Origin of the sequence: Lysinibacillus sp. NPDC097231 (genome assembly GCF_044761885.1) — a bacterium.
Lineage (GTDB): Bacteria > Bacillota > Bacilli > Bacillales_A > Planococcaceae > Lysinibacillus.
In genome coordinates, this window is the sequence record NZ_JBIWDH010000027.1 from 1 (window position 1) to 57,671 (window position 57,671).

Below are 57,671 nucleotides of genomic sequence, written 5' to 3' on the forward strand. Positions count from 1 at the left end.
GGTAGATAGGTTCGAGGTGGAAGTGTGGTGACACATGGAGCTGACGAATACTAATCGATCGAGGACTTAACCAAAATGTTTGAAGCAATCAATGCACGTTTATCCAGTTTTGAGAGAATAGGTTCTTTCAACTGAATAAGTGAAGTGATGATGGCAAAGAGGTCACACCCGTTCCCATCCCGAACACGGAAGTTAAGCTCTTTAGCGCCGATGGTAGTTGGGGGCTTCCCCCTGCGAGAGTAGGACGTCGCTTCGCTTATTTTTTATGTGGAGGATTAGCTCAGCTGGGAGAGCACCTGCCTTACAAGCAGGGGGTCGGCGGTTCGAGCCCGTCATCCTCCACCATTATGGTCCCGTGGTGTAGCGGTTAACATGCCTGCCTGTCACGCAGGAGATCGCCGGTTCGATCCCGGTCGGGACCGCCATTTTTTGCCGGTGTAGCTCAGTTGGTAGAGCAACTGACTTGTAATCAGTAGGTCGTGGGTTCGACTCCTATCGCCGGCACCATCATCCCTTGGAGGGGTAGCGAAGAGGCTAAACGCGGCGGACTGTAAATCCGCTCCTTAGGGTTCGGCGGTTCGAATCCGTCCCCCTCCACCATTTTAGGGGCATAGTTCAACGGTAGAATAGAGGTCTCCAAAACCTTTGGTGTGGGTTCGATTCCTACTGCCCCTGCCAGGTTTCAAGGTACTCGTTATCAAACACTGCCGTGATTACATATCATATAATGGCGATTGTGGCGAAGTGGTTAACGCATCGGATTGTGGTTCCGACATTCGTGGGTTCGATTCCCATCAGTCGCCCCATCTTAGCATTGGGGTATAGCCAAGCGGTAAGGCAACGGATTTTGATTCCGTCATGCCTAGGTTCGAATCCTAGTACCCCAGCCATTTTTATTTTATGAGCCATTAGCTCAGTTGGTAGAGCATCTGACTTTTAATCAGAGGGTCGAAGGTTCGAGTCCTTCATGGCTCATCATTGATATTGACTAGAAAGTTTAGCGCCCGTAGCTCAATTGGATAGAGCGTCTGACTACGGATCAGAAGGTTATGGGTTCGACTCCTGTCGGGCGCGCCATATTAAGATTTATCGGAATGTAGCTCAGCTTGGTAGAGCACTTGGTTTGGGACCAAGGGGTCGTAGGTTCGAATCCTGTCATTCCGACCATCTTTTCTTAATATGGGGCCTTAGCTCAGCTGGGAGAGCGCCTGCCTTGCACGCAGGAGGTCAGCGGTTCGATCCCGCTAGGCTCCACCATTGATATAGTTTTACGGAGGTATACCCAAGTCTGGCTGAAGGGATCGGTCTTGAAAACCGACAGGCGGGTAACACCGCGCGGGGGTTCGAATCCCTCTACCTCCTCCATTTTCGGGTCAGTAGCTCAGTTGGTAGAGCATTAGATTGAAGCTCTAAGTGTCGGCGGTTCGATTCCGTCCTGACCCACCATATATGCGGGTGTAGTTTAATGGTAAAACCTCAGCCTTCCAAGCTGATGTCGTGAGTTCGATTCTCATCACCCGCTCCAAATAATGGGCCTATAGCTCAGCTGGTTAGAGCGCACGCCTGATAAGCGTGAGGTCGATGGTTCGAGTCCATTTAGGCCCACCATTATTCCGAAGTAGCTCAGTTGGTAGTAGCACCTGACTGTTAATCAGGTTGTCGCAGGTTCGAGTCCTGCCTTCGGAGCCATGACCCGTTGGTCAAGTGGTTAAGACACCGCCCTTTCACGGCGGTAACACGGGTTCGAATCCCGTACGGGTCATCAAGCATGTTGCACGTTTTAGTGCAACATGCTTTTTTTATGCCTACAATAATCTCTAAATATGTGACTCCAAATAATGATCGCCATTTGTGAAGAAATTTTTTATTTCTAATGAAGATGCTAATCCATTAATTCTTATGGTCACTAATGAAAAAACACTTTTAATATGGCTTGATAAATAAGGCTGTTTGTAAAACTAGAGATATTACATGTCAGCTCCATAAATTTGAACAAAGTATTTCATATATAAAATATGTATGTTTTCCAACAGAATTTTTCGTGGTGCTAACAGTTCCATTCCTCTAATATGAGGGTATATGGAGGAATTCGATATGAATTTACAAGAGGTACAGCAGTTTTTAGAACTTTATCAATTAGAACAAAATGAGTCTGAAGTATGGCTAGAAAATAGATTACAGCAAATTAAAATAGCAGAAGAATATATACCAACAACTGAAGAATTAACCTTTGGTGTGCGGGTAGCTTGGCGCAATAGTAATAAGTGTATTGGCCGTTTGTTTTGGCAAACACTGCATGTTATAGATGCACGTGATATTTTAAAGGAAGAGGCTATATTTACTGCATTGCTTGAGCATATTCGATATGCAACAAATGACGGGAAAATTCGACCAACAATAACCGTTTTTGCATCAGATCGAGTTCGTATATGGAATCACCAACTAATCCGTTATGCAGGCTATGAAACGCAATCAGGAATCGTTGGTGATCCACACTCTGTTGAGTTTACAAGGGTATGTGAATCACTAGGCTGGCAAGGTGAGAGAACAGCATTTGATGTGCTTCCACTTGTGATACAAGTAGATGGTAGGGAACCACAAGTGTTTACAATCCCTGATGAATATGTGCTTGAGGTACCGATTCGTCATCCAGAGTTCCAAGAGGTCGAGAAACTAGGATTAAAATGGTATGCAGTGCCAATTATTTCGAGCATGCGCTTCCAAATGGCAGGTGTCGATTTTCAGGCAGCCCCATTTAATGGGTGGTATATGGGGACAGAAATCGGTGCGCGTAATTTAGCCGATTATGATCGCTATAATATGCTTCCAGCAGTCGCAGAAATCTTTCAGCTTGATACAACAAAGCAATCATCTCTTTGGCGTGATCGAGCCCTAGTTGAGCTCAATATTGCGGTACTTCACTCATTTAAAGAAGACGGTGTCAGTATCGTAGATCATCATACAGCTGCACAACAATTTAAGCTATTTGAAGAGGCTGAAGAAAAAGCAAATCGTGACTTGACAGGTAACTGGACGTGGTTAATTCCACCTCTTTCGCCAGCGACAACTCATATTTTTCATAAGCCATTTGTTAATGTTTACAATACACCGAATTATTTTTATCAGAAACCACCTTACTAATCGAAAAAAGGTAGCTCATGTTAACATGAGCTGCCTTTTTAATTCACATATTCATCTTTAGAAGCTCTCATTGAGCACAAGAACAGTATCATTACCACGACAACAAAGAGCCAGCCAGCGATGTTCCAGCCACCAAATAAGTCGTGCAAATATCCAAATAAGATTGGACCAATAGCGGCAAATAAATAACCTAATGATTGTGCAAAGCCTGACAAATCAGCCGCTTCAAAAGCAGTACGAGTACGTAGTGTAAAGAACATCATTGCTAAAGCAAATGAAGCCCCTCCTGCTAAGCCTAGAAGCACCATCCACAACACTGCGAGGCTTGTCCATTCCATAACTACCCCGATAAAGCCAACTAAATAAAATGATGTAAACATTAATACAAGAGGTCGTTGAGATGTCATTTTACTAGCAATAATAGGCACAACTAAAGCCATGGGAACCTGTGAAAACTGCATGATGGAAAACATCCAGCCTGCACGATCCGCAGGTAATCCTTGTGCGATATATATTTCAGGAATCCAAGCTGCGGTCGTATAGAATAATAATGATTGTAAGCCCATAGCGCCTGTTACTGCCCAAGTAACAGGTGATTTCCATAATGGTTTACGAGCTTTCATAGTCTTAACAGTTGGTTCAGGTTTATTAAATTTCAACTGTGGAATCCAAATTAAAATGGTTAACACTACTAGGACAAGCGCAATTGCCAATGCACCTTGCCAGCCAAGCGACGAATTGGCAATCGGGTAGCTAATACCAGCACCAAGTCCGGCTGTTAAATTCATCGACATTGTAAAAAATGCCATCAGTAAACCTACATGATAAGGGAATTTCAATTTAAGCAATCCTGGAATGAGCACGTTGCCAAATGAAATGGCTATTCCAATTAGCATAGTACCGAACACGAGTAAACTTGTCGTACCAAGAGAGCGAAGTACGATCCCCAATGCTAAAAGAATAGTAGATAAAAATAATGTTAATTCTAGCCCCAATTTACGTGCGACAATTGGTGCGAATGGCGAAATAACCGCAAAGGCTAGCAACGGGATAGTTGTTAGAAATCCCGCTAATACGTTGGATATACCTAAATCTTCACGGATAAAGGCAATAATAGGTCCAACAGCTGTTAATGGCATTCGTAATGTTGAGGCAATACATATAACGCCAATGACTAATAATAAGGTTGTACCTTTCCAGCTAATTTCCCTGCTAGGATTAGTAGTAGAATGTTCATGAGTAGTCAAAATAAATCCCCCCTGTAAGAACAATTATAATTGAACCACTATATCACTTTACCACATCATTAAAAATAGTAGAAAATTCATAAAATACGGAACATTACTCTGATTATTGAAATGTCATAGGTCGTATGATAAACTAGTACACATCATAAATTTAATATTTATATGCCTCATGTTTGTATTGAGGTAGAGGTCGCGATATTTAAGAGTATGCTAATGGAAATGACAAGCATTAGAGATATTAGTTGAAAGGAAATATCGCCGAAGTATGAGGGGACTTGAAACCCTCATGCTGGGGCTGTCTCCGAAAGGAACAGAACTGTCACGTTTGGATAACGTGTTGTGCTATCAATTTTTTTAGAACTGAGGATTAACTTAGCCATCACAGTGTTCATGTGATGGCATTTTTTTGCCTCTTAAATAGGAAGGAAGCTTATAGTGAGTGAAATAAAAGTAAATCAGCTCGGCCATAAGGCGCCTAAGCTGAAAAAAGAATTAAAAAGCCGTCATATTACAATGATTTCATTAGGCGGTACAATCGGTACAGGATTGTTTTTAGCCAGTGGTGGTGCCATTGCAAATGCTGGCCCTGGCGGTGCACTGCTCGCCTATGCATTAATCGGTATTATGGTGTACTTTTTAATGACGAGCTTAGGAGAAATGGCAGCCTATATGCCATCATCAGGCTCATTTAGTACGTATGCGACAAAATTTGTAGATCCAGCTTTAGGTTTTGCACTTGGCTGGAACTATTGGTATAACTGGGCAATCACAATTGCAGCAGAAATTGCAGCTGTCTCATTAATTATGAAATATTGGTTCCCAGATAGCTCATCAGCACTTTGGACAGTTTTATTTATTGCCGTTGTTTTAACGTTCAACCTATTATCAGTAAAAAGCTATGGTGAAAGTGAATATTGGTTTGCAATGATAAAGGTTGTAACTGTAATCATTTTTATTATCATTAGTTTCTTAATGATTTTTGGCATTTTAGGTGGAAACGCTCCAGTAGGTTTTACGAATTTCTTTATTAGTGACGGACCATTCCACGGTGGCTTCCTTGCTACTTTCGGAATTTTCCTGGCAGCCGGCTTCTCGTTCCAAGGGACAGAACTGCTTGGAATAACAGCAGGTGAAACTGATGAGCCTGGTAAAAATATCCCGAAGGCTGTTAAATCAGTTTTCTGGCGAATTCTTTTATTCTATATTTTGGCGATTGGTGCAATTGGGATGCTAATTCCATTTACAGACGAACGTTTATTATCAGAAGATATTGCTGTATCACCATTTACACTGGTATTTGATAATTTAGGAATTGCCTTTGCTGCTTCATTAATGAATGCTATTATTTTAACGGCTATGCTGTCAGCAGGGAATTCTGGGCTCTATGCGTCTTCACGTATGCTTTGGCAATTAGCCGTGGATGGACATGCGCCAAAGATTTTCATGAAATTAAGTCGTCGAGGTATTCCAATCTATGCTCTAACGGCAACATTAGCTGTAGGCTGCCTAGCATTTTTAGCTTCATTCTTTGGTGACGGTGTGGTCTATATATGGCTCCTAAATGCCTCTGGGATGTCTGGATTTATTGCTTGGCTTGGTATCGCATTTAGTCACTATCGTTTCCGTCGAGCTTTCGAAGCGCAAGGCTTGGATCCAAAATTGCTACCGTATAAAGCAAAGCTATACCCATTCGGTCCGCTATTTGCCTTTACAGTTTGTATGATTGTTGTTATTGGACAAAACTACAATGCCTTTATGGGTGATAAAATAGATTGGTATGGAGTCCTTGTCTCATATATCGGGATTCCGCTGTTCTTACTATTATGGCTTGGCTATAAAATCAAGCATAAAACAAAAATGCTTCCTTTAGAGCAATGTGATTTAAAAGTAGAATAATAAGTAAAAAAGCTGTCCTGAGAGCCAAAAAAAGGCTACAGGGCAGTTTTTTTTGATTTATTATGAAGTCGTGGTTATGCACCGAAACCCCTTACACCCATAACTGTTATTATTAGTCCATAGCTTACACCGATAAGTAAAATGACGGATAGACCCAAATATTTAGAAACGCCTTTTTCTTTTGATTTAATCCCCAATATACCTAAATAGATACTTATTATCCAGAGTAGAGCACCTAAATAAAAGTAAATTCCAAGAATGCCGTTTTTGCTTAACGAACATACGTAAAATAATAAAAGCCCGATAATACTAAGAGTAATAGAAAATAATCCGTAATTTTTGGAAGTCATTTTATCGGTCCTTTCTAAAAAATTGATTTACTAATAAGAATATACTGGTTAATTCTAGAGTTTACAAATTTGTACAGAAGTGTACTCAGGACCACTAAGGGAATATTAAAAAGGTGCTTTAGTTTTCTAATGGTTCTCTTCTTTGGGTATATAACCTTAATATGGTAAGCTGTTATAAAAATGAGTTATCACAAAATTTTTAAGATGCCATTTGTTAAAATGTATACCGTGTATATAAGTTGATCGAAAGTGAAGCGACAGCCAAAACGCGCAGCCGGAACGGAAATCAACTCCTAGTTGTGGTGATGATCCATAGAAATGACGAGATCTATATAAACGGCTTTATGTTGGGAAGAGGTGCATGAAAGTGCAAAAGCATATTTTACTCGTAGAAGATGACGAAGCCATTCGTGAAATGGTAGAAAACTATTTAACGATGGAGGGGTTCCTTGTTACCTCCGCAGTTAATGGAGAAGAAGCATTACAAAATTGTTTAAATAATTCCTATGATTTAGTGATCTTAGATATTATGATACCAAAACTGAATGGATTAGAAGTTTTAAAAATAGTACGGGAACAGGCATCACTGCCAATCATCATTATGTCTGCGAAGGATAGTGATGTGGATAAAGCGTTAGGGTTAGGATTAGGGGCAGATGATTATATTGCCAAGCCGTTTTCCATGTTAGAATTTTCAGCACGGGTAAAAGCTGCCATAAGAAGAGCTACAAAATACTCCAATCAAGTAGATAACAAGAAAGATGTATTAGTGATAGATAGCTTAACGATTGACATTGTGAATTTTTCAGTTGAAAAGAACGGACAAAAGGTGAAGCTCACTTCAAAGGAATTCGCCCTTTTAAAGTTATTCGTCACAAATCGAAATCGTGTTTTCACAAAACAACAAATTTATCAACTGATTTGGAATGATGCTTACTATGGAGACGAAAATATTATTAATGTACATATAAGAAGACTACGCGAAAAAATGGAAGACGATCCATCCAATCCTCAATATATTAAAACTCTTTGGGGAATTGGCTATAAATTTGAAGGATAAACCTATGATCATATTTCTATTACTAATAATTGTTGTGCTTTTAGGAATAATAATTTTTCAGGTGAAGGCAAAAAAGAAACACAATGCAACTATTCAATACATGCATAGAAAACTGCAAGCTATTATTAACGAACAAACGCATGAAAAAATTTTAGTAACGACAACTAATCAGGAGATACGGCAGTTACTAATTGCGATGAATGCCTTGCTTGACCACAATCAAAAGGTACTGGCGACACATCAAAAAATGGAAAGCTCCATGAAAAAGATGCTGGCTAATATTTCACATGATCTTAAGACGCCTTTAACAGTTGTATTAGGATATATTGAAATGCTACAGCTTAAGAACTCGATCAGTGAGGAGGAGCGGCAGCGATTGTTAACTGGTGTTCATTCGAAAACAATGGAGGTATTAAAAATTATCCATACATTTTTTGACCTGGCAAAATTGGAGGCTGGAGATACAGATTATCCAATGACAAAAATCAATATAAGTGAAATTTGCCGAAAAAATATTTTATCATTTTACGATATGGTAACGTCTATGGGGCTAGAGATAGAGATTGTAATACCAGAGATATCTTTGTATGCGCTTGGTAATGAAGAGGCATTAGATAGGGCTTTGAACAATTTATTGTCAAATGCGATTGCTTATGGGGCAGATGGTAATGTGATTGGACTTTCCGTAAGAAGTGATGATACAAACATTTATATTGATGTATGGGATAGAGGCAAGGGAATTGATGAATACCATATTGATAATGTTTTCGAAAGAATGTACACGCTTGAAGATTCCAGAAACAAATCCTTCCAAGGTAGCGGTCTTGGCTTAACGATCACCAAACGACTTGTAGAAATAATGGATGGCTCCATTCAGCTTTCAAGTATCCCTTATGAAAAGACCATTTTTACAATATCTTTAAAAAGAATGATGTATTGAAACTGCTAAGCTTGTAAAGCTGTTAACGCTTTACAGGCTTTTCTTCTGCACTTAAGAAATTTGTAAGAATCAAGTAATAAATTAGAGAGTTTCATTTTTTATAATAAAGATAGCCAAATTGAGGGAGAGATTTACATGACATATATTGTGAAAACAAATCAACTTACGAAAGTGTTTGACGGAAAAGAAGTAGTTTCCGCCGTCAATATGCATGTGAAGAAGGGTGAGATTTATGGCTTTTTAGGTCCCAATGGCGCCGGAAAAACCACAGTTATGAAAATGCTAACGAACCTAACGAAGCCAACAAGTGGAGATATTGAAATCTTTGGTGAAAAATTAACGGATCGATCATACGAGGTGCTGAAAAGATTGGGAACAATTATTGAATACCCGATTTTCTATGAAAATTTAACAGCAAAAGAAACCTTAGAATTACATTGCGAATATATGGGCTATTATGACAAAAAAGAAATTGGCCATGTTCTCGAATTAGTGAAACTAACAAATACAGAAGAGAAGCGTGTTAAAGACTTTTCCCTGGGGATGAAACAGCGATTGGGCATTGCACGGGCTATTATTACGAAGCCGGAGTTACTTATTTTAGACGAGCCGATTAATGGACTAGATCCAGTAGGCATTAAAGAGCATAGAGAGCTATTCAAAATGCTTTGTAAAGAGTATGGCATTACGATTATTGTTTCTAGCCACATTTTGGGGGAAATAGAACAACTCGTTGATACAATTGGCGTTATTAAAAATGGACGATTAATCACTGAAGTTTCAATGGCCGATGTTAATCGTAGTCAGGTAGATTATATTGAAGTCATTGTCAATGATGGGAATAAGGCGGCTTTTATTATAGAAAATAAATTAAATATTACTAATTTCAAACTAATTGATGGTAATTGTATTCGAATATATGAATCGACAGCTTCACAAAAGGTACTAACTAAAACATTGATTGAGCATGATATTGAAATTGAGGGAATTAGTAAAAAAACAAGCTCATTAGAGGATTATTTCTTGAAGTTAATCAATGGGGGTGTAGCTAGTGCTTAACTTAATGCGTCTGGAGATGAAAAAATTTCATATTGGTTCATATATAAAACGAGCTATCTTCGCAAATTTTGTGATATTAGCTATTATGTTTATGCTGTTATTTATCACAAAAATAGAGGGAGATCCAGGCTTTGAAAATTATCAGACTGTTTTAAGCCTTATAGATTCAACTGTAAGAGCAGTATTTATTATTTTTGCTAGTGCATTAATTGCCAAACTTATTATTGGCGAGTTCAAATATAAAACAATCACTTTAGCATTTATGTATCCAATAAATAGAAAGAAAATAATTGCTTCCAAACTGGCTATTGTGGTCCTTTTTACCTTTAGTGCAATCATTGTATCAAATATTTTTGTGACAGCAGTTTTTTGTTCTATTGGTAGTAATTTTCATTTACTTTCAGATACATTAACGATTTCTTTAATCATCCAACGAATCCCTATTGTAATAATGAATGCAATTGCAGCATCCTGCATCGCATTAATACCATTGTATTTTGGTATGAAAAAATACTCCATTCCGGTAACCATAATTTCATCTATTTTCATTGTATCGATTGTATCATCCAATACAGGGAATTTCTCTCTAAATGATATTATTTTCATACCAATTATTTTAGCAATTATCGGTATAAGCGTGGCCTATGCATCATTTCGAAAAATTGAGAAGATGGATATTTGAGGATAAAAAGGGAGGGCCTCTGAACATGTAGGGGCCTGTCATAACGAAAATGCCAGACGTAAAACCAAATAAAAGGTTTTATGTCTGGCATTTTTTTAAGCAAATATCGTTTGCCATATTAAATAAATATTTAAAGTGACTACAATTACCACTACAAACCATCCTAAAATTGTTGTAATACGATGGTTAACTAGATTTCCCATGATATTTCTTTTGCTTGTAAACATCACAAGCGGAACAAGAGCAAATGCAATCCCAAAGGATAAAATAACCTGGCTTAGGACAAGTGCATAGGTTGCATTAACACCAGATGCAATAATAACCAAAGGAGGTAACATTGTAATAGCTCGACGTAAATAGAGCGGAATTTTTTTTCTAATGAAGCCTTGCATGACAACATCGCCTGCTAGTGTACCAACTGAAGAGCTAGCAAGACCTGCAATAAGAAGACCAAGACCAAATGATACTGCCGCCATTGGACCAAGAGCATCTTTTAAGCCTTCATAAGCAATATCCAAATCCTCTACAACTACACCTTGTGTATGAAATACTGCTGCGGCAATAACGAGCATACTCATATTGATTGCACCGGCAATAATCATCGCAATAATTATATCAATAAACTCAAAACGGAAAATACGTCTTTTTTCATCATCATTGCGTCCAACAATACGACTTTGTGTTAATGAAGAATGCAAGTAAATAGCGTGCGGCATGACCGTGGCCCCTAAAATACCTGTTGCAAGCAAAATGGAGTCTACTCCTTCAAAGCGTGGCGTGAACATCCCAATTGTGACTTCACCCCAATTTGGCTGTGCCAAAAATGTCTGGAATGCAAATGCTAGTACGACAATTAGTACCATGCCAGAAATACCTGCTTCAAATGCTCTAAAGCCTCTGCGTTGTAATTCTAAAATGGCAAATGATCCAACTGCTGTAATAAGCGCTGCTGGTAACATCGGAATATTGAATAATAAGTAAAGTCCTAAAGCAGCACCTATAAATTCCGCAAGGTCCGTTGCAATTATTACTAGTTCAGCTTGTATCCATAAGAAAATAGATGTTTTTTTAGAAAAATGCTCACGGGCAATTTCAGGTAAATTTTTTCCGGTTGCAATTCCAAGCTTTGCAGACAAGGATTGAATTAAAACCGCCATTAGATTAGAAAAGGCGATTACCCAAAGCAGTAAATACCCATATTGTGAACCTGCTGTAATATTAGTAGCGAAGTTGCCTGGATCGATATAGGCAACAGCAGCGATAAAGGCTGGGCCAAGAAACGGTAAAATTCGTCGCCAGCCTTTTATATCTCCATCCAAAACCGCCTCAGCAGACGATTTTGTTATTTTTTTGTAACCCATATTGTTCCCTCGTTTCAAAAAGTATCGTATGAGAAATAAAGTTTCCTGGAGGAAAATGATATATTGCTATTTTATAGCTAATGTAAAAAAATGTGAAGGAGTTTGCTCATTTTTTTTGAAAAATGTATTGTGAGTAAGTATGTACTAATTTGAATGTAAGGTTAGTAAGCATAAAACTGTTAATATTCATTTTGTATTCTATTAGTAAAAAATAGATTAAAGTGATTCTTATTATTTATACAAAAAATGAATAACAGCAGGAATACTATTAAAAATCTCGAAATATTGATTAAAGAAAGGGGGAGAAGAATGATGGAAATGCTATGGGTGAATTCAAAAATTACAATTCCTCGCCCTGTGCCAAATGTTATTGAAAGAAAAAAATTATTTGCCGTTCTTTCAAATAATCGTATGAAAAAATTAACCATTGTACGAGCACCAGGGGGATATGGAAAAACAACACTTCTTAGCCAATGGTTCTCCCAGATTGCCGAAGCTATTGCGTGGTTTTCTATTGATGGTAGCGATAATGAGCCAAAACGATTTTTAAAATATCTTATACATACTCTGTCTTTGGGAATAAATGAAGACTTAGATAACAAGCTAAGTCCCTTAATAGATAAAGCATATTCGTTCGAATTTATTGTAGATGCTATTTTACATGAACTTGATGTATACGAAAGTAATATTCATATTGTTCTCGATAATTTCCATGCTATACAGCATCCTTCAATTTATGAAATACTTATACGTTTGATAGAATATTTGCCGAGTAATGTTCGAATTTTTATAACGACTCGAACGAAATTATCACTGCCAATAGCTAACTGGCATGTGAAAGGATGGATGTTGGAAGTTGGTACAGATCAACTTTGCTTTGACTTGGAGGAACTCATTAATTTTTTTGGAGATAATTCTTCTAATGAATATCAAATTGGAGAACTGAAACAAGTATTAAAAAAAACTGAGGGCTGGGCGGCTGGTATACAATTTATAAAATTATCGGCAGCTCCTTTTTTTGATGGACAGAGTAGTGCAGAGTTATTAAAGAATGCAAGTCTTTATATTAATGAATATTTTATGCAAGAGATACTCGCACCAATAGCATTAACCACTCAAGATTTTCTAATACGAAATTCGATTTTAAATAGATTAGAGCCAGATATTTGTAATGCTATTACAAGTGGGCCTGAAAGTTTAAATATATTCAAGGAATTAGCTGAAAATGGAGTATTTCTTGTACCTTTACAGGGAAATAAACCTACTTTCCGTTACCATCGTTTATTTAAGGAAGCTTTACTGGAAGAACTAAAAAAACGCTATTCCCATAATACGATAATTTCACTGTATCGAAATGCAGCGATAATTTTGTGTGAAAAGGGTGACTATGTTTCAGCCATTGACCTTGCATTAGGTGGTGAATTATATGAAATGGCAAATGAATGGATTCAGACTTATTTAGTGGAAATTTTTGCTGAAGGACAAACATTATTATTCGGACAATGGGTACAGCAATTAAGAAATGCCAATTTTCCAGTAGATATTAATACACTTGTTTTGTATATCACAACTTTATTTTCTATGCATGAAATTGAAACAGCTAATGAAATAATAGAGGAGTTACTTTTTAAACAAGATGCTTCTAAATGGATGGATGGCTTTAAATTTATTGCTGTGACAAAAATCTTTGAGATTATTAATGCTTATGTCACTTTTATGAAAGACGGGGATTTAGAAAAAGCAAAGGTAGGATTATTAACACCAGTAAATGTAAGAAAAGAAAAATCACCTTTATATAATATATCATTAAAATATAATCAATTTGAGCCTAGAATTTTGCGTACCATTGCAGGATCAAAAGGTAAATTCCTACCATTCGACAAAATAGATGAACTTATTCAGGTGCTTAGTGAAAGTGAAATTAAAGAACGAAATATTACAGGTTTTACTTATGGCCTATTGGCAGAAATATTATATGAAACGAATGATTTAGTTCGGGCAAGTAAGGAATTAGAGATTGGTTTGCAGTATGGATTGCGCTTTCAAGATCCAGGGCTTTTTATACCGATGTATCTCTTAAAGACACGAATACTCGTTTCTGAAAAACGCTTTGAAGACGCACGTATTTTATTAGTTGAAGCTATGAAAGAGACTGAACAATCTTATTGGATTGGTGTGCTATATATAATGAAAGCTCAAACGTTTTTATTGGAAGGGAAAATTTCACATGCTCAACAAGAGCTTTATAAGGTTACTGATTATATCAATTACAAAATTGCTTCCAAGCTTCCTTTTCATCTTTTTATCCAAGGTCGAATACTATTGGCAAAAGGTCAGACAGAAGTGGCATTGCAAATGGCAGTGCGTACCAAAGAGGGAGCTATACAAGAAAAACAAATTGGCACAATGATAGAGGCAGGAATATTTGAGGCAATTTGCCACCTTGAGCTAGAGCAAGAGGATTCAGCATTATTGGTGTTACACGATACCCTTAGTCACGGCGCTCAATATGGATATTATCGCTCTTTTTTAGAAGATGAAGCGGTATTCCCCTTGCTTCATAAATACTGGAATGTACGACAAAATGATAAGAGTGAGAAATTCAATTCTGTACCAATGAATTATGTGGAAGAGTTACTGCAATATAGTCCATTTACAGATGAGGGGTATGCCGTCTTTACACCTAGAGAAATGGATGTCTTACAATTACTGACTAAGGGAGCATCCAATAGTGAGATTGCTCACCAACTTTTACTTTCAGAGGGGTCAATCCGTGTTTATCTAACAGCAATATACAGTAAGATAGGAGTGAAATCCCGCACCAAGGCGATTATTTGGGCCAAAGAATGGTTAGGCCTTTAAACTTGTAGAAAAGAAGGAGGTTAAAGCTATGCCCAATATTTTGTTAGCCTCAAAAACAGCAGTACCTAAAATAAATAATCATATTATTGAAAGAGAACGCTTAACAAAAATCCTTCAACAAAATGATATGGCCAAACTAATTGTAATACGCGCTCCAGCAGGATATGGAAAAACGACAATGCTCAGCAGCTGGATGAATCAGCTCGATTCAGCTGTCGCATGGTATACAGTTGACCAAACAGATAATGACCCCATCCGGTTTTGGAAATATTTAACGCATTCAGTTTATAGTGCACTACATCATGAATCAGCCTCTCAGATAAGGTCCTTGCTCCATACTCAGCCACAGTTACCATTAGAAAATTTAGTAGACTCTTTACTAAATGAATTATTTGCGTGTGAAAAAATTCATATCATTATTGATGATTATCATCATATTGAAAAAGTTTCGATTCATCATATGATGAATCGTTTAATTGATTTTTTACCAGATCATTGCACTGTTTATTTGACTAGTCGGTCGAGTATTTCATTGCCAGTTGCTAGATGGCGATTAAGCTATTGTATGCTTGAAATGGATGCAAAACACCTTTTGTTTACATATGAAGAGACTAATCAATTTTATGAAAAACAAAAGATACAACTGAGTAATACCGAACTGCAGAATGTGTTTGCTGTTACAGAGGGCTGGGCAACGGGTTTACAATTAACAAGCTTATCAACTGTTAAAAATGCTACTGGTGAGTGGCAAGTTGAGCAATTACGAAGGAATGATTCGAACATTGCACAATTTCTTATGAATGAGGTTCTATCTAAGCTTGCTCCACCTATACAAAATTTTCTTCTTTACACTTCTCTTTTGGAGCATTTAACTCCTGATATATGTAATCTCTTAACGAACCGTACAGATTCTCAACAAGTATTATTAGAGCTTGAAAAGCAAGGGTTTTTCATTAGTAGAATCGGTACGAAAGAGCAGATTTTTAAATATCATAATTTGTTAAAAATGACATTGCGCAAAGAATTAGACAGAAAATGCCCTCAGAATGTCATTGTAGATTTATATGAGAAAGCTACCAATGCTTTATATATAAATGGGAATTTTATATGCGCAATTGAACTGGCATTAAACGGTGAATTATATGCTAGGGCAGAACAATGGATTTACGAGCATATCGTAGCGGTTCTTTCTTGCGGTCACTCTACTTCATATGTAACTTGGATTCGAAAATTATTAAAGAGTGGGTATGACGTGCATCCGGAAATAATGGTTATGTATGCCTATACATTAGCCGCTTTACATGACTTGGAAGATGCATATCGTGTTATTGAGGAGCTAGAACAAAAGCACAGGACTAATCAATGGATGGACCGAGCTGAATATACTTCTGCTGTCGATGACTTCTTAGGTGTGAAAGCATATATTCTCGTTATGTTAAAAGGCGATTTGGCACAGGGAGGAGAATTTATTCGGCAAAGACTGGAAAGGAAGCCGAAAAAATCGAAATGGGATGCTATTTTTACACAGTATAATCAAAAAGAGCATGCCTTATTTCGAACAAATATAGGCTACAAAGGTAAACTCCTTTCAGATGAAAAGGCAATGTCCTTTTTTGTTAAGTTTCGATCGGGTGAATTTAAAGAATTAAGCATGACTGGCTATAGTTATGGCATGCGTGCAGAAAAACTATATGAATGGAATCGCTTCGATGAGCTCTCAACGGAATTAGAGGAGGCATTACGGTCAGGTCATCAATTCCGAGACTCGGGATTATTAGTACCTATGTACATTTTAAAAAGCAAAATTGCTGCTTTAGACAATCAATATATAGTAGCTCAGGCTGTTTTAGATCATGCGATAGAAACTATCAGTGAACGGTATTGGATCAATACATTAAGAGTGATGAAAGCACTTTTGTTTTCACGAGAAAATGATAGTATCCAAGCAGAGCAAGAGCTAGCAAAAATCAAGGAGAAGTCCAATGCAGATTCTACACATGTGAATTTGCCATTTTACTTGCTTGTAAAAGCACGCGTTTATCTTGTAAAGGGGCACTATCAGGAAGCCAAGCAACTTATAATACAGGTGCAATTACAGTCTGAACAAGAAGGACAGCTATCGACTAATATTGAAGCAGCTATTTTACGAGCAATATGCTTGGTAGAATTAGGCAATAAGGACGAGGCATTATCTGTGTTGCATCATGCATTGAAATTAGCTGAGCCGTATGAATATGTGAGAACTTTTATTGATGAAATCAAGATACGTCCTTTATTAAGAAACTATGTAGAGGTTCGTCATGAGCTCTTTGACAATTGGGATGAGGTTTCCATCAACTATGCCCACCTTTTGCTAGAATGTGCTCAAAAACATGAACAAGTACCAGCATTAGAAGCTCTTTCAGTTCGTGAACAGGAAATATTATCCTTTCTTTCAGCAGGTGCCTCCAATCGAGAAATTGCAGAAAAACTATTTTTGTCTGAAGGTACTGTACGCGTCTATCTTTCAGGAATTTACAGTAAGCTAGGTGTAAAAAACAGGGCACAGGCCTTATTATTTAAACAGACATGATAAATTAATCCGCTATCTTTTTAGGGTAGCGGATTTTTTTCTTGATTAGAAAACTATTAACATTCCTCAATAGTAGTAGCATATTTATATCTTTAAGATGAGGAAGAGTGATTCCATTACACATAGAAAGGAGAGTCTATATGAGAACAAAAAGAATTAAATATGGGATACTTTTCACGCTATTCTTCATCTTGATGATGCTAAAAATGCCATTTACTTTTGCTAATGAGGGGGAATACGATTTTGATGATAATCCTGATGGATCAGTAACGATAAAGGCGTATACAGGTGCTGGTGGAACTGTCGTAATTCCTAATCAATTGAATGGTAAAGTGGTAACAGGGATAGATTCTTGGGTGTTTAATAATAAGAAACTGACCAGTGTAACAATACCAGAAACTATAACAACTATTGGAGCTTACGCTTTTTATCAAAATCAACTAACAAATGTGGTACTCCCGAGTAGTATAACAAGTATCAGTGATGGAGCATTCTCTTTAAATCAACTTACAATTGTGACGCTACCGAATAATCTAATAAGTATAGGCGCTTATGCATTTTCTGGAAATGTGCTAAAAAGCATAAATATACCTAATAGTGTTATCTATATAGGAAATCATGCATTTTCAAATAATGATATTGTGAGTGTGAATTTTCCCGACGGTATGGAAATAATAGGGGACAGTGCATTTGCGGGGAATGATATTGAAAATATAGATATACCAGCAAGTGTCAAAAGCATTGGAGGGAACGCGTTTTCTCATAATTATATAAAAGATGTAAGAATACATTCAAAGGATGTAGAAATAGGTCATGATGCTTTTATCGGCCATGACCCTAACGCTATTATTCATGCCCCAAATCCTTCAACTTCAAAAGATTATGCAGAGAAGTCGAATATAAAATTCCAAGTGCTCAAATTTACTGTATTGTTTGAAACAAATGGTGGAACAAGTGTAGAGTCGCAATATATTGAATTAGATAAAAAAGTGTCTGAGCCAAATAGTTCCATAAAACCAGGTTACGAGCTTGATGGATGGTACAAGGATTCATCATTTACTGAACCTTGGAAATTTAATAATGATGTGATTACGGCCAATACCACGCTGTATGCAAAATGGACAAATAAATCTGACGTTGAAGTATTTTTTGAATCGAATGATGGATCAGCAGTAGCTACAAAACAAATTAGATACAACGATAAGGTGACAGAACCAAGCAATCCGACAAAGGCGAACTATATTTTTGAAGGCTGGTATAAGGACTCTAACCTTACAGAGAAATGGGATTTCGCTCAGGAAAGGGTTCAAACTAATATCACTTTATATGCTAAATGGGCGAAAAATGAGCACATGTTGTCCTTTGAATCCAATGGTGGAACAGCGGTCTCCTCGCAGACGATTGCATATAATGAAAAAGCTATCAAACCTCAAAGTCCTATTAGAATAGGTTACATTTTTGAAGGTTGGTATAAAGAACAAACTTTCACAACCCAATGGAATTTTGACACAGATGTAGTAACAGAGGATACAAAGCTTTATGCAAAGTGGAGAGGTAGCTCAACAGGTGGAGGAGGGCATAGTCCAAATCCTACACCTAATCCAACTCCAATCCCTGATGAGCCAATATCAGTACCTGAATATTCAAACCCAACTCCAAAGCACCTTGAACCTGAGAAGCAAAGCCCAACTCCAATAGAACCTATTGAGCCACAGCCGCCAAAGTCAATACCTCAGTCAGAAGAAGACATTATTTTCTCCGATGTTCCTCGGAATCACTGGGCATGGACAATGATCCAGGCAATGGCAAAACGAGGCGTTATAACAGGATATCCAGACGGAACATTTAAACCAAATGCCCCGATTCAACGCCAACACGTTGCTCTAATGCTAATGCGCGCATTGGAACTAGAGCTGAAAAAAGAAGCGGTAGTATTTAATGACATACCTGCAACGCATCCATACGCTGAGGTTATCCAGCGAGTACAACAGGCAGGACTATTTGAAGGGGTTAATGGAAGCTTTAATCCTACAGACAATATGACACGCGCTCAAATGGCAAAAGTACTGGTTTTAGCTTTTAATTTATCTTCAACTGAAAAAGGGACATTTCATGATGTACCAGCAACACATTGGGCGCATGATTATATTGCAATTCTTGCAGCGAACGGTATTGCGCTAGGAGATAATGGTGAATTTAAACCAGAAGATCCTGTGACACGTGCAGAGTTTGCAGCATTTTTATACAGAGCCCTCCCATAATAATTAAAAATCTTATCAGTAGTTTACAAAAAGCTATTGATGAGATTTTTTAATATTATTAACAATCCTCAATAGTATGGAATTACACTCTTTCTTATCATTAGGATCATATCGATAATGAGTTGGCTGAAAAATTACAAAAGGAGAGAGCATTAATGAAAAAGACTATGACCATCGTTATCATCCTATTACTTCTCTTTTTCCAATGGGGACAACTTCCAACCTATTATGCAAACGAGCTAGAAATGGAAGAAGGGGGAAGGGTGGATGATTTCGAAATGAATACAAGGAATGATATTGGTGATAACGAAGATACGAACTTAAGCAATAATTTATCGGTTTTTAATACAAGGGAATTTTATGCAGAACCAAATGACACTGGAATGACCCTTGTTTCATATTTAGGAGCAGGAGGGCATGTTGATATTCCTGCAGTCATTGAAGGGAAACCTGTTACAGCAATAGGAGAATACGCATTCTATAATAAGAAAGTAACAAGCGTAACCATTCCTGACAGTGTGACCAAAATAGGGGATGGAGCATTTCATATGAATCAACTAACTACAGTGGCTATTCCAAATAGTGTGACAAGTATAGGTAAGCTCGCATTTTATCTAAACCAGTTAACGACTGTGGCTATTCCAAATAGTGTGAAAAACATAGGGGAAGAGGCATTTGCTATTAATCAGCTAACAACTGTGACCCTTCCAAATGGGATAACAAGTATAGAAAAGGCTGTATTTAGAAATAACCAATTTGAAAGTGTAACAATTCCAAATAGCGTGACAAGTATAGGGAACTATGCATTTTATCAAAATCCACTAAAAAATATTATTCTTTCAGATGGCTTGACCAGTATAGGAGATTATGCATTTTATGAAAATCAGCTCGCAAACGTTGAAATACCAGATGATGTAATTTATATAGGTCAAATGGCGTTTTATATGAATAGACTAACAACTATAGCTATTCCTAGCGGTTTGACAAATATCTCAACTGGGGCATTTCAAAATAATAGACTAACATATCTTCATATACCCGATAATATTACTAGTATAGGGAATTGGGCCTTTTTGGGCAACTACCTAAAAAATGTGTATATATCTAATCGTGTGACCGATATTGGGGATTGGGCATTTGCTAAAAACCAATTAATCAATTTAGATATTCCTGAAACTGTTACACATATAGGGGATTGGGCATTTGAATCTAATCAGCTACAGTGGGTTCGTTTTAATAGTCCCTTAATGTTAGAAACCAATACATTTATTAATCAAGGCAGCACTTTTGATGGTTGGTATAAAGATTTATCATGGGTAACGCAGTGGGATGGAAATGTAACACAGCCAATAAGAATTTATGGAAAGGGAAATGTGGTACAGTATACACTTACTTTTGAAACAAATAACGGTACGAATATTGATGAACAGAAGATAGTGGCTGGAGAAAAAGCAGTAGTACCAGTAACGCCAGTAAAAACAGGTTATCTATTTGCGGGCTGGTATAAAGATGAAGAATTCAATACACCATGGGGATTTACTACAAATGTTATAACAGAGAATACAACCTTATATGCAAAATGGTCAAAGAGAATATACGATGTTCAATATCATACAGATCGTGAATCATTCCTTACTCACGCGCAATATGAAGATAAGCTGAAAGAACCAGTAACCCCGACTAGAGTAGGCTATACATTTGTGGGGTGGTATAAGGAAAGAGAATTCAAAACACCATGGAATTTTGCAACAGATGTGGTGACAGAGGATATAATCCTGTATGCGAAATGGACGGCAAATGAATATACCGTCAACTTTCATACAAATGGAGGAACAGCTATTTCTCCTGTTACAGTAATGTATGATAAGCTGCTGAATGAACCAGTAAAACAAACGAAAGCAGGACATATATTTGCAGGTTGGTATAAGGACGAGGAATTCAAAACACCATGGAATTTTGCGACAGATAGGGTAACAGAGGATGTAACTTTGTATGCAAAGTGGGAATTAGCACAAACGAAATATACGCTGGACTTTAACACAAGTGGCGGAAGTACAGTTCCATCCCAACGAATTATCGGCTATACAACAGCTACAAAACCAGCAAACCCAACAAAATCAGGTTATATGTTTGCAGGCTGGTATAAGGATGTTAATTTCACAGAACCATGGGATTTTAACACAGATGTATTGACGGCCAATATCACTTTGTACGCTAAATGGCTAGAAAACGGTTCATCGGGCGATGGGGGAACTACAAATCCGATTCCAACACCAATACCAGAAAATCTACAACCGAACCCAGAGTCATCTCAGCGTGAGAAACCAGATCGTGTCCCAGTAGAACCAGTTGAGCCACAACCACCAAAGTCAACACCTAAACCAGAAGAAGACATTATTTTTTCAGATGTTTTTCGGGATCACTGGGCGTGGACGATGATACAGGCAATGGCGAAACGAAGCATTATTACGGGCTATCAAGATGGAACATTTAAGCCTAATGCCCCGATTCAGCGCCAGCACGTTGCCCTAATGCTAGCACGTGCGTTGGAGTTAGAGCAGAAAAAGGAAGAGGTAGCATTCAACGATATTCCTAAAAGTCATCTATACTTTGAAATAATCACGCAAGTGCAACAGGCAGGACTTTTCGATGGAATCGATGGAAACTTCCTACCAAGGGAGAATATGACTCGTGCTCAAATGGCAAAAGTGTTAGTTTTAGCTTTTAATTTAACTTCAACCGAAAAAGAGACATTTCATGATGTGCCAGAAACCCATTGGGCATACGATTATATTGCTATTCTTGCAGCGAAAGGTATTGTGTTAGGTAATCAAGGTAACTTTAGACCCAATGATCCTGTAACACGAGCGGAATTCGCAGCATTAATATATAGAGCCTTACACCAATAACTAAAAATCTCACCAAAAGCTATCTCAAAAGCATTTGGTGAGATTTTTTAGTTCAAATTATTAACATTACTCAATGGTACAGAAATAACGAAATTATTATGATAATACAAAAAAGGAAGTGGTTCTATTGAAGATCGTTCGTTTCGCGTTTTTCGCGGTATTTCTATGCTTTGCTATGATGTCCATCAAACTTTCAATTAAAGCAGATGAAAGGAATTTTGATTGGCGAAATAACTCCGATGGTACTATTACCATTATTCGGTACAATGGTGTATATATGGAGTTCTCATTTCCAGATGAATTGAACGGTAAAAAGGTAGCGAAAGTAAGCTCGGGTGTTTTTGGAAAAAGGGAATTTTCTAATGTTTTGCCAATAGTTTATTAGCCCTGTGAATTGTTAGTAGATATGAATTTACCTGATACATTATTCAATTCCCGCGGATGCTTGGCTTTTACCCGCAAAACTACAAAAAGCTCCTTAAAAGTATTATTCTACTTTTAAGGTAGCTACACTTCTCAAGCCGAAACCCTCTTGTACTATTATTAAGGTGTTGAGTACCATAACGCAAATAATCACAATTATGTCTGTAAAAGTCTATGTTTTTCACTCGCCACAATGAAAAATATTCTTCTTTACTTTTTTTATTTACAGGCGTAATATGACATCATTATAAAAGTTTCAAATTTCTAAATCGCTGAAGCAACTGACGCGGGGGACCCAATTTTTACGGATTACTTTAGTAATCCTTGGGGTGAATCTCTTCAATATGAAGGGTAGGGCTACTCAGGCCCGAATCCGACAGCTAACCTCGTAAGCGTTAAGAGCAGAAAAGTTGGAGCTTGGCAGACGAATGAACGTCTACAAGTCTTATTTAGTGATGACTTGTGGACTTTTTTTATCTTCATTCGGCAATATTCGAATAAAATAAAGCCCCAGTGAATAATACAAAGACCGATTATGCTTAGGTGTAATCGATTTAGAAATGCGAAACACATTCTATGAAACTAGAAGGTGTTTAATATGAAATCCTCATTAAAACGCTACGTTATCGGTAAACCATTAAAATCCGATGCGTTAGGGGAACAAAAGCTTAGTAAAACAAAGGCACTAGCCATACTATCGTCTGATGCTTTGTCATCAGTGGCGTATGGACCAGAACAAATATTAATTGTGCTTATGACAGTAAGTACGGTAGCATTTTGGTATTCTTTACCGATTGCTGCTGGGGTAGTTGTACTACTGACAGCACTTATTTTTTCGTATCGTCAGGTTATTTTTGCGTATCCATATGGTGGTGGAGCATACGTAGTTTCTCGGGAAAATTTAGGTGTCAATGTGGGTCTCGTCGCTGGTGGATCATTGCTTGTGGATTACATTTTGACAGTTGCAGTTAGTGTTTCGGCTGGGACGGATGCTATTACTTCCGCATTTCCAAGCCTGCATCCTTATAATGTGATCATCGCTGTAGTTTTTGTGATTTGCTTAACGATTTTAAACCTACGTGGTGTAACAGAATCTGCATCCATTTTAGCGTATCCAGTATATCTGTTTGTTGTGGTTCTACTGTTGTTAATTGGAATAGGGGTTTATAACGTAGTAACAGGGCAAGTTCCTGCAGAGTTGCATCCAAAGATTGGCACACCAGTTGCAGGAATTAGTTTATTTATATTATTAAAAGCATTTGCATCAGGAAGCTCAGCTTTGACTGGTGTTGAAGCTATTTCAAATGCAATTCCGAATTTTAGAGATCCTGCACCGAAGAATGCCTCTAAAACTTTACTAGCAATGGGCGGTATTTTAGCAGTACTTTTCATCGGTATTGTGAGTTTAGCTTACTTTTATGGTGTTTCACCGAATGCAAAAGAAACAGTGGTTTCTCAGATTGCAGAAGCAAGTGTAGGTCGCAATATCTTTTACTATATCGTGCAGGGAGCAACAGCAATGATTTTAGTCCTTGCTGCGAATACTGGTTATTCCGCCTTCCCTTTACTAGCTGTCAACCTATCGAAGGATGGTTTTATTCCTAGAATATTCCAAATTCGTGGAGATCGCCTTGGTTATTCAAATGGCATTATGATGCTTGGATTAGCCGCTATTGTTTTAATCATTTTATTTGATGGAACAACAGAGCATTTGATTCCACTTTATGCAGTTGGTGTTTTTATTCCGTTTACTTTAGCGCAGGTTGGAATGATGCGAAAATGGTGGCGTGAAAAGCCGAAAGGTTGGGCTGCTAAGTTTACAATCAATTCGATTGGAGCGGTTATTTCCTTTATTGTAGCCATGATGTTTTTTGTGACGAAATTACCTCAGGTATGGCCAGTATTCATATTCTTACCAATGATTATTTGGACGTTTCATCGCATCAAGAAGCATTATCAGTCTGTTGGTGAACAGTTAAGAGTAGTTGACGGGGAGCTGCCGATTATTGAGGGAAATGTTTTCATTGTTCCTGTCGCTGGTATTACGAAAGTAGTCGAAAACACATTGCAATATGCGCAGTCATTAAATGTTGATAAGATTATTGCCTTTTATGTGGCCTTCGATCAAGAAAATGAAAAAGTGTTTGAAGAGAAATGGAAAGCTTGGCAGCCAAATATACGACTTGTAACATACTATTCGCCTTATCGAAGTATTACACAGCCTTTGATGAAATTTATTGATAAGGTTGAACATCAATGTACAAAAACAGGGCATCAAGTAACAGTTGTCATTCCACAATTTTTACCTAAAAAAGGGTGGCACCATATGTTGCACAATCAATCGAGTCTATTAATTCGCACGTCACTGTTATTTCACAGAAATGTCGTCATAACGACAGTACCTTTCCATTTATCAAAATAATGACTAGCAAGCTCGAAAATTGTCTGATATAATCAGTACGTTGATTGTAAAACACGAACGTTTGCAATTGAAAATTAGCATAATACCAGTAAATTCCGAAAAATCAAACTTTATTCAGCGAGACTTATAGGCACATACCGAATGAAGTGATTACGCAAAGGCGTGATTGATAGAAGGAAGTTCTAACAGCTTCATACTGTTTCACTCATATAATAGCGAGGATATGGCTCGCGAGTTTCTACCGATTTACCGTAAATAAATCGACTATGGGTAGCAATGCTTTAGAGAACCTCAGACAAGGTGATGATGTTTTCTATTCGTTTCGACGTTTTTACGCTGAATGCTTTGCTCCACTCGTAGATGAATGGAATCAAGGTATTCGGCGTTTTTTCATTATTAACTTAGAAAGAAGGAAATAAAGGAAATGAAGTTATTACACGACAAAATTAAGCAAGAGGGTAAAGTTTTATCTTCATCTGTATTAAAAGTAGACTCTTTTTTAAATCATCAAATCGACCCAATGCTTATGAAGGAAATTGGCCATGAGTTTGCAAATCGCTTCTCTGATCAGGTTATTACAAAAATATTAACAATTGAATCTTCAGGTATTGCACCATCAGTTATGTTAGGTCTTGAAATAGGTGCGCCTGTTGTATTTGCCCGTAAACGTAAATCTTTAACACTATCAGATAACCTGTTTTCTTCGAAAGTACATTCTTTCACAAAGAACGAAACAAATGATATTTCAGTTTCACGTAGTTTCTTAAATGAAGATGATAGCGTTCTAATTGTTGACGATTTCTTGGCTAATGGGGAAGCTGTCAAAGGCTTGCTTGATATTGCAGCACAAGCTGGTGCACATGTTGTGGGCGTTGGCATTGTTATTGAAAAAGGCTTCCAAGACGGTGGGAAATTATTACGTGAGCAAGGTATTCGTATAGAATCATTAGCGATTGTAGATTCTCTTGAAGATGGCAAAGTAACATTTGCTACGGAGGCTCGCGCGTAATGAATACCTTTAAATCGACGACGCTAGCTATTCAACATTTACTTGCAATGTATGCAGGTGCTATTTTAGTACCACTAATTATCGGTGGGGCAATCGGCTTTGATTCAGAACAAATGACGTACTTAGTGGCGATTGACATTATGATGTGTGGGATCGCAACACTTTTGCAAGTGTATTCAGGCAAGTTTATCGGAATCGGTTTACCAGTAGTACTAGGCTGTACGTTTACTGCGGTGAGTCCAATTATTGCAATTGGTACAAATCCTGAGCAAGGTATTACAGACATTTATGGTTCTATCATTGCTTCTGGTGTTATCGTTATGATTATTGCTGGCTTCTTCGGTAAGCTAGTAAAATTCTTCCCACCAGTGGTTACAGGCTCCGTCGTGTCGATTATCGGTATTTCTTTATTACCAGTAGCTTTAAACAATATGGCAGGTGGACAAGGGGCAGCGGATTTTGCCTCACGCTCTAATGTCGCTTTAGCTTTCATTACATTAGTTATTATTTTAATCGTTTATCGTTTCTCCACAGGCTTCATCCGTGCAATTTCCATTTTAATTGGACTAGTTGCTGGAACAATCTTAGGAGCAGTTATGGGGAAGGTTGATTTTAGCCCAGTTTCAGATGCTGCTGTATTACACATGGTTCAGCCATTCTATTTTGGGATGCCAACATTCAATGCATCTGCAATCATTACAATGACGCTTGTAGCAATGGTTTCTTTAGTAGAATCTTCTGGTGTTTATTTTGCACTAAGTGATATTTGTAATAAAAAATTAGATTCAAAAGATTTAGCTCGTGGTTATCGTTCAGAAGGTCTTGCTTCTGTTATTGGTGGGATTTTCAACGCCTTCCCATATACAACATTCTCACAAAATGTGGGACTTACACGTATGTCAGGCGTCAAAGACCGTAAAGTCATTTACATCACAGGTGGTTTACTAGTAGCACTTGGCTTCCTACCAAAAATCGCAGCATTAACGACAATCATTCCAACACCAGTACTAGGTGCGGCAATGCTAGCGATGTTCGGTATGGTAATTACGCAAGGTATGGGCATGCTAGTACCTGTTATGAATGAGTCAGCAGAAAACGCGATGATTGCTGCGATTGCAGTGGGTCTTGGCGTTGGAGTATCGGTAGTTCCTGATATTTTCGCATCACTGCCACCAGGCGTAGCGATTTTAACGTCAAACGGTATCGTTTGTGGTTCTGTCACAGCGATTATTCTTAATATTTTATTCAACATGATTGGTCCAAAGCATAAGCAAGACCCTATGCATGGGGAAGTTCAGTAAAATTTATTAAAAAAAATGCTATCTACTTTCTATAGTAGATGGCATTTTTATTTGGTTAAAGTAAGATTTTATAAAGAATTAATAATAAGGAGTAAACATTAATTTAACTGAAGAATATATGCCATCATCCTTAACACTTAACATTATTGATGATGAATCTGTATTCCATAAAGTTGATAAGTAAACATAGTCATCACTATAAAAACTACCTTTTCCAAATTCATGTGTAGCAGCTTTATGCAATAAATCATGAATATAAGTTTTTTCAGACCAGGTGAAGAAAGCCTCTTTTCCATTAAGGAAATCATATACTGCCATTATTAGTTTTTCATCTTCAAAATAATAAACTAATTGAGTTGAATAACCATATTTGCCAACAGAATAATAAAGAGCTTTTACATTACCTGCTACTGCTGATTCTATAAATGTTGCAGTTTCAATTTTTTTTACTTCTGCAGGTGTCATACTCCATTTGGTTCCTCTTAAAGCTTTGTTTGACTTTGAAGGAGTCCTTTTTTCACCTGTATAATTTCTACTATATATATCGATTTCATCAACACTTGCATGATAGAGAATTTCAGAATTAGTAGAATCGCTTACGAAACGTAATGGAATGAAAGTTCTACCATTAATCACTTTAGGCGCAACTTCCAAGGTTACTTTATTTCCATTTACATAGGCAATTTTACTACCTAAAGTAAGCTGGATTTTTACATTTGCATTTTTACCTACTATTGTTTTAGAAGCGCTATACCACTCTATATCCAATCCTAAAGCTTTAAAAATGGGTTTAAACTCTACTAAAGTTCTACCATTCTCGTTTATTGGATTAGAAGCGAAATTAATTTTCTGTGCATTCACATATGTAGTAATCGTTGCAGCTTTGGCATCATTTGAAAAGAAAATTACACTTAGGAATAATAAAGAGGTAAAAATAATTTTAAAACTTGGACGTTTGATATTTTTTTCCATAAACATTTCCCCTTTGATATGAATAGTACCATTATAACATGGTAATTTAACAGTTAATTGTAATCATATATATAAAATGGGTAATAGGGGTAATTGTGCGATCTGTTTGGGGGACAATTATCGTAGAAATAAAAGTGATGGATAGAACGTATTAAATAAATTGATCTATAGAGAAATTTAGCGACCAAGCTCGAAAAAAAATATAAATACCATGACACTGAGAGACGTGAACAATAACATGTTCAAATCAATTTTTTCATACTATAAAAACATGCTAAGTCTCGGAGGGGGGTTTTATGTATTTTATTACGAAAGGCTTGGTCATTCTTATAGGAAGTACCGCCGTTTCATTAGGAATTAATTTATTCTTAACGCCCTATCAGATTTTAGATGGGGGAGTTGTAGGAATAGCGCTCATCTTACATTATTTGTATAAGCTTAAAATCGGTTTAATGATTATTATTATAAGTATCCCAATTTTTATTGTTTCTTGGTATAAATACAAAGCGTATTTTTATAACAGTATACATGGATTAATTGTGTCCTCTCTTAGTATAGATTTGCTTAAGCCCGTTAGGAATCTTATTCAAGTAGACGCCATTTATAGCGCCATATTTGGAGGGATATTTATGGGTTTTGGCGTTGGCTTGATGCTTAGATTTCAGACAAGCACTGGTGGTACAGATCTGATTGCCCAGTTTTTATGTGAAAAAACGGGGATAAATGTAGGGATACTTATTTTCTTTATTGACTCTATTGTCATCGTGGTAGGGGGGCTGCTGTTATCCTCTAGTACATTACTGCTTTCAATCATTACAGTTTTGGTAGTTGGAATTACTACAAGTATTATGACTAGTCATGTATAACAAAAAAATAGCTTCAGTATAACTGAAACTATTTTTATCGTGGGCTGTTCATCATCCTTTTTTTAGGATGGGCAGGCTTTATTTCTGCAATAAATATAGCAAGTAAAATCAGTACTGCTCCAATAACCATTCGACTCGTTAGTACCTCATGCAAAAATATAACGGATAGTACCATACCAAAAAAGGATTCTGTTGATAGGATAATCGCTGCCTTTGTGGCGGACGTATATTGGTTTGCAACATTTTGAAAAAGGTAGGCAAGAGTAGTTGAAAAAATGGCTAAATAAACAATAGAGTAGATTGCTTCTTTTTCTAGAGCAGTAGGGATATCACCTTGACCGACTACGACTAAGATACCTAAAACAGATGCCGTAATAAATTGGATAATTGTAAGGGCAATGGCATCTTCCTTTTGGACAAAAAGATTTGTACAAAAAATATCAAAGGCAAAGGCGACGGCACAGGCTAAGGAAAGGGCATCTCCTACGTTCATTGTTAAGGACCCCTGTAATGATAAAAAGCCGATTCCGACAAGAGCCATCATCGAACCGATAATCTCATAGCCATCTATCCGACGTTTGTAAACCGCATACGCGATTAATGGAACAACAATAACATTTACAGCGGTTAAAAATGCATTTTTTGATGGTGTCGTATATTGTAAGCCTACTGTCTGTAGAGCAAATGCAATATACAAAATAGTTCCTAACAAAATTCCTTTCCAAATAACTGACTTTGAAGCTTTTTTTAATCTATATCCAAATAAAATTGTTAGTATAATGGCAGCTAATAAAAATCTACCTGCCATAACTTGATAAGCTGACAAATATTCTAATGCGATAGCCGTTATTACAAATCCACTACCCCAAACGATTGCAGTAACTAATAGCATGCCATCAGCTATGTATTGTTTCATCTTTCTTCCTCCTAACTTTTATAGAATAGCATGAGTTGGAAGAAATTAATTTGATTTCAATTCTAAATATTCAGGCGTTTTTTTGTACTTATTCCAAAGCCATCGGTCAATCATTGATTTTGCTATGTAATAAGTACAATTTAACGGCTGCAGCTAGATGTTCATAAAAAACATAATCATTTTCTAAAGGTGCTACGAGTTGCCTTATTTTTGATATACGATAGCGGATTGTGTTTGGATGGCAGAAATGAGCTACAGCTACTTCCTTAATATTTCCTTGTTTTAAAACATAGGTCATGGCTGTTTTCATTAAATCTAGATCAACCTTTTCTTCAAGTAAGGGGCCAAGATAGTTATTTACATAATCCATAGCAAATTTTGCGTCCTTACGATGCAATTCAATTAACAAACGATCTGATGCAAGGTTTTCATAATGACAGATTGAAGTCGCATTAATTTCAGCCATGATACATGCATAGAAGGCTTCTCGAACGGCTAAAGGTAGGCTTGAGTGCATTTCGTGACTACGACTATAGCCAAAGATCAATGAATCCGTAGAGATTGCATACATGGTTAACCATTCATTTAGAAGCCTCTCAAATTGAAACTGCTGTGACGAATGCGTCATTAAGATAAAGAGGCTCTTTTTATAGGGACAAATCATACCCGATTTCAATAGAGGTTCCAATTGAAAAAGAGATTGTATCAATTGGCTATTTGGATAATCCTGCGTTTGAATATTAGCAACAAATACATATTTTTCAAAGGGCTTGTTGATTTGCAGTAGAATAGACTTTATCTGCGGACCTGTGACATCTTCCTCCATTAGACGTCGCATAATTGTTTCTAAGAAGAATGAATAATCCTGTGTTTTGGCATAAGCCATTGTTTCAAGAATGATTTTTTCAAAAAATTCATCTCCCCCAAATCGCAATATCGGGAAATTTTGTTCATCTGCATACATAAGAATTTCCTCGGGTAATTCCTTATAGATAACAGGTTTAAAAGCTAAAGCACTAGCCTCTAGCTCGATAAGACTTTTCACAGCATTCAATAAATACTCTGGCTTTTGCTTTGCGAATAATAAACTGCTTAGAACAACACTATTTGGTGAGAAAATCGTTTCTCGAACAGTTTGAATATCGGGAGAAAATTCAAAGTCTAGAATTTCAACATTTTGAACAGGTTTATGTAAACCATTACGACCAGCAACGACTGTAAAATCCTTTGTAATAGGTAATTGTAAAAAGTTCTCTACATTCATTAGGATAACTAGCAACCTTTCCTGTAATTAAGCTTCTTTTAGTTATTATAAAAGTACTTGTTAGTAAAATACTATTAGTATACGAAATAATTTAAAATATTGGAAAGATTATTTTAATTGAGTAGTACTGATAATTAAAAGGTTAATCTAGTGCTAGAGATACCTCTTTTTACATGCCATTCACAGTACATTTACAATAAAACGTACAATAGACCATAATAACCAATGTTAGAGGTGCAAAAATGAAGTCTGTTGATTAAAATGAACGCGATTTATTTCTTTTGATTAAGTCCTAATTGCTTTGATACTATTAATCTCAATAAAACATACTTGAATTATAGGGATTATAGGTATATAATTCGATGTACATTATTATTAAACATCTTAGGGGGCTTTCGATTGTCTACATTTCAAATCACTCTTAACGTAGCCATTTTACTTGTGTTCGTTGGAATTTTATATTTTATGAACAAAAAACACGTGAAGTTTTCAAATCGTGTTTTTACTGGTCTAGGCTTAGGTATTGTACTTGGTCTTGGGCTTCATTTAATCTATGGTATTGATTCGGAGGTTTTAGCTAAAACAACGGCTTGGTACAATATTATTGGTACTGGTTATGTTAAATTGTTACAAATGGTTGCAATGCCATTAGTGTTCATTTCTATCCTAATAGCTTTCACGAAAATGAAGGTTGGCAAGAATTTTGGGAAAATGGCTGCTCTTATTTTAGCGATTTTAATCGGTACTACTGCTGTATCCGCAGGAGTTGGTATTCTTTCTGCAACAGTATTTGATTTAGATGCCTCACATATCATGAAAGGTGATGCGGAAACTGAGCGTGGAGCATATTTAGAGGAAAAAACTTCTGGTATGACTGCACCGGATTTACCAACGCAAATTGTTGAGTTATTTCCAGCAAACCCATTCCTAGATTTAACAGGTGCTCGTTCTACATCAACAATTGCGGTAGTTATTTTTTCAGCGTTCTTAGGCTTTGCTTATTTACGTTTAGTACGTAAAGATGAAGCAACAGCAGCTACAATTAAAAAAGGCTTAGATGCTATTTATGCCCTTGTTATGGGTGTTGTAACAATTGTTTTACGTTTAACACCATACGGAATTTTAGCTATTATGGCACGTACAGTGGCAACATCTGATTTTGGAGCAATCTATAATTTAGGAAAGTTTGTTATTGCCTCTTATGCAGCGTTGTTTGTTGTGCTATTAGTACACTTATTAATACTTTCATTAAATGGTTTAAACCCAATCACGTATTTGAAAAAGTCTGCAGAAACTTTATTGTTTGCCTTTACATCACGTTCAAGTGCAGGTACATTACCGATGAATATTAAAACACAAACAGGTCGTCTAGGTGTACCAGAGGGTATTGCGAACTTCTCAGGTTCATTTGGTTTATCAATTGGTCAAAATGGCTGTGCTGGTGTTTATCCTGCTATGCTAGCGATTATGATTGCGCCTACAGTTGGCATCAATCCACTTGATCCGGTGTTCATTATTACAGTTATTGCAGTTGTTGCTGTTAGCTCATTTGGAGTAGCTGGTGTTGGTGGTGGTGCGACATTCGCAGCAATTCTTGTATTATCTGCACTTAATTTACCAATTGCACTAGCTGGTGTATTAATCTCTGTTGAACCATTAATTGATATGGGTCGTACTGCTCTTAATGTAAGTGGTTCGATGACTGCAGGTGTGACAACAGCTCGTATAACAAAAGAGTTGGACACTGACATGTACAATAATAAAGAATTAGGTGCTCAAGTAGCGGACCTATAGAAATAAGGTGTTACTCTCGTTTGAGGGTAGCTCCTTTTTTACAGATAAAAAAGAGGGCTGCCATGTAAGTGGCAATCCTCATCAATTGATACCTTTAAATTATTTTTACATAAAAGTCTTCGCCGTTAATTAGCTCATTAATTTCAATATCAAAATTGGTTTTGTAGTAATTATAGATATTGCGTGCTAAGCCGGAGTGTCCATTTAAATATGTTCCCTTTTTAATCTCTTTACGAGGATTATGGAAATCAAAATATAAGCGTGAATCATGGCACATTGTATCCAAAATAGCTTTAAACTCTTGTTCTTCAATATGAATACCGCGTGTATATTTGCACTCTCTGCGGTACGTATCGTGGGATACATTCACTGGCGAAGGCTCAAGAAACATTTCGATTTTTCTATTCAAATGTCAACAGCTCCCTTTAGGATATTAGCAACAAAGGATAGTAAATCTAAGAGGCGAGTTCTTGTTCTACACAAAGATAAAGTACTTTTAACAGTATAGCCATATTTATTCTAGTATATAATTGTCTGAAAATTATATCAATATTTTTCTACCAATCTTGTTGTTGCATTTCTTCTGCTATTACTTGTAAATCATATGCGGTAATCATTAACAGTGTATAGTTGTGTGTTTCCATATTTTTTTCTGCTAGACGCTTCATATACTTCGGGGAGCCTTCATTTTCGTCGTCATAAACTAGCAGTAGACCATCAGTATTTTGAATAATAAATTTATCCTTCTCGATAAATTGCCATGGGGCCTCATATGGCTTTTTCGTAACGCTCGTCACAAAGTCTGCTTGAGCTACTAATGATTGATATTTTTCCTTTTTGTGTTCCTGCCAATTTTTCTCCTGCTCTAAAAAGGGAGTGATGACAGCATATTTTAAATCGGGATATTCTTTTTTTAATAAGAGAACAACCTCAGCACCCCATGATTCTACCCCTTGCTGACCACTAATAATCACCCATTCTAATCCTTCATCTATGAGTATACGAAGACGATCTTCGAGTGCTTTTTTTATGATGCCAATGCCAGGATGCTTGTCATTGAAAATTCCTAGTTCGTGCGGTTTATAGCCTGTAATAATGATTCGCTGTAGCAACAAAACGCCCCCTAAGCTGTATTATTTAGTATCAGTATACAGTAGGGGGCAAGTGAAAACTAATTTCGATGTATTGTATAGCTATTCTCGAATAAAGTAGCTTTCGCCGAATTTTGAGGTGGAGGTGGGAGTCTTATACCCTAACGCATGAAAATTACTTCTGGTTAAAGCGGATTAAAATGCAAATAGTGTTAAGACTATAGCTACGGCAGCACAAATGCCTAAAAACCACCATGAGTCTGTAAAGTCCTCTTTGGAGTCACTATTCATGTGTTGTACGTCCTTTCTCCTTGATTTGGCCATTCAATGACCAATTTGTCCATATTCGCAGTACAGTTTCAAATGGCCCGCGTTTGAATTTTTTTAAATAGGCAATACTTAAAACACATTGCAAGCTATAAACACCGATTCCAAATAAAATACCACCAAACACTCCTAGTTTGCCGTACAAGCCAAGACCGTACCCATAAAATACTGTTGTACAAATAATAGTTTGCATTAAATAATTGGTTAACGATAGTTTACCGACACTTTCAAAGGCAGGCGATAGCAGTTTTGCAGGGCCAGTTTTAAATAGTAAAGCTGCCAAGCAGACATAGCCGATTGCTAATAGCTGTGAGCCTCCCATCATCAAGATGTTCGAAAAATTACTTTCTATAAAACTTATACTTTTACAAGCTAGCCCAACTGGAACTAGTATTGAACCAATCCAATACCATTTCTTTTCGTGCTCCATATTGACAAATGCTTGCTTTTTAGCGAATCCCATGCCAAGGAGGAACAATGGAGCATAGAAGATTGGTGCAATAATAAGCATGATGAATAGGATAAAAGGGTCATCCATTCCTGGAGGTAATGAATCTGAACGGAAATTATAAATATCTAAGTAGCTTCCGTTCACATAAATATCGTTGGCTTTGTCGATATAAGTATCCATTTCTTTTTGTGCTTTTTTTGACTCACCTGTAGGACCAAAAGTTAATGCTGTCGTAAGTAAAAATAAAATGCCTGCCCATATAAAGAGGGTTTTTGGTTTACGATTAATAAAGGGGATTAAAAATAAAGTCATGCAGCCGTACGAAACTAAAATATCGCCATCCCATAAAAATTTTGCATGGAGCCACCCGATTGCGATAAGCCCTGTTGCACGACGTAAAATGGACCATCGACTCTTATTCTTTCTTTTACGTATAGACTCAATAAGTTTAATGAGGGAGAAGCCAAATAAAATAGTGAAAATTGGCATGAAGGATCCTTCAATAAAAACTTTTACAAAATACAAAGCCCCATTATCAAGGGAAGTTAGATTTTCTAGTTCATCTTTGCCATACATCCCGAATTGGAAAATCAGTAAATTCGCCATTAAGATGCCAAATAGACTAAACCCACGCATTGTATCTATGAAGGTAACTCGATTTGTTGTCATTGCGTTTTATCTCCTTAATTGGTTATCTTATACATAGCATAGTTAGCAAAGCTTATGGTGGAATAATGACTACCTTAAAGTAATCTTAAAAGTAGGTGATAGAATGCAAGAAGCAGCCATTTTAGTGTTAGAGGATGAACGTGCAATTGCGGATATGATTGAAATCATTTTAAGAAAAGAGGGATTTTTAAACATTACACTCTGTGACACTGTTCAAAAAGCAAAAAACAAAATTGAAACGAAGACCTATGATTTTTATCTATTGGATATTATGCTCCCGGACGGCAGTGGACTTGAGATGGCGAATATGATTCGTGAGCAAAGTGATGCACCTGTATTCTTTTTAACAGCAAAAGGTAATGATGCAGATAAGCTTCGTGGTTTTATGAATGGCGCTGACGATTATATTACGAAACCATTTAATCCGTTAGAGCTTGTTGCGAGGGTTAAGGTGCAGCTTGCACGATATATGAAGAAAAAGGATGTGCCAGAAAGTCATGTATTTACGTGTGGTCGATTTACATTTGATATTGATGCAGCAGAGGTAACTGTAGACGGTTTGAAAGAAATTATTAGTGGTCGGTTATTTCATTTACTGAAATATTTATGTGAAAACGCAGGGCAAGTATTATCAAAGGAGCAAATCTATGAGCGTGTATGGGGCGATTGCTTGTTTGATGATAATACGGTGATGGTACATATTCGAAAGCTACGTGAAAAAATAGAAAAAAATCCAGGTAAACCGACGTGCATTATAACCGTGAGAGGTATTGGTTATAAACTTGTTGGAGATGTTCAATCATGAAGCCAGCTGGAAAATTAACACTGCGTTTCGTGTCTTACTTCATCATATTTTATTTACTAATTATTTCAGGCTTTATTATCAGTTTGGGTTTTTTCGCATTCTTTATCAATGGTCATGTTGGTGACAATATACATGTCATGACTTCCTACGAAATAAAAGATGATGCGGTCGTGGAAAAAGGACAATCCGTTAATATTGCTGATTATTTAGTGAAGCGAGCCAAGGAGAATGACGGGCAATTGTATTTGTTTAATCAATCAATGGACATTGTTGATTACACGGGAGATACTTGTGAACTATGCGGAATGGCTGATAGTGAAATAATGGCGCTTAAACGGCCAGGAATGCAAACATGGGAAATCCCTAAATATTATTTGTTATTTCTCCCGACATCACCTGTCCAGCCACTTATTAAGGATGCCTTTCAGAATTGGGAGGACAAAGGGGCTATCTCTTTAGAATTGCTTCAACGTTTACAAGACAAGAATGCCTCTGTTGAAATTTATAATGAGCAATGGGATCGTGTGGAAGTCATTGGAGAACGTTATAAAAAGCTGGATAAGCCGCAGTTGCTAGAAGAGAAGTACGATATTTTTGAGCACGCCGAGCTTAAACAAAGCGCCGCTTTAGAAGATGGCTCGACACTAGTTGTACGCATGCCTAATCCATCATATAAACCATTTGAAGAACCTTTTAATAAGGCGATGGTTTTATTTGTCTCTATCTTCTTTGGTGGACATATCATTTTGTTGATAGGGGTCATCTTTTTATCGATTAGCATTTCTCGTCAATTTGTTCGTCCGCTTGTTTATGTGCTATCTCGTATCGAACGGCTCACACAGTTTGATTACAGTGAAGTAAGTGATAAAAGTATCCATCATCAGAAGACGGGGAAATTGAAGAGGAAATTTAAATTATTTCAGCCTGTTGATGAATCCCTCAATCATTTATCAGAACGTCTTTCTTCAAATGAAAGGCAAATTAAGCTTGCAGAGCAATTGCGTGAGGAGTGGATAACAGGTCTATCACATGATTTAAAGACACCTTTAAGCTCTATTTATGGTTATTCAACAATGCTTGCTTCGGAAGATTACGAATGGACGAAGGAAGAAATGCGCATTTTTGCGAACACAATGCAGGAAAAGGCGACGTATATGGATGCCCTTATACAGGACCTAACATATACGTATCAATTAAAAAATAAAGCGATCCAGCTTGAAAAAGTTTTGTTACCACTCGGCACATGGTTACCGCAATTTGTAGATGAGCAGGTGTCTGTTAAGGTTTATGGAGATGTCATACTCGAAGCAGACGAGCTTCTTTTAAAGCGTATCTTGGATAATTTAATTACGAACGCCAAAAAATATACTCCTACTGGTACCAAGGTAAGTGTAGAAGCGCAAAATATCGGTAAGGAAATTATGTTAACAATTGCTGACCAAGGTCCTGGAATTCCGCAGGAGGAGCTAGACAACCTATTTGAACGATATTATCGAGGTACTAATACTACAGATGATACAACAGGTACAGGTTTAGGGTTGGCTATTACTAAGCAGTTAATTGATTTACACGATGGTACCATCAGTGTCCAATCAGGGGCAGAAGGTACAGTTTTTGTATTGAAATTTAAACGTAAATAGTAGTTTCTTGCTATAGAGTAAAACACTGTTGATTTGGGCAGTACAAGTGATGAATTTTTCACTTTGTACTGCCCTTTTTTTCGTGAAACTGTCAGTCTTGATGTCGTAGTGTAATTTTTTAGGGGATTCCCCCTATATGAACAGTATTCGCTTGCAACTATTATAAAGGTGTAAAAGTTGTATACGAAAGACAGCATGATAAGGAGGATATACACATGAAGACTTCTTTTAAAGTAGTCATCGTTGGAGGAGGAACTGCTGGTATTACAGTAGCTGCACGTTTACTTCGTCAATCTCATTCACTTCTAGGAGAGATTGCCATCATAGATCCTGCAGAAAAGCATTATTATCAACCACTCTGGACATTGGTGGGAGGTGGTGTAGCAAATAAGTGGGACTCTGAACGTGAGATGCTTTCTATTATCCCTAAAGGAGCTACTTGGTTAAAAGAAGCTGTTAGTAGTTTTGATCCCAATCAAAACCAAGTGATAACACAAGATGGTACAAAATATACGTATGATTTTTTAGTAGTTGCTGGTGGTATAGAGATTAACTGGGGTGCTATTAAGGGGCTGAAAGAGGCACTTGGGACTAAAAGTGTATGCAGTAATTATTCTTTCGAGCATGTGGATTATACGTGGGAAACGATCCGCAATTTTAAAGAGGGGACAGCATTATTTACACATCCAAACTCTCCAGTAAAATGTGGTGGTGCTCCACAAAAAATTATGCATTTAGCAGAAGATCATTTTAATAGAGTAAATGTTCGTGACAATATTAACATTATTTTCGGTTCGGCTAATCCTGCAATTTTCGATGTCTTGAAATATCGTGAAGCACTTGAAAAGGTAATAGAGCGGAAAAATATTAATGCTCGATTCCGTCATAATTTGATTGAAATTAAGGCGAATGAAAAAATGGCTGTCTTTGAAAATTTAGATACTGGCACATTGGAAGAAATTAAATACGACATGATTCATGTGACGCCTTATATGTGTTCACCTGAATTTATAAGAACAAGTGCATTAGCAGATGAAAACGGCTGGGTAGATGTCGACAAATTTACTTTGCAACATAAAAAGTATAGCAATGTGTTTGGGATAGGTGACAATGCCAATCTCCCAACATCAAAAACGGGTGCAGCTATACGCAAGCAAGCCCCTGTCGTTGCACAGAATCTTATTGCTTTAATGCGACAACAGTCTATGACGCAAATGTATGATGGCTACTCTTCTTGTCCAATCGTAACAGGCTACAACAAATTGATATTAGCTGAGTTTGATTACAATAAAGAGCCTGCCGAATCTATGCCTTTCAACCAAGCAGTGGAAAGATCCAGTATGTATTTCATGAAAAAGGATTTACTGCCTGTTATGTATTGGGATGGCATGCTGAAAGGCACTATGTAATTACGAATGAGGGGAGGCAACAAGCATGGCTAATGCAACGGTAAGTATGAGCGAAGAATTATTTCAAATAATCGAAACGCTTGAAAAACCAGAAGTTCAACACTCTTTACAGCGATTGTTAGAAAGATTACCAAGTATAGAACAAACTTTAGAATCGGCGGAGATTGTTGTAGATTTTGGAAAATCAGTACTGGCTGATGAAAAGACTGTAGATAGATACGAGCAATTTGTCTCATCTTATGATGTAGGCTCGGAAACGATTACAGCTATTGTGCAGCTAATGGAGAAATTGCCAAAGCTTGTTCAAACCATTCATCAGTTAGAAAACATCATTGATTTTGTTGCAGCAGTACTTCAGGATAAGCAAACGACTGACAATACAATGAATAATTTAAAGGGCTATGTCGATCCATATGTTGAAAAAGGAAAGACAGGTTTGGATTTCTTAAAAATGATACAGCAAAGGGCAGAAGAGAAGCCTCAACAACTCAATGTTTTTTCAATTATAAAATGGTTAAAAGACCCTTCTGTTCAAAAGTCACTTAATTATGTTCAGGCCACATTAGATATTTTAAAAGAAAAAAATAGATGATAAAGGGGAGTTTTACACATGTTATTACGATATTTTTATGATGAAAAATTAGCGCACGCTTCTTATGTTGTGGGATGTCAGGCGAAAGGTGAAATGGTCATTGTTGATCCGATGCGTAATATTGAGCCCTATCTTGCATTAGCAGAAAAAGAGAAGATGCAAATTGTTGGTGCATTAGAAACGCATATCCATGCCGATTTTGTAGCTGGTTCTCGTGAGCTAGCAGACCGTGTTGGAACAACGATGTATATTTCCGATGAAGGGGATGCTGATTGGAAGTATCAAAATCTTGAAGGGATTCCTCATCAATTATTAAAAGATGGTGATGAATTTAGTGTAGGTAATCTTATCTTTAAAGTCATGCATACACCAGGACATACGCCAGAAAGTATCTCCTTCTTATTAACGGATCGTGGCGGTGTAGCAGATAAACCAATGGGTATTTTTACGGGTGACTTTGTCTTTGTAGGAGATATCGGACGCCCTGATTTGTTAGAAAAAGCTGCTGGGATTCAGGGTACATCACTATCTGGTGCAAAAGCAATGTTTAAATCATTAGAACGCTTTAAGGCTTTACCAGATTACATGCAGCTTTGGCCAGCTCATGGAGCAGGTAGTGCTTGTGGTAAAGCATTAGGAGCTGTCCCGTCTTCAACAGTTGGGTATGAGAAGCAATTCAGCTGGGCTATGCAATTTGATGATGAGCAAAAATTTATTGACGCGTTACTAGATGGTCAACCGGAACCTCCTTATTATTTCGCTGTTATGAAACGTGTCAATAAAGTGGGAATAGAACTTCTTAAGAACTTACCGCCAGTAAAGACAGTGTCAAGCTATGAAGAGATTACTCAACTTCTTGCAGATGGGAAGCAAGTAATTGATACACGTCCGGCGGAAGATTTTTCGCAAGGATTTATTGCAGGGACACTAAACATTCCTTACAATAATTCGTTGACAAATTGGGCTGGTTGGCTAGTGAATTATTCAAAACCATTATATTTATTAATTAATCCTTCTCAACTAGATGATATTTTAATAGCGTTACGTTCTATTGGTATCGATAATGTTGTTGGATATGGAGATGTGACGAAAATTTTGGAAGAGGCTACTTCTCTAGGAAGTTATGAAAATATAACTCCTTTTGAAGCGAAGTCATTAATTGAAAATAGAGAAGTTCGTGTACTTGATGTACGCAATCAAACAGAATATGATGCAGGGCATATTGAAAATGCTCAACATATTATGGTTGGTACACTACCGAAACGTTTAGATGAATTGCAAACAGATAAAAAAATTGTTGTACAGTGCCAAGGGGGTGCTCGTTCTGCAATTGCTGTAAGTGTACTGAAAGCAAACGGCATTCACAATGTTGTAAATTTAACGGGTGGCTACATGGCTTGGCAACAAGAGGTATTGAACAAATAAAAAAGCTTTATCTAATAAAGAGGTTGTTCTAAAAGGAAAATAGCATACTAGTAATCCTAGTTTGCTATTTTTCATGTTGTTGAAAAACTATAATGTTAACGAAATTAAAGTGACCTATTAAATAAATTATGGCACTTCAGCAAACTGAGGGGTTGATTTCCGTTCCGCTTAGCGCTTTCTAAAAGGCATCTTTGGATGAAATGAGGAGTGGAATTATTACTTTCGTTTGAAGTTTTGGTAAGGCGTCATGAGCTATTCAGTATAAGCCTATGGAAAGCTGAGCAGATTTAGACAACTTTTTTTCTCGGAAAAAGAGGTTAAAAAATGATTATTGTAAGTATGGGTATATTCTTTCTTATTACTGGTAGAATTATTTATATCCGCCATGTCCCAGTACGTCGATTCCAGGAGTGTTTACCTCAAGAACTAGATGCAGGAATAGCAATAGTGGATGTACGTGATTATAATGACTCTTACAAGTCACCTATACCAAATGCATTAAATTTACCAATTGCCTATTTAATACGCCATATACATGAACTACCAAAAAAACCCCTTCATATTATTGCATCAACACAGCTAGATAAAAATATGAGTGTTCGTATTATTCGAAAAGCAGGGCATGAAGTGAAGAGCTATAGCTTGATAGAAGAGGAAGTATAAGGCAAAGTGTTTATTAGGAAGGTACTAACTTTAAAGTAGTAAAGAGACTTATTTTTTCAGTGCCTTCATTATAAGCAAGGAGTGTGTTTAGATTGGAGAAAGAACATCTGAAAAATAAATATTTACAGCAAATATTTCAATATATTCAAGATGGAATCATCATTATGAATAACAATCGTGAAATTTTAATGATGAATCCCCCGGCGAAGCGGTTAACGGGATGGGAATTAGGAGATCGAGTACCCTTTTGTTCGTTCTGTGAAAATCGCCGAAAATCTCCAGGAGAACATACATGTTATTTAATTGAGCATAATGAGGTTCCTTATTTTTTATCGAAAATGCCGACGTATCATGGATGTAAGATAGATGTGGAAATGAGCACGGCTCCGATGTATACAGACAGTAAAACAAACGAGCAAGCGTTTCTTCTTGTATTGCGCGATCAGACCCTTCAGTTAAAGGAAGAAGAGGCTCGAGTTTCAAAGCTTATTATTAAAAAGCTGATTGAGGCAAAAGAGGAAGAACATAAAAGGCTTGCGCAGGAATTACATGATGGCGTTGGCCAATCATTGTATACAATATCTGTTGCGCTACAAGCGATTGAATCTTATGTCAAAGATAATGAAAAGCTAAATACTTATATTGAAGAGGTACGAAATGAGCTAGAGCAAGTAATGAATGATGTTAAATCATACTCCTATCAGCTTCGCCCTCATAGCATTGACCAGTTAGGGATTTCACCTACATTAGGCACGCTTGTAGATTCAGTACAGAAGGTTCATCCTAGTATTTCAATAGTATTGGAAGCAGATTTTGAAGAACGCTGTCATCCATCTGTAGAAATCAATGTTTATCGAGTCGTACAAGAGGCTTTACACAATATTATTAAATATGCAAATGCTTCTAAGGTCGTCATTCGGCTCGAAAAAAAAGCTACAGATTTAGCGCTATATATAGAAGATAATGGCGTAGGATTTGATCTACAGCACATGAAAAAAGAAGGACTTGGCTTAAAACATATGGAAGAGCGAATAACTTTGTTAGGCGGATCTTTTACTATTACTTCTGCCCACAATAAAGGTACACAAATTAACATTCAAGTACCTAATTGGAAGGATGATTATAGATGATTCGTGTTTTAGTAGTAGATGATCATGTGTTAATCCGTAAAGGAATTGTTCTTTTATTAGAAAATGATAAAGATGTAGAGGTTGTGGGTGAAGTAGGTGATGGAGCAGAGGCGATAACTCAGGCAATATCATTGAACCCAGATGTTATTTTGATGGATGTTTCCATACCGAATGGGCTTGATGGGTTTACAGCTACTCAGGAAATTCTCAAGCAAATGCCTAATGTGAAAATTATTATGCTAACAATGCACAACGAGGTGGCTTATATTCAAAAAGCTATTGCTGTTGAGGCTCATGGTTATATTTTAAAAAATAGTCAAGGTGGAGTGCTCCATGAGGCTATCCATGCTGTTTATAGTGGTCGCAAATATTATAACGTAGGTATTCCACAGGAACAGATGAATAAATTGTTCGAACATAAAGGGCAGGAAGATAAATGCATTTTAACTGTGCGTGAGCAGGAAATAATGAGATTAACAGTTCTAGGCTATACAAATGTGCAAATTGCTGAGAAGCTATATATCAGTAGTAAAACGGTTGAAAATCACAAATCAAATATTATGCAAAAGCTCGATTTAAGTAATAAAGCTGAGCTTATTCAGTATGGACTTGCGAATAACTATATGTAAAAACTTGTTGTTGTTAGAAGCTAGTTCAAATTATATTGGCGACAGAAGAAAAGACTATTGTGTACGACAAGCTAAGATCACTCGGACGATGAGTGGTCTTTTTTTATCTTCATTTAGTAGATGTCCTAACATCTGCCGAATGAAGATAAGGCCTCTGGAAGCATTGTATATCAGCGAGAAAGGTAGTGCTGACGTAGCGACAACACAGAAAACATTCGTTGCTGAAAGAAGTTAAAATAATTTGCAATATTGTCATAGTGAGCAAAGCTAATAGTGGAAAACCCCTATATGTCTGGAAAAGCAGAAGGACTATACTGAGAGCACATAAATTAACAATACAAGGAGATGCAAGAACAATGGATATTACATTTTTAATTGTGATTTTCCTGATTGGATTCGTTGGCTCATTTGTGTCCGGTATGTTGGGTATCGGTGGTTCAATCATTAAATATCCAATGCTACTTTATATACCGCCACTTTTTGGTTTAGCGGCATTTTCAGCACATGAAGTTTCAGGCATCAGTGCGGTACAGGTGTTTTTTGCGTCGATTGCAGGTGTTTGGGCGTATAGAAAAGGTGGTTATCTTAATAAGCCTCTCATTATTTATATGGGAGGAGCAATTTTAGCTGGTAGCTTTGTCGGGAGCTACGGATCACAGTTTTTATCGGAAAACGGTGTGAATGTCGTATACGGGATTTTAGCCTTGATCGCGGCTGTGATGATGTTTATTCCTAAGAAACAAATTGATGATAAGCCGATGAGTGAAGTAACCTTCAACAAGCCGTTAGCTGCAATTTTAGCATTTATTGTTGGGATTGGATCAGGGATCGTTGGTGCTGCGGGTGGTTTCTTGCTGGTTCCGATTATGCTTGTAGTACTCGGTATTCCAACGCGCATGACGATTGCTACTAGTTTAGCCATCACGTTTATCTCTTCAATTGGTGGAACCATTGGTAAGTTAATGACAGGACAAGTCGAGTACTATTCCGCGGGAATTATGATAGTGGCAAGTCTACTGGCAGCTCCTCTTGGGGCAAAAGTAGGTAAGAAAATGAATACGAAGATTTTGCAAAGTATTTTAGCTGTTCTCATTTTAGCGACAGCGATTAAAATTTGGATTGATCTATTATGATGAAAAAACAAAAAGTGGTTGCCTATAAATCACATGAGAAAAAGCTAATTATTATAAGTTTTATAGTAGCCGGGATAATGTTCCTTTCATTAATTGGAAGAATCTTTGGTACCTAGGAGATGAAATTAAATGAATGATTCAGCTGTAATGTGGAGTCGAGCCTTAACAGAGTTAACATTGTCGTTCCATATTGTTTACGCAACAATTGGCGTTGGTATACCTTTAATGATAATGATTGCTCAATGGGTTGGATTAAAAAATAATGACGAACATTATTTACTACTCGCAAGAAGATGGGCAAGAGGGTTCGTGATTACGGTAGCAATTGGTGTTGTGACTGGTACTGCCATCGGATTGCAGCTATCACTACTATGGCCAAACTTTATGGAGTTGGCTGGTCAGGTGATAGCATTACCATTGTTTATGGAAACATTCGCGTTCTTTGTTGAGGCAATTTTCTTAGGGCTTTACTTATATACGTGGGATCGCTTCAAAAATCCAAAGCGACATCTATTATTATTGGTTCCAGTAGCTATAGGTGCTTCTATGTCAGCCGTTTTTATTACAATAGTGAATGCGTTTATGAACGCACCACAGGGCTTTGATATTGTAGATGGAGAGCTTGTGAATATTCAGCCTGTACTTGCTATGTTGAATCCTGCAATGCCAACGAAGGTAGCACATGTATTAGTGACATCTTATATGACCGCAGCATTTTTATTAGCTTCTATTGCAGCTTACCGTATGCTGAGAGGGTCTAAGCATGTGTATCATAAAAAAGCATTACATCTATTATTGAAACTTGGATTAGTGTTTTCGCTAGCGGCACTTATCGTAGGTGACTTTTCGGGTAAGTATTTAGCCGAATATCAACCTGAGAAATTAGCTGCTGCTGAATGGCATTTTGAAACAAAAGAGGATGCTTCGCTTGTGCTATTCGGTGTACTAGATGGAGAAGAAGTAAAATATGCCATTAAAGTACCGTACGCATTGAGTGTATTAGCACATAATAATCCTTTTGCAGAAGTAAAAGGTTTAGATCAATTTCCTGAGGACGAACAGCCGCCGCTTTATATCCATTATTTATTTGACGTCATGGTAGTTATCGGAACCTTATTAATTGTCGTTGCAGCTATTTATGTGTTGGGTAAGTGGAGAAGTTGGAACTTTATTTCTTCAAAAAGTTTTAAGAGAATTATAGTGGCAGGTGGCCCACTATCGCTTATTGCTGTTGAGGCAGGCTGGTGGTTTGCAGAAGTAGGACGTCAGCCTTGGATACTTCGTGGTTATATGAAAACAGCTGATGGAGCCACAACAAGTGATCAAGTCGATACAATGCTTATACTATTTGCAGGACTGTACATTGTATTAGCGATAGGAAGTATCATTACACTTATTCGTATGTTCCGTAACAATCCAATTGAACGTGAAATTGAAGAACATCAACAAGTGGAAGGGTGTGAAGAGCAATGAGCTTAGAGATATTAGGAATTTCAGTACTTTGGTTATTTCTATTCGGCTATGTCATTGTTGCGTCCATAGACTTTGGAGCGGGCTTCTTTAATGCATATAGTGTCTTAATTGGTAAAGACCATATATTAGCAAATGTCATTAAGCGCTATTTATCTCCGGTGTGGGAAATTACAAACGTCTTTCTTGTATTTTTCTTTGTTGGAATAGTAGGTTTCTTTCCTCAAACAGCTTACTATTACGGCACAATTTTGCTAGTGCCGACCAGTATTTCATTAATATTAATTGCAATTAGAGGGAGCTATTATGCATTTGAATCCTACAGTAAAAAGGGTGGACATATCGGTTATACATTGATGTATGGAATAACTGGTTTATTCATACCAGCATCCCTTTCTATTGTATTAACGATATCTGAGGGAGGGTTCGTAGAAATTGTAAATAAAGTGCCGCATTTACAAATTGCTAAACTATTCACAAGTCCGCTAACTTGGTCTATTGTGCTATTAAGTATTGTTGCAGTTTTGTATATTTCAGCTGTTTTCTTAACTTGGTATGGGAAAAGAGCGCAAGATGAACATGCTTCTAATTTAATGAGGAAGTATGCACTCGGTTGGTCGTTGCCGCTCATAATAAGTGTAATAGGGATTATGGTGGAGTTAAAGGGTCATGTGCCTGAGCATTATGAAAATATGTTGAATCTGTGGTGGCTTTTTGCAATATCAGGTGTACTATTTTTTATAACACTAATACTTTTGTTTAAAAAGGAAAAGTATGGGATAGCTGTCTTTTTAATGGTTGCACAATTCGGATTTGCATTTTTCGGCTATGGCATTTCACATTATCCGTATTTACTATATCCGTACTTATCAGTCTATGATAGCTTTACGAACGAAACAATGGCTATTGCATTAGTAGTAGTGTTTATTGGAGGACTAGTTCTACTCATACCTTCACTATATTTAGTAATGAAATGGTTTGTGTTTGATCGCGACTATGCTTGCGGTAAACAAGATCATCATGCATAGGAGGAACCATAATGAATCAATTTATTATTTTGTATGCACCTTTTCTTATAGTAGCTATTAGCATTGTGATTGGCTTTTGGATAGGACCGAAAGATCATCAAATTAAACAATAAATGGATGCATCACTGTAATGTGTTGTTGATTTCCATTCCTCTTTTCCGGCGCGCTCCAGAGTCTTAAAAGCGAAGAGACAGCAACATTAGTGTCTTTGGCGATAGACAGGAGCACAGGAAGCGAGTAGCCTGTAACGGAAATCACCTCATTTGAAGTGCACCAATTTTCTTTGATCATTTTGAATTTCAATAATGTTAAAGAGGTATCAAATATTACGTTTGATACCTCTTTTAATATTATTCATTTACTTTTTCGTGCATCGCTCTGATGGTTGTTCAATTTTTACATAGCGCCATAAACTATTGGCGATATCGCGTGCTTCAGCAGCATGCTCTGTTTCAACGAATGCTTTTCGGAAAGGTGTAAGAAGTGATTCGATGATAAAAAGCTTCGGTTTATCATGTTGTAATTCCTCTAATAAGAATTCTACATACTCTAAGCCTTCAATTGTTTCATTCTTAGATAATCCTTTCTTAAATCCTTTTAATTGCTCAATGACCATTTCTTTACTAACTGTTTTATAGTTCACGACATTTTGAATCGTGTTAATCATTTCCACACTAACAAGGATCTCCTTTGATTCAAGCATAGCAGGTATAATTACACTAATATTGCGTAGAGCTACACGTACAATTGCTTCACGGTTTATATATTTATAGTCAGCAATTAAGACTGCACGTAATGTAAGGTTAATCATACCGAGTGCTTGCACAGCACATTCATAGCTTATTGGACTAATTTCTTCCCCAAAAACTTGTACAAGTCGATTGGCAAGCCATTCTAACTCTTGTAAATGATAGTTTATAATGATTTTTTTTAGTTCTCTATCCCGAGAATGGAAAATTGATTCAAAAATTTGAATTAAATTATGTTCTCGATTGACATACATGAGTACCGCGACTTGCTGTGTTAATACTTCCAAATCTGTAGGGTCTTTACCGTAAATAAGCTCGTGACGACGAATGCTAGCCTCCTCACGCCCTTCATCTAATATGGCGATCAAGCATTCATTTTTAGAAGAAAAGTGATTATAAAATGTGCCCTTTGAAATTTTAGCTGCACTAATGATGTCGTTAATCGATGTATCTACGAATCCTTTTTCGATAAAAAGTTCACGAGCGGCAGTAATGACTTGTCTTTTTCTTTTATTCATAACCTCACCTTTTTTAAAAATATTATACTCTTATTCTATAGTGAAAACGCTTGTATATCAACATTTATAAAATTTTTGATCTTAATTGTTGAAAAAAGTAGACTGCGAGTATAAAATAGGTTTTATCGAAAAAAACAAGAAGGAATTGAGGGATATAAATGAATAGTGAGCAAACAATGAAAAAGCCCCCTTATGGCATGATTTCGATTTTATTTGTGGGTGCTTTTGTTGCTTTTTTAAACAATACATTGTTAAATGTTGCGTTACCGACAATCATGAAAGATTTTGATATAACTTATTCAAAGGTACAATGGCTCGCAACAGGTTATATGCTAGTAAGCGGTATTCTAGTGCCAGCTTCAGCGTTCTTTGTTACACGCTTTAAAAATAGACATTTGTTTATTGCAGCGATGTCAGTCTTTACAATTGGTACAATTATGGCTGGGTTTGCACCTAATTTCGAAATATTACTAGCAGGTCGTATGGTGCAAGCGGCAGGTGCCTCAAGTATGTCACCACTTCTAATGAACGTAATGCTGATCAGTTTCCCAAAAGAAAAACGTGGGGCAGCAATGGGGATCTTTGGTTTAGTTATGATTTCTGCACCAGCGATAGGTCCTACTTTATCAGGGTATATTGTTGAGCACCATGATTGGCGTATGCTATTCCAAATGATTATTCCATTTGCAGTAATTAGTTTATTGTTTGGTATTTGGAAATTAGAAAATGTGATGGAGACACGTAAAGTTAATTTAGATATCCTTTCAGTGCTATTATCAACAATTGCATTCGGTGGTATTCTATATGGCTTCAGTACTGCAGGGGATAAGGGCTGGTCAAGTCCTTGGGTTTATGGTCCAATCTCGGTTGGCTTTATTGCTTTACTGATATTCATCTTTAAACAATTACGTATGGATCAACCTTTGTTAAATTTACGTATTTATAAATATCCAATGTTTGCATTGGGTTCAGCTATCTCAATTATCGTGTCAATGGCTATGTTCTCTGGTATGATTTTAACTCCTGCATATGTACAATCGATTCGTGGAATTGATCCATTTAAAGCGGGCTTAATGATGCTTCCAGGGGCACTTGTAATGGGGATTATGTCGCCGATTACAGGGAAACTTTTTGATAAATTCGGACCTCGTATCTTAGCGATTATCGGTTTAGCTATTACGACGCTTGCAACATTCGGATTAACAAAATTAGAATTAGATTCAAGCTATACTTTTATCGTGTCTATGTACACAATTCGTATGTTCGGTATGTCAATGGTTATGATGCCAATTATGACTAATGGTTTAAACCAATTACCACAAATGATGAACCCACATGGTACAGCTATTAATAATACTGTACAGCAAGTTGCAGGAGCAATTGGTAGTGCAGTAATGGTAACGTTTATGAATAACCGTACAAAAGCTACAGCCCAGGATTTAATTGCAGAAACAAAAGCGACTGCAGCACAATCAGGAATTGCTCCAACACCTGAGCAAATGCAACAAATGCAGGACCAAATTATGCAAAATGCCTTATTAGATGGTATTACACATTCATTCTTAATAGCAGCTGGTGTTACAGTGGTTGCCTTTGTACTTGCATTCTTCTTAAAACGTGTAAAAATTGAAAGTGCTGCAGCTTCCATGGATTTAAAAAAACCAACTAAATAAATTGTGACCTGTTAGTGGAAAACTTCTACTAACAGGTTTTTTTTAATAGAGGAGAAATTATAATGCCATTAAAGCAGAATCTACTACTCTCACGATAATAACAGCCATTCCGATACCCTGTGTTAATAGGGAAGAAAGCACTTCTGAAAATAATGCATAAAAAATGAAAAAAAATTTTAATTCTTAATATTGTTTTTTATCATTTTATTTTATATCATTAATTTACAGAAAATTTAGTCAATTGTGGGTGTGAGGTGATTATTTGATAGATGCTTATATGAATCACTTAGTGAGTAGCAAAAAAATTCCGGGTGCAGTGCTTATTATCCAACAGCAAAATAAACGTATACTGTCAAAAAGCTACGGAGCATATACAGCAGAGGATTGGAGTAAGCCAATCATTACGAACAATACTTTGTTTGATTTGGCATCATTAACAAAAATTATCGCAACATTGCCTGCTATTCTATTGATGATTAGTAGAAACAAGCTGAATTTGAAGGACTCGGTACAAGTCCATTTACCAGGTTTTAGATTTCCAGACATTACAGTTCAACACTTATTACAACATAGCTCTGGGCTACCGGCAGACTTAAAACCGCCTGTTAGAAGGCATCATCAGCGTGATATTATGCAGGAAGTTTTAGCATGTGATGTCATTGGACAGCCGAATGAGCGAGTACTATACAGTGATCTAGGTATGATTTTATTAGGAAAGATTATCGAAAATGTTGCAGGGCAGCCTTTTCAGAATTTTGTAGAGCAGGAGATTTTCAAACCGTGGGATATGCACCATACATGTTTTCGACTCCCCGAGCAGAAAAGGTGGCAGGCTGCAGCGACCGAATTGGTAGCGGGAAAATATGTGCAAGGAATTGTACATGATGAAAAAGCACTGTTATTAGAAGGTGTAGCTGGTAGTGCAGGGTTATTTTCATGTGCCGAGGACTTAGCAAAATATGCGGAGTATTGGCTAGGACTAACACAGCAATCTACCATACCATTTGAGTGGATGGAGCTGGCATATACGGAGACGTTAGGTAACAGAGGACTTGGCTTTGAAGTTTGGAATGGAGATCGTTCATTATTTTGTTTTGGTAGGGGGTGGACCGAAGGATCTTTTGGACATACAGGATTTACTGGCACAAGTATTTGGATGGACCCAGTAAATAAGGCTTTTGTCATTTTACTAACGAATGCCGTTCATTATGGGAGAAATACGAGTATGGGGGAAATTAGAGAAAAGCTTCATACGATGATTTATGAAAATCTAATAATTACATGAAGGGTGGATGGGTTGTTATGAAAAACATGAATAAATGGTTGTTTATGCTGCTTTTATTACTCGTTATAGCACTAGTAGGCTGTTCCTCAGATGAAAAACCTACAAGTTCAACAACACCTGATACGAATAATGAAGGAAGCGCGAAAGAGGTTTCCCTAACGATAGGGAGTTGGCGTACAGAAGATGTAGCAAAATATGAAAAAGTCATTGCTTTATTTAATGAAAAACATCCCGAAATTCATATATCATTTAACCCAACTAAAAACACAGAGTATAACACCGTGCTGAACACTGCATTACAAGCTGGAGAAGGCCCAGATATTTTTCATTTGCGTCCGTATGCTGCTGGATTAAAGCTTGCTGAGGCTGGCTACGTAGAGAAACTTAATGGATTAAATGGTTTGAATGTATATCCTGAAGATGCACTAAAAGCTTCAAGAGATGAAGAAGGTAATCAGTACGGTGTACCAATTAACTTGAGCTCAACACAATTCTTCTACAATAAAAAGATATTTAAAGATAATAACTTAGAAGTACCTACAACTTGGGATGAATTCATAGCATTAAATGATAAATTGCTAGAAAAAGGTATTACACCAATTGCAATGGGGACAAAAGAAGGCTGGTTATTGTCATTGCTGCACGGTATTGTAGGTCCTGCTATTTATGAGGGGAATGATTTTTACCAAGCAGTGCTTGCAGGAGAAAAGGACTTTACAGATCCTACATTTATAGAATCTATAAAAGTGATGAATGACTTGAAGAAATACTTCCCAGCAAATTCAGAAGGCTTAGGAATGGATGATATTCGCACATTATTTGCATTAGGTGATGCGGCTATGTTCCCGTTAGGGAGTTGGGAGATTCCAGTTGTGTTAGACATGAATCCGGATTTAGATTTAGGTTACTTCCCGATTCCTTCAAAAGCTGGTAACAAAACAGTGACAACTTGGGTAGATGGTTCATTTGCTATTAACGCAAATTCAAAAAATAAGGATGCTGCTAAAGCATTTTTAGAATTCTTAACAACAAAAGAGTTTGGAGAGCTATTTGTAAAGGAATTTTCAATGATTAGTGCAATTCCTGGGATTACATCTGACAATGCTTTGTTAAGTGACATTAGCAAATCGACGGAAAAAGAAGCTACACCTTACATGTGGGTAACAAACTTTACAGGTGGCGATCCGACAACAAAGAGTCTACTTGAAAGTGAGCTACAAGGGATGTACTTAGGTCAAGTAACACCAGAAGAGGTAGCAGCAAAAGTACAAGAAAATACCAAGTCATGGTTTAAACCATTTCAAAAATAAATCGGAGCTTCCTTGATAGGAGTGCCTATTTTACATCTTCAGATAAGTAGGAAAGTTCATTAGAAAATGATAACCATAAGCAATTTCGCCTTGGTGTAATTGTAGCTGTAACTATGCTTTCGCGCAGAAAACATTTGTAGCTGTTGCTTCACTTTCGCATAGTAAAGATTTGCTGAATGAAGATAGATGTATTGAGAATCATGACCATGACCCCACTAAAGCTTCGAAGGAAGGAGTTGGGGTCTTACTGTCTAAATTCCTCTAAAGGAGGTTGTCCAATGGTGAAAATAATTACGGCTGCACCGACTAAAAAGAAAAAAACTTGGGCAAAGTGGACCATTCATCTTTTTCCTATCCCTGCGCTAATTATTTATGGAATGTTTGTACTGTATCCTATCTTGGCAGCATTATCATATAGTTTTTTTGAATGGAAAGGGATGACAAGAGGAGACTTTATTGGGTTTAGGAATTTTGTGACATTGTTTACGACAGAGCCATATGGGTCAATGTTCTGGAATGCCTTCAACCATAATGTACTGTATTTTGTCTTACAAATGATTGTAATGAATGGGCTAGCCTTCTTCTTGGCGTTTATCATTTATCAAAAAATAAAAGGAGCAGAATTTTTTAAGGCTGCTTTCTTCTTACCGCGATTATTATCAGTGATTGTTGTAGGATTTTTATGGAAATTAATTTTGAATCCAAATTTCGGTACTTTAAATGTAATATTAGGGAAAATAGGTTTGGAAGGTTTGCAAAAGGCTTGGTTAGGTGACCCCAATACAGCATTAATCGCCATTATTTTAGTAAACTGTTGGTTTGGTCTGGGCTTTGGTGTCTTGATTTTCTTAGCAGGTTTTCAAGGTATTCCCCATGAATTGATTGAAGCGGCAAAATTAGATGGTGCTAAGGGCTTTACATTATTACGAACGATTTATCTACCATTAATGATTCCTTCAATTATGATTATGGGTGTTTTAACTTTTATTCAATCATTTGAAGCCTTTGAGCTTGTCTATGCAATGCAGGGCTCAATGGGAGAACCTTATTATTCTACAGACACATTGGCAGTGTTCTTCTATCGCTTGGCATTTGGTAGCTCAACAGCCTCTGGAGCGACAGCTATTGGTCTAGGGTCAGCGTTAGCAACTGTTTTATTCTTCTTTATATTAATTTGCACAACAGTATTTTTACGTTTTACGAGTAAAAAGGATGTACAGATGTAGGGGGGAGTATATGAAGCAAGGCACAATTTGGGCTCGACCGTTTTATTATATTGTGGTATTTGTAGTGGCGACGATCAGTTTATATCCAATTTTATTAATGATTTTATCGTCATTTAAGACGAGTTTGGAAATTTACAAAAATCCTTTGGGCTTACCGACCAGCTTTAGCTTAGATACTTACCGTACGTTATTGTCAAAAATTCCGTTTACAACCTATTTCATGAACAGCGTTTTTGTGAGTATTATATCTGTTATCTTAATAGTCGTTGTTTGTTCATTAGCATCCTTTTATATTGCGCGTTTTAAATTTTCATGGAATCATGCACTATTTTTCATTTTCCTATTAGGAATGATGATCCCGATCAAACTGGGGATTGTACCTCTTTTCATTTTAATGCGTGATTTAGGGCTTATTAATTCCTTATGGTCACTAATTTTAATGAATACTGCGACGGGCATTCCACTGACGATGCTAATATTAACAGGTTTCTTTAAAACGATGCCATATGAGCTAGAGGAGGCTGCTCGTATTGATGGGGCGGGAAATTTAAGGGTTCTTTGGCATGTCGTGTTGCCGTTAATGAGACCAGCACTGGGAACAGTGATTATCATTAATTTTATTGCCGCTTGGAATGATTTTTTCTTCCCGCTTATTTTCATTACAGATAAAATGAAGCGTACGATTCCTGTTGGGATGATGTCGCTGTTTGGGGAACATTCAGCAGACTGGGGTTCGCTTTTTGCAGGTTTAACACTTGCGTCATTACCAATGATACTTTTATTTTTCATTGCTTCTAAGCAATTTATGGAAGGGTTGACGGCTGGTGCCATTAAATAAACAATACATTATTGCTGTAGATGGTGGTGGAACGAAAACTTGTGCCGTTATAGGGACAAAAAATGGTGAAGTGCTTGCAGTTGTTGAGGGAGCAGGAGCAAATATCAAGTCAACTCCACCAGCAGAAGTACAACAGCAAATAAAAAAATTACTAACGGAGTTACTACAAAAAGTAGGGGCAACGAAGAAAGAAGTTTCGACTATTTTTTTATGTATGGCAGGTGGGGATCGTCAGGTAGATTTTGTACGCTGGCGTAGATGGATGGAATTATTCTTTTCATCTGAATACTGCAAGGTGCATGTTACAAATGATGCGGTCGCGGCACTTACTAGTGGTACATTTGCACATGAAGGGCTTGTCATTATTGCAGGAACTGGTTCTATTGTCTATTGTGTTCAAAAAAATAATCATATTAACCGAGTTGGTGGATGGGGCTATCTATTTGGGGATGAAGGTAGTGGCTACTATATTGGGCAAGAGGCATTACGTGTCGTTTCACAGCATTATGATGCATTTGGTCAAGATGGTGATGTACTTACAGAAGCTATCTTAAAGCAACTTGGGCTAAAAGATCCAACCGAAATGATTACAATGATCTATGAGCATCCACAACCACGCGCGTTGATAGCATCTACTGTACAGACTGTTTTACGGTTAGCTGAACAAGGCGATGAAACTGCCAAGGTCATTATAGAACGTGCCACAACCTGTTTAGTACAATTACTACTAACAATGTTTCAGAAAGAGCCGCAAGTCAAAAGCTTCCCTATTGTCACTTGCGGTGGTTTATTTAAAAGCAGTTATTTTGCTAATTGTTTTCAAGAAAAATTACAGCAAGCAACAATAGACAATCTACTCATTCGACCTGAAGTACCACCTGTTATAGGAGCATTTGTAAAGGGGCTTATCAGTGAGGGAGTTCTAATTACGGAGTCATTGCAGCGAATCGTAAAAGAATCATGGATGAGCAAAAATACGATGTAGTAGGAGGGATTAGACTTCGATGGAACGAATGACAAAACTGACAACAGAAGACTATCATCCAGAATCGGCAAATCTAGATTTAATGTCAATTGCTGAAATTGTGCAGTTGATGAATGAAGATAATGGAAAAATACCGCATGCCATTACAAAGGTGCTACCTGAAATTGAACAAGCAATTGAGGTAGTCGTTAATAAGATGAAGAGTGGAGGGAGATTATTTTATATAGGCGCAGGGACAAGTGGGCGTATAGGTTTATTAGATGCAGTGGAATGTCCACCAACGTTCAGTACATCACCAGCGCTCGTGCAAGCTATATTGGCAGGTGGTTCAGACGCAGTGATGGTCGCTATAGAGGGTGCAGAGGACGATCTAAATCTGGGAAAAGTGGAACTAGAGAAACAGCAGCTAAGTGCACAGGATGTTGTCATTGGAATAGCTGCAAGTGGTAGAACACCCTTTGTAAAAGGTGCGTTAGTATATGCGCGACAAATAGGTGCACAAACAATAAGTTTAACTAGTAATCCGCAATCTATCATTAGTGACTATGCAGATATTGCAATAGAAGTCATTACTGGCCCAGAAATTTTAACAGGCTCCACGAGATTAAAGGCTGCGACTGCTCATAAACAAATATTAAATATGATAACGACAACAACGATGATTAAGCTTGGAAAGGTCTATAAAAACTTAATGGTGGATGTCCATGCAAGTAATTTTAAATTACGTGAGCGTGCTAAAAAGATTGTCTGTGAGGCAACAAACGTATCCTATGAACAGGCAGAAGAAATATTAGAACAGACCAATTATCAAGTGAAGCTTGCTATTGTTATGTTACTCACTGACTCGACTTTAGATGAAGCAGAGACATTATTGAGTCAAACAGAGGGCCATGTGCGTACAGCCGTGGAGTTAAAGAAGGATTAACTAAAGGGGTGGGTGGAAATGTTTCCATTCACTTTTTCATCTTCGTTCAGTGGGTTCAAGCCCTACTGTAATATAGGGACTCCGTCTAAGAGACCACGTCCTGTGGCCATTTATCAGCGCGAAAGCGTAGTGCAAACGTAGCGGCAGCTACAATACATACAAAATAGAGTGCGGAGTTGATTGAAATGGAGAAAATAAATGCAGGATTGATTATGCTTGCAGAAATGCGAGAGAAGTTACCGCCATCTGAAAAGAAGGTGGCATCCTTTATTTTAGAGCATCCATCAAAGGCAATTAAAATGACAGCCGTTGAATTGGGAGAGGTGAGTAATACAAGCAGTGCAGCCGTCATTCGTTTATGTAAATCTTTAAATATCAGTGGTGTACAGGAGC

The 57,671-nt window shown here is 37.1% G+C and carries 45 protein-coding genes, 17 tRNA genes, 1 rRNA gene and 3 riboswitches (1 of these 66 running past the window's edge); of the genes, 54 read left to right on the forward strand and 9 right to left on the reverse strand.

Features of this window, described 5'->3' with window-relative positions; genetic code table 11:
* Positions 1 to 140: 140 nt before the first annotated feature.
* From rrf to ACIQXF_RS15805, 19 genes are all read left to right on the forward strand, one after another.
* Positions 141 to 256: ribosomal RNA gene (rrf, locus tag ACIQXF_RS15715) — 5S ribosomal RNA — on the forward strand.
* A gap of 13 nt (positions 257 to 269) precedes the next feature.
* Positions 270 to 345, forward strand: a tRNA-Val gene (locus ACIQXF_RS15720).
* Positions 346 to 349: 4 nt separating this feature from the next.
* A tRNA-Asp gene (locus ACIQXF_RS15725) sits at positions 350 to 425 on the forward strand.
* 6 nt (positions 426 to 431) lie between these two features.
* Positions 432 to 507: transfer RNA gene (locus tag ACIQXF_RS15730), tRNA-Thr, on the forward strand.
* Between the two features lie 9 nt (positions 508 to 516).
* A tRNA-Tyr gene (locus ACIQXF_RS15735) sits at positions 517 to 600 on the forward strand.
* 4 nt (positions 601 to 604) lie between these two features.
* Positions 605 to 678: transfer RNA gene (locus tag ACIQXF_RS15740), tRNA-Trp, on the forward strand.
* Positions 679 to 730: 52 nt separating this feature from the next.
* A tRNA-His gene (locus ACIQXF_RS15745) sits at positions 731 to 806 on the forward strand.
* A gap of 9 nt (positions 807 to 815) precedes the next feature.
* Positions 816 to 890: transfer RNA gene (locus tag ACIQXF_RS15750), tRNA-Gln, on the forward strand.
* 12 nt (positions 891 to 902) lie between these two features.
* A tRNA-Lys gene (locus tag ACIQXF_RS15755) sits at positions 903 to 975 on the forward strand.
* A gap of 25 nt (positions 976 to 1,000) precedes the next feature.
* Positions 1,001 to 1,077: transfer RNA gene (locus ACIQXF_RS15760), tRNA-Arg, on the forward strand.
* A gap of 13 nt (positions 1,078 to 1,090) precedes the next feature.
* Positions 1,091 to 1,167, forward strand: a tRNA-Pro gene (locus ACIQXF_RS15765).
* Between the two features lie 14 nt (positions 1,168 to 1,181).
* Positions 1,182 to 1,257 (forward strand) — tRNA-Ala (locus tag ACIQXF_RS15770).
* 15 nt (positions 1,258 to 1,272) lie between these two features.
* Positions 1,273 to 1,365: transfer RNA gene (locus ACIQXF_RS15775), tRNA-Ser, on the forward strand.
* A 5-nt stretch (positions 1,366 to 1,370) separates the two neighbouring features.
* Positions 1,371 to 1,446, forward strand: a tRNA-Phe gene (locus ACIQXF_RS15780).
* 5 nt (positions 1,447 to 1,451) lie between these two features.
* Positions 1,452 to 1,525: transfer RNA gene (locus ACIQXF_RS15785), tRNA-Gly, on the forward strand.
* A gap of 6 nt (positions 1,526 to 1,531) precedes the next feature.
* A tRNA-Ile gene (locus ACIQXF_RS15790) sits at positions 1,532 to 1,608 on the forward strand.
* A gap of 4 nt (positions 1,609 to 1,612) precedes the next feature.
* A tRNA-Asn gene (locus ACIQXF_RS15795) sits at positions 1,613 to 1,689 on the forward strand.
* A gap of 1 nt (position 1,690) precedes the next feature.
* A tRNA-Glu gene (locus ACIQXF_RS15800) sits at positions 1,691 to 1,762 on the forward strand.
* A 332-nt stretch (positions 1,763 to 2,094) separates the two neighbouring features.
* Positions 2,095 to 3,141, forward strand: coding sequence for a nitric oxide synthase oxygenase (locus ACIQXF_RS15805; protein WP_402784335.1), 1,047 nt, complete (start codon positions 2,095 to 2,097; stop codon positions 3,139 to 3,141).
* Positions 3,142 to 3,179: 38 nt separating this feature from the next.
* Here the strand turns inward: ACIQXF_RS15805 and ACIQXF_RS15810 are convergent, their stop codons facing one another.
* Positions 3,180 to 4,388: a CynX/NimT family MFS transporter gene (locus ACIQXF_RS15810; RefSeq protein ID WP_402784338.1), complete on the reverse strand. Its 1,209-nt coding sequence runs from the start codon at positions 4,386 to 4,388 to the stop codon at positions 3,180 to 3,182.
* Between the two features lie 176 nt (positions 4,389 to 4,564).
* Positions 4,565 to 4,741, forward strand: a riboswitch (Lysine riboswitch).
* A gap of 160 nt (positions 4,742 to 4,901) precedes the next feature.
* On the opposite strand from ACIQXF_RS15810, the gene ACIQXF_RS15815 reads away from it, so the two are divergent.
* The 5 genes from ACIQXF_RS15815 (at position 4,902) to ACIQXF_RS15835 (ending at position 10,375) form a co-directional block, all read left to right on the forward strand.
* The gene (locus ACIQXF_RS15815; protein WP_402784473.1) at positions 4,902 to 6,284 is read left to right on the forward strand and encodes an amino acid permease; all 1,383 of its coding nucleotides are present in this window, start codon (positions 4,902 to 4,904) and stop codon (positions 6,282 to 6,284) included.
* 717 nt (positions 6,285 to 7,001) lie between these two features.
* Positions 7,002 to 7,694 carry a response regulator transcription factor gene (locus ACIQXF_RS15820; protein WP_402784341.1) on the forward strand — a complete coding sequence of 231 codons (693 nt, stop codon included), beginning with the start codon at positions 7,002 to 7,004 and terminating at the stop codon, positions 7,692 to 7,694.
* Positions 7,695 to 7,698: 4 nt separating this feature from the next.
* Positions 7,699 to 8,634, forward strand: coding sequence for a sensor histidine kinase (locus ACIQXF_RS15825; protein ID WP_402784344.1), 936 nt, complete (start codon positions 7,699 to 7,701; stop codon positions 8,632 to 8,634).
* A gap of 135 nt (positions 8,635 to 8,769) precedes the next feature.
* Positions 8,770 to 9,693 (forward strand): ABC transporter ATP-binding protein, encoded by a 924-nt coding sequence (locus ACIQXF_RS15830; RefSeq protein WP_402784347.1) that lies wholly within the window; start codon positions 8,770 to 8,772, stop codon positions 9,691 to 9,693.
* A gap of 16 nt (positions 9,694 to 9,709) precedes the next feature.
* Positions 9,710 to 10,375, forward strand: coding sequence for an ABC transporter permease (locus ACIQXF_RS15835; RefSeq protein ID WP_402784350.1), 666 nt, complete (start codon positions 9,710 to 9,712; stop codon positions 10,373 to 10,375).
* Between the two features lie 95 nt (positions 10,376 to 10,470).
* On the opposite strand, the gene ACIQXF_RS15840 is transcribed toward ACIQXF_RS15835, so the two are convergent.
* Complete coding sequence (locus ACIQXF_RS15840) at positions 10,471 to 11,736, reverse strand: Nramp family divalent metal transporter (RefSeq protein ID WP_402784353.1); 1,266 nt, start codon at positions 11,734 to 11,736, stop codon at positions 10,471 to 10,473.
* Between the two features lie 309 nt (positions 11,737 to 12,045).
* Here ACIQXF_RS15840 and ACIQXF_RS15845 point away from each other — a divergent pair, with 309 nt between their 5' ends.
* The 8 genes from ACIQXF_RS15845 to ACIQXF_RS15880 all read left to right on the forward strand — a co-directional run bounded on the left by ACIQXF_RS15845 (position 12,046) and on the right by ACIQXF_RS15880 (position 27,495).
* Positions 12,046 to 14,598, forward strand: a complete 2,553-nt coding sequence (locus ACIQXF_RS15845) for a winged helix-turn-helix domain-containing protein (protein WP_402784356.1) — start codon at positions 12,046 to 12,048, stop codon at positions 14,596 to 14,598.
* Positions 14,599 to 14,626: 28 nt separating this feature from the next.
* On the forward strand, positions 14,627 to 17,170 hold the full coding sequence (locus ACIQXF_RS15850; protein WP_402784359.1) for a winged helix-turn-helix domain-containing protein: 2,544 nt from the start codon (positions 14,627 to 14,629) through the stop codon (positions 17,168 to 17,170).
* Between the two features lie 140 nt (positions 17,171 to 17,310).
* Entirely contained in the window at positions 17,311 to 19,431 is a 2,121-nt protein-coding gene (locus ACIQXF_RS15855; RefSeq protein ID WP_402784361.1) for an InlB B-repeat-containing protein, read from the forward strand.
* 155 nt (positions 19,432 to 19,586) lie between these two features.
* The gene (locus ACIQXF_RS15860) at positions 19,587 to 22,340 is read left to right on the forward strand and encodes a leucine-rich repeat protein (protein ID WP_402784364.1); all 2,754 of its coding nucleotides are present in this window, start codon (positions 19,587 to 19,589) and stop codon (positions 22,338 to 22,340) included.
* A 127-nt stretch (positions 22,341 to 22,467) separates the two neighbouring features.
* On the forward strand, positions 22,468 to 22,725 hold the full coding sequence (locus ACIQXF_RS15865) for a hypothetical protein (RefSeq protein ID WP_402784367.1): 258 nt from the start codon (positions 22,468 to 22,470) through the stop codon (positions 22,723 to 22,725).
* Positions 22,726 to 23,023: 298 nt separating this feature from the next.
* A riboswitch (cyclic di-AMP (ydaO/yuaA leader) is annotated at positions 23,024 to 23,172 on the forward strand.
* A 189-nt stretch (positions 23,173 to 23,361) separates the two neighbouring features.
* Positions 23,362 to 25,185 (forward strand): APC family permease, encoded by a 1,824-nt coding sequence (locus ACIQXF_RS15870; RefSeq protein ID WP_402784370.1) that lies wholly within the window; start codon positions 23,362 to 23,364, stop codon positions 25,183 to 25,185.
* 185 nt (positions 25,186 to 25,370) lie between these two features.
* Positions 25,371 to 25,472, forward strand: a riboswitch (purine riboswitch).
* 137 nt (positions 25,473 to 25,609) lie between these two features.
* A complete protein-coding gene (locus tag ACIQXF_RS15875) occupies positions 25,610 to 26,194 on the forward strand; it encodes a xanthine phosphoribosyltransferase (protein ID WP_402784372.1) in 585 nt (194 codons plus the stop codon).
* Complete coding sequence (locus ACIQXF_RS15880; protein ID WP_402784375.1) at positions 26,194 to 27,495, forward strand: nucleobase:cation symporter-2 family protein; 1,302 nt, start codon at positions 26,194 to 26,196, stop codon at positions 27,493 to 27,495. Before ACIQXF_RS15875 ends, ACIQXF_RS15880 begins: the two co-directional genes overlap by 1 nt.
* 78 nt (positions 27,496 to 27,573) lie before the next feature.
* Here ACIQXF_RS15880 and ACIQXF_RS15885 read toward each other — a convergent pair whose 3' ends face one another.
* Positions 27,574 to 28,467, reverse strand: a complete 894-nt coding sequence (locus ACIQXF_RS15885; RefSeq protein ID WP_402784378.1) for a copper amine oxidase N-terminal domain-containing protein — start codon at positions 28,465 to 28,467, stop codon at positions 27,574 to 27,576.
* Between the two features lie 296 nt (positions 28,468 to 28,763).
* On the opposite strand from ACIQXF_RS15885, the gene ACIQXF_RS15890 reads away from it, so the two are divergent.
* Complete coding sequence (locus tag ACIQXF_RS15890; RefSeq protein ID WP_402784381.1) at positions 28,764 to 29,333, forward strand: YitT family protein; 570 nt, start codon at positions 28,764 to 28,766, stop codon at positions 29,331 to 29,333.
* A gap of 34 nt (positions 29,334 to 29,367) precedes the next feature.
* Here the strand turns inward: ACIQXF_RS15890 and ACIQXF_RS15895 are convergent, their stop codons facing one another.
* A complete protein-coding gene (locus ACIQXF_RS15895) occupies positions 29,368 to 30,249 on the reverse strand; it encodes a DMT family transporter (RefSeq protein ID WP_402784384.1) in 882 nt (293 codons plus the stop codon).
* Positions 30,250 to 30,355: 106 nt separating this feature from the next.
* Positions 30,356 to 31,513, reverse strand: a complete 1,158-nt coding sequence (locus ACIQXF_RS15900; protein WP_402784387.1) for a PucR family transcriptional regulator — start codon at positions 31,511 to 31,513, stop codon at positions 30,356 to 30,358.
* A gap of 399 nt (positions 31,514 to 31,912) precedes the next feature.
* Here ACIQXF_RS15900 and ACIQXF_RS15905 point away from each other — a divergent pair, with 399 nt between their 5' ends.
* Positions 31,913 to 33,307 (forward strand): L-cystine transporter, encoded by a 1,395-nt coding sequence (locus ACIQXF_RS15905; protein ID WP_402784390.1) that lies wholly within the window; start codon positions 31,913 to 31,915, stop codon positions 33,305 to 33,307.
* 94 nt (positions 33,308 to 33,401) lie between these two features.
* Here ACIQXF_RS15905 and ACIQXF_RS15910 read toward each other — a convergent pair whose 3' ends face one another.
* The 3 genes from ACIQXF_RS15910 to ACIQXF_RS15920 form a co-directional block, all read right to left on the reverse strand.
* Entirely contained in the window at positions 33,402 to 33,716 is a 315-nt protein-coding gene (locus tag ACIQXF_RS15910; protein WP_402784393.1) for a hypothetical protein, read from the reverse strand.
* A 148-nt stretch (positions 33,717 to 33,864) separates the two neighbouring features.
* Complete coding sequence (locus ACIQXF_RS15915) at positions 33,865 to 34,419, reverse strand: SLOG family protein (protein ID WP_402784396.1); 555 nt, start codon at positions 34,417 to 34,419, stop codon at positions 33,865 to 33,867.
* A 262-nt stretch (positions 34,420 to 34,681) separates the two neighbouring features.
* Positions 34,682 to 35,845 (reverse strand): DUF418 domain-containing protein, encoded by a 1,164-nt coding sequence (locus ACIQXF_RS15920; protein ID WP_402784399.1) that lies wholly within the window; start codon positions 35,843 to 35,845, stop codon positions 34,682 to 34,684.
* A gap of 103 nt (positions 35,846 to 35,948) precedes the next feature.
* On the opposite strand from ACIQXF_RS15920, the gene ACIQXF_RS15925 reads away from it, so the two are divergent.
* The 12 genes from ACIQXF_RS15925 (at position 35,949) to cydS (ending at position 47,882) form a co-directional block, all read left to right on the forward strand.
* A complete protein-coding gene (locus tag ACIQXF_RS15925; RefSeq protein WP_402784402.1) occupies positions 35,949 to 36,650 on the forward strand; it encodes a response regulator transcription factor in 702 nt (233 codons plus the stop codon).
* Positions 36,647 to 38,290 carry a sensor histidine kinase gene (locus ACIQXF_RS15930; RefSeq protein ID WP_402784404.1) on the forward strand — a complete coding sequence of 548 codons (1,644 nt, stop codon included), beginning with the start codon at positions 36,647 to 36,649 and terminating at the stop codon, positions 38,288 to 38,290. Before ACIQXF_RS15925 ends, ACIQXF_RS15930 begins: the two co-directional genes overlap by 4 nt.
* Positions 38,291 to 38,505: 215 nt before the next feature.
* Positions 38,506 to 39,699 carry an NAD(P)/FAD-dependent oxidoreductase gene (locus ACIQXF_RS15935; RefSeq protein WP_402784406.1) on the forward strand — a complete coding sequence of 398 codons (1,194 nt, stop codon included), beginning with the start codon at positions 38,506 to 38,508 and terminating at the stop codon, positions 39,697 to 39,699.
* A 25-nt stretch (positions 39,700 to 39,724) separates the two neighbouring features.
* Positions 39,725 to 40,291, forward strand: coding sequence for a helical membrane plugin domain-containing protein (locus tag ACIQXF_RS15940; RefSeq protein WP_402784408.1), 567 nt, complete (start codon positions 39,725 to 39,727; stop codon positions 40,289 to 40,291).
* 18 nt (positions 40,292 to 40,309) lie between these two features.
* Positions 40,310 to 41,716, forward strand: a complete 1,407-nt coding sequence (locus tag ACIQXF_RS15945) for an MBL fold metallo-hydrolase (protein ID WP_402784410.1) — start codon at positions 40,310 to 40,312, stop codon at positions 41,714 to 41,716.
* A gap of 324 nt (positions 41,717 to 42,040) precedes the next feature.
* Positions 42,041 to 42,379, forward strand: a complete 339-nt coding sequence (locus ACIQXF_RS15950) for a rhodanese-like domain-containing protein (RefSeq protein ID WP_402784413.1) — start codon at positions 42,041 to 42,043, stop codon at positions 42,377 to 42,379.
* Between the two features lie 92 nt (positions 42,380 to 42,471).
* Positions 42,472 to 43,509 (forward strand): PAS domain-containing sensor histidine kinase, encoded by a 1,038-nt coding sequence (locus ACIQXF_RS15955; protein ID WP_402784415.1) that lies wholly within the window; start codon positions 42,472 to 42,474, stop codon positions 43,507 to 43,509.
* A complete protein-coding gene (locus ACIQXF_RS15960) occupies positions 43,506 to 44,138 on the forward strand; it encodes a response regulator (RefSeq protein WP_402784417.1) in 633 nt (210 codons plus the stop codon). Before ACIQXF_RS15955 ends, ACIQXF_RS15960 begins: the two co-directional genes overlap by 4 nt.
* Before the next feature lie 356 nt (positions 44,139 to 44,494).
* Positions 44,495 to 45,271, forward strand: coding sequence for a sulfite exporter TauE/SafE family protein (locus ACIQXF_RS15965; RefSeq protein ID WP_402784420.1), 777 nt, complete (start codon positions 44,495 to 44,497; stop codon positions 45,269 to 45,271).
* A 129-nt stretch (positions 45,272 to 45,400) separates the two neighbouring features.
* Positions 45,401 to 46,744, forward strand: coding sequence for a cytochrome ubiquinol oxidase subunit I (locus ACIQXF_RS15970; protein ID WP_402784423.1), 1,344 nt, complete (start codon positions 45,401 to 45,403; stop codon positions 46,742 to 46,744).
* Positions 46,741 to 47,769 (forward strand): cytochrome d ubiquinol oxidase subunit II, encoded by a 1,029-nt coding sequence (locus ACIQXF_RS15975; protein ID WP_402784426.1) that lies wholly within the window; start codon positions 46,741 to 46,743, stop codon positions 47,767 to 47,769. Before ACIQXF_RS15970 ends, ACIQXF_RS15975 begins: the two co-directional genes overlap by 4 nt.
* 11 nt (positions 47,770 to 47,780) lie before the next feature.
* Positions 47,781 to 47,882 (forward strand): cytochrome bd oxidase small subunit CydS family protein, encoded by a 102-nt coding sequence (cydS, locus tag ACIQXF_RS15980; protein WP_402784429.1) that lies wholly within the window; start codon positions 47,781 to 47,783, stop codon positions 47,880 to 47,882.
* A 245-nt stretch (positions 47,883 to 48,127) separates the two neighbouring features.
* Here cydS and ACIQXF_RS15985 read toward each other — a convergent pair whose 3' ends face one another.
* A complete protein-coding gene (locus ACIQXF_RS15985; protein ID WP_402784432.1) occupies positions 48,128 to 49,036 on the reverse strand; it encodes a TetR/AcrR family transcriptional regulator in 909 nt (302 codons plus the stop codon).
* A gap of 158 nt (positions 49,037 to 49,194) precedes the next feature.
* On the opposite strand from ACIQXF_RS15985, the gene ACIQXF_RS15990 reads away from it, so the two are divergent.
* From ACIQXF_RS15990 to ACIQXF_RS16025, 8 genes are all read left to right on the forward strand, one after another.
* Positions 49,195 to 50,709 carry a DHA2 family efflux MFS transporter permease subunit gene (locus tag ACIQXF_RS15990; protein ID WP_402784435.1) on the forward strand — a complete coding sequence of 505 codons (1,515 nt, stop codon included), beginning with the start codon at positions 49,195 to 49,197 and terminating at the stop codon, positions 50,707 to 50,709.
* A gap of 277 nt (positions 50,710 to 50,986) precedes the next feature.
* Positions 50,987 to 51,994: a serine hydrolase domain-containing protein gene (locus tag ACIQXF_RS15995; RefSeq protein ID WP_402784476.1), complete on the forward strand. Its 1,008-nt coding sequence runs from the start codon at positions 50,987 to 50,989 to the stop codon at positions 51,992 to 51,994.
* A 17-nt stretch (positions 51,995 to 52,011) separates the two neighbouring features.
* Entirely contained in the window at positions 52,012 to 53,304 is a 1,293-nt protein-coding gene (locus ACIQXF_RS16000; RefSeq protein WP_402784438.1) for an ABC transporter substrate-binding protein, read from the forward strand.
* Positions 53,305 to 53,582: 278 nt separating this feature from the next.
* The gene (locus ACIQXF_RS16005) at positions 53,583 to 54,530 is read left to right on the forward strand and encodes a carbohydrate ABC transporter permease (protein ID WP_402784441.1); all 948 of its coding nucleotides are present in this window, start codon (positions 53,583 to 53,585) and stop codon (positions 54,528 to 54,530) included.
* Between the two features lie 10 nt (positions 54,531 to 54,540).
* Positions 54,541 to 55,368: a carbohydrate ABC transporter permease gene (locus ACIQXF_RS16010; RefSeq protein WP_402784443.1), complete on the forward strand. Its 828-nt coding sequence runs from the start codon at positions 54,541 to 54,543 to the stop codon at positions 55,366 to 55,368.
* The gene (locus ACIQXF_RS16015; RefSeq protein WP_402784446.1) at positions 55,355 to 56,353 is read left to right on the forward strand and encodes an N-acetylglucosamine kinase; all 999 of its coding nucleotides are present in this window, start codon (positions 55,355 to 55,357) and stop codon (positions 56,351 to 56,353) included. Before ACIQXF_RS16010 ends, ACIQXF_RS16015 begins: the two co-directional genes overlap by 14 nt.
* 19 nt (positions 56,354 to 56,372) lie before the next feature.
* A complete protein-coding gene (murQ, locus tag ACIQXF_RS16020; protein WP_402784449.1) occupies positions 56,373 to 57,278 on the forward strand; it encodes an N-acetylmuramic acid 6-phosphate etherase in 906 nt (301 codons plus the stop codon).
* A gap of 185 nt (positions 57,279 to 57,463) precedes the next feature.
* Positions 57,464 to 57,671: the beginning of a MurR/RpiR family transcriptional regulator gene (locus tag ACIQXF_RS16025; RefSeq protein ID WP_402784452.1), read on the forward strand. It continues 665 nt past the right edge of the window; the window shows 208 of its 873 coding nt (coding positions 1–208); it begins with the start codon at positions 57,464 to 57,466; its stop codon lies beyond the right edge, outside the window.

Bases quoted from the DNA above. Each gene is read 5' to 3' on its own strand.
- ACIQXF_RS15860 (WP_402784364.1), top strand. From the start codon at position 19,587: ATGAAAAAGACTATGACCATCGTTATCATCCTATTACTTCTCTTTTTC.
- ACIQXF_RS15960 (WP_402784417.1), top strand. From the start codon at position 43,506: ATGATTCGTGTTTTAGTAGTAGATGATCATGTGTTAATCCGTAAAGGA.
- ACIQXF_RS15935 (WP_402784406.1), top strand. From the start codon at position 38,506: ATGAAGACTTCTTTTAAAGTAGTCATCGTTGGAGGAGGAACTGCTGGT.
- ACIQXF_RS15835 (WP_402784350.1), top strand. From the start codon at position 9,710: ATGAAAAAATTTCATATTGGTTCATATATAAAACGAGCTATCTTCGCA.
- ACIQXF_RS15970 (WP_402784423.1), top strand. From the start codon at position 45,401: ATGAATGATTCAGCTGTAATGTGGAGTCGAGCCTTAACAGAGTTAACA.
- ACIQXF_RS15990 (WP_402784435.1), top strand. From the start codon at position 49,195: ATGAATAGTGAGCAAACAATGAAAAAGCCCCCTTATGGCATGATTTCG.
- ACIQXF_RS15920 (WP_402784399.1), bottom strand. From the start codon at position 35,845: ATGACAACAAATCGAGTTACCTTCATAGATACAATGCGTGGGTTTAGT.
- ACIQXF_RS15805 (WP_402784335.1), top strand. From the start codon at position 2,095: ATGAATTTACAAGAGGTACAGCAGTTTTTAGAACTTTATCAATTAGAA.
- cydS (WP_402784429.1), top strand. From the start codon at position 47,781: ATGAATCAATTTATTATTTTGTATGCACCTTTTCTTATAGTAGCTATT.
- ACIQXF_RS15850 (WP_402784359.1), top strand. From the start codon at position 14,627: ATGCCCAATATTTTGTTAGCCTCAAAAACAGCAGTACCTAAAATAAAT.
- ACIQXF_RS15890 (WP_402784381.1), top strand. From the start codon at position 28,764: ATGTATTTTATTACGAAAGGCTTGGTCATTCTTATAGGAAGTACCGCC.
- ACIQXF_RS15975 (WP_402784426.1), top strand. From the start codon at position 46,741: ATGAGCTTAGAGATATTAGGAATTTCAGTACTTTGGTTATTTCTATTC.
- ACIQXF_RS15825 (WP_402784344.1), top strand. From the start codon at position 7,699: ATGATCATATTTCTATTACTAATAATTGTTGTGCTTTTAGGAATAATA.
- ACIQXF_RS15830 (WP_402784347.1), top strand. From the start codon at position 8,770: ATGACATATATTGTGAAAACAAATCAACTTACGAAAGTGTTTGACGGA.
- ACIQXF_RS15880 (WP_402784375.1), top strand. From the start codon at position 26,194: ATGAATACCTTTAAATCGACGACGCTAGCTATTCAACATTTACTTGCA.
- ACIQXF_RS15940 (WP_402784408.1), top strand. From the start codon at position 39,725: ATGGCTAATGCAACGGTAAGTATGAGCGAAGAATTATTTCAAATAATC.
- ACIQXF_RS15845 (WP_402784356.1), top strand. From the start codon at position 12,046: ATGATGGAAATGCTATGGGTGAATTCAAAAATTACAATTCCTCGCCCT.
- ACIQXF_RS15840 (WP_402784353.1), bottom strand. From the start codon at position 11,736: ATGGGTTACAAAAAAATAACAAAATCGTCTGCTGAGGCGGTTTTGGAT.
- ACIQXF_RS15855 (WP_402784361.1), top strand. From the start codon at position 17,311: ATGAGAACAAAAAGAATTAAATATGGGATACTTTTCACGCTATTCTTC.
- ACIQXF_RS15930 (WP_402784404.1), top strand. From the start codon at position 36,647: ATGAAGCCAGCTGGAAAATTAACACTGCGTTTCGTGTCTTACTTCATC.
- ACIQXF_RS15985 (WP_402784432.1), bottom strand. From the start codon at position 49,036: ATGAATAAAAGAAAAAGACAAGTCATTACTGCCGCTCGTGAACTTTTT.
- ACIQXF_RS15950 (WP_402784413.1), top strand. From the start codon at position 42,041: ATGATTATTGTAAGTATGGGTATATTCTTTCTTATTACTGGTAGAATT.
- ACIQXF_RS16010 (WP_402784443.1), top strand. From the start codon at position 54,541: ATGAAGCAAGGCACAATTTGGGCTCGACCGTTTTATTATATTGTGGTA.
- ACIQXF_RS15875 (WP_402784372.1), top strand. From the start codon at position 25,610: ATGAAGTTATTACACGACAAAATTAAGCAAGAGGGTAAAGTTTTATCT.
- murQ (WP_402784449.1), top strand. From the start codon at position 56,373: ATGGAACGAATGACAAAACTGACAACAGAAGACTATCATCCAGAATCG.
- ACIQXF_RS15900 (WP_402784387.1), bottom strand. From the start codon at position 31,513: ATGAATGTAGAGAACTTTTTACAATTACCTATTACAAAGGATTTTACA.
- ACIQXF_RS15815 (WP_402784473.1), top strand. From the start codon at position 4,902: ATGATTTCATTAGGCGGTACAATCGGTACAGGATTGTTTTTAGCCAGT.
- ACIQXF_RS15945 (WP_402784410.1), top strand. From the start codon at position 40,310: ATGTTATTACGATATTTTTATGATGAAAAATTAGCGCACGCTTCTTAT.
- ACIQXF_RS15885 (WP_402784378.1), bottom strand. From the start codon at position 28,467: ATGGAAAAAAATATCAAACGTCCAAGTTTTAAAATTATTTTTACCTCT.
- ACIQXF_RS15965 (WP_402784420.1), top strand. From the start codon at position 44,495: ATGGATATTACATTTTTAATTGTGATTTTCCTGATTGGATTCGTTGGC.
- ACIQXF_RS15870 (WP_402784370.1), top strand. From the start codon at position 23,362: ATGAAATCCTCATTAAAACGCTACGTTATCGGTAAACCATTAAAATCC.
- ACIQXF_RS15925 (WP_402784402.1), top strand. From the start codon at position 35,949: ATGCAAGAAGCAGCCATTTTAGTGTTAGAGGATGAACGTGCAATTGCG.
- ACIQXF_RS15995 (WP_402784476.1), top strand. From the start codon at position 50,987: ATGAATCACTTAGTGAGTAGCAAAAAAATTCCGGGTGCAGTGCTTATT.
- ACIQXF_RS16005 (WP_402784441.1), top strand. From the start codon at position 53,583: ATGGTGAAAATAATTACGGCTGCACCGACTAAAAAGAAAAAAACTTGG.
- ACIQXF_RS15895 (WP_402784384.1), bottom strand. From the start codon at position 30,249: ATGAAACAATACATAGCTGATGGCATGCTATTAGTTACTGCAATCGTT.
- ACIQXF_RS16000 (WP_402784438.1), top strand. From the start codon at position 52,012: ATGAAAAACATGAATAAATGGTTGTTTATGCTGCTTTTATTACTCGTT.